This is a genomic window from Haloarcula sp. HT12 (assembly GCF_055271655.1).
Genome location: NZ_JBUXKW010000004.1, coordinates 568668 through 626338, shown reverse-complemented (window position 1 = coordinate 626338; position 57671 = coordinate 568668). Strand labels below are relative to the sequence as shown.

Here is a 57671-nt window from a genome sequence, read left to right as displayed (position 1 = left end):
ATATCCCTGATGGTGCTGGATTTTTTCCCCTTTCCATGATATGGAAACATACCGGATAATAAGCAAACCCACGGAGTAGCCGATCCTGCCAATATCTATCTGTAGGAAATCATGGGAAGATTAACCCGTATACATAGAGAGCGCTAGTCTCAATTACTGTCGACCGTCGAAGTTGACGCTATAGTGGGTCAACGGGGCTGTAATGCGTATATTTGGTCAAATCGCCGAATGGAACCGATCTTTCATGTCTGTACTATCGATTGTATTATCAGATTTAGAATATTTTCGATTGTGTAGACACTCAGACTCCGCGTTGCATCCAATTGAGTCACTCTCTATCCGATTCCAGTTTCCTCCTTCGACGGCGTCAGCGTGGTGTCAGCTGTCACAATCTGCAAATGCTCGTTCACCAGTTAGCTCGACCTGTACAAGAGGATCGACTGACAGATAAAATATATTACCAATCACAACTGACTGCACCGCTATATCCGAATAGATGTCAGAATTTCCCTTTCTATTGGTCAATCAGTTCGACGTGGTCACCACCGTGGACAGTCGTTTCCAAGAGGTTTGCGAGCTCAGCCAATTCGATCTCACCGTTTTCAGGCTCTCCATCTAGCTGAATTGGTGCGAAGCAGAGTTCGGATCCATAGAATACTCCAATGACACGGGTATGCCGCCCTAATTCACCTAGTGAGAGACCAGTAACTCTAATATCTCGTTGTGAAGCTGCGTTAAGACAGTCTAATAGTAACAGTGCATCTTCTCGTTCCTCCGCAAACACAGATACTTTAGATAGATCTCCATATTTGTCACAATCCGATATACGGTCCAGAAGCTCTGATTTTTCAGGGGTTTGTTCGAAATTGTAGTAGGCAACGATCACATCAACATCATTTTCTTGCAGTTCATCAATAATCCACTTTTCATTTCTCACCGTTTCGAGATCAACCTCCACCATTTCAACTGAATCTGAGCTGGCGGCGGCGAGAATTTCTTCTAATCGAGTGGATTCCGATGCATCACCACCCGACCACGCAGGTCGATTTGATGCTATTATAGGTAACTCTCCGTCGTAGTTAGTTAGTTGATCATTTGGGGCTGCCGCCCTGTCCATTCGGAATTCCACATAGTTTGCATCTTCTCTAGCTTGGGGCTCATAGCTCAAGTCGGGCGTGGTTCCGACGATATCATATTCTATATTGTTCATAATACAATATAACAACGGTACCTATAAAAAGTTCTATACTTATTTTACCTCGGTTTACGAGTTGATTATTCAAATAACTCAAATGTAACTTGTCCGGCATACCCGCTTGCAGGCCATTCCTATACAGCAGTGGCTTGGTCCGCCCAGTAACGATAAGTGATGTATTTATCAACCACCTCCCGATGATGTACGGCAAAATTTGTTATAGGAATGATTGCTATATCACTAATATGAACCTCAGAGACGCTTGCAATATCTGGGAGAATTCTGAATGTGTGGGAACGAAGGATTGTCCACCCAGATGCCCTAGGTTTTTTGATAAAAACGATGAGCCGATGCTCGTTCGTGAGTTTACGGACGATGACTACGAATCGCTTATAAAGATGTACACTAGTCTTGAGGATGAGGACCAAACCATGGGGGTCCCGCCACAAAAACAGGAAGCACTCGAACAGTGGTTGGATCAGATCCTCTCAGATGGTTGGAGCCTTATCGCCACTCACGATAACGGTATTGTGGGACATGCAGTGATTACCCCGAAGTCAGAAAACGAACCAGAGTTCGTTATCTTCGTTCATCGTAAATATCGGAATAGAGGTATCGGTACGGAATTAGTCAAACAAGTGCTTGCACACGCTGAGACGATGGACTATTCGAACTTAGCGTTAGATGTTTCTAGAGCAAATAAACGGGCCATAAATGTCTATCGGAAGATTGGATTTCATACCGTAAGCGAGACAAAAATGTATAAACAAATGCAAGCATCCCTCGAAAAACCAGACGTTTATGCATTTCAGCAACCACCTGCAAAACGTGAAAGTTACTGATATACATCAAACCATAATAGCAAATTGACTTGTTTTGAATCACTTTATTCAATGGACCTGGCGAAGTCCCATAGTTAATATACATACAGAACTGGCAATGTTCGAATTGGACTCTGGAAAGAAAACAGAGGAGTCACCTTCAATTATATTGAAACCGGACATCTACGTCACTGTTGCTACTATAAGAGAGATTGCCGGAAAAAATAACAGTCGTACATGCGTTATTGTAATGGTTCTAAACACTCTTTCAGCTTCAATAATATTGAAACCGTTTGCCCATGGTTCATTCTTGTTATATGATCTGCATGTCTTATTCCACCGTGCTTGGGGATTCAAGAATAAGACTATTGGGGAAGGCTTTTATAGAATGGTAAAGTAGAATCCCTCACCGATGACCAAGCAAAACGTTCTCGTTACGGGTCCGTTTGGCGAAGCAGGGGAAGCAATCTTAAACTACCTTGCTGAAAAAGAGATATATGAGTTTACGTATCTCAACCGATCCGATCATCCCGAGTACGAGACACACGTAGCGGATATAGCTGATTACGATGCAATCCGACCAGCATTTGAAGGGCAAGATGCTGTGATCCATCTAGCTGCTCAGTCTGATGCAGGTGCGGAGTTTGAAGATATAATCGAACCCAATATCATCGGCACATACAATGTTCTCAAAGCGATGGAGGACGCTGGAGTTGAAAAGCTGATATATGCGTCTTCACAGCGCGTAATGGGTCTGTATGAGGAAGATCATGCTCCCGAACTCTATGAGGAGGATTACCCAAGTGAGTTCGATCCGTTCCGTCTCACTCACGAGACACTACCGAAACCAGATGGATACTACGGTGCCTCAAAGATGTTTGGAGAGCATATGTGTCGATCACATGCTCGACGTGATGGTTTTCCAGAGCAAGTGTATTCACTCCGGATCTCCAGTGTCCGGACAGAAGAATACGATCATCCATACGGTGACGCCGAACGCGGTGTAGACCGTGGAGAAGAGCATAAAGTAGATGAGGATGAAGTATGGGATCAGTCACAAACCGGCTCTTGGGAACGTGATAGTGAAGAGTACGAAAAGATGGTAAAGCGACTGAAAGCGTCGTGGACATCACAACGGGATTTCGCTCACCTGCTTGAATGCTGCCTCGAAGATGATTCGGTCACCTATGATGCGTTCTATGCGGTCAGTGGGAACGCTGCACGGTGGTTCGATATTGAACATGCACAAGCTGTCCTGGGTTATGAGCCGAAGGATGATGCTTCGCAGTGGGATGGACCGCCGAGTAAAAAAACAGAGTGAATACAGAAATCCGATTGATGCTGCCACAGTCCGATAAACGTCAAAACCTTAGATAGTATTGATACTATCTCATCTACTCTCACAGACTCTGGAGCTCTGACCGACACAAAATGATTCACTCGTATTGATGCATTTTCAATTCTATAATATTTTTCTTGTTCATTAACTTCGGCACAAGTTCGTCTTTTATTCGTTCATTATCTAATCGACTACGTGGGCCACTTATACTGATCCCTCCAATGGTGTCATCAGGCTCAGAAACAATTACTGTGGCAATCGCACAGACACCAGGAAAGTGCTCGCCTCGATTGATCGAATATCCACGCTCCTGAATCTTATCCAGTTCATCTCGGAGAGTTTGCTTGTCAGTGATCGTATCATCAGTTTGTGGGGGTAGCCCTCGTTGCTCTATGATTTGATTTACCCGCTCCTCAGGCAGCTCTGCGAGTATAGCCTTTCCTGTGGCTGTCGAGTGAAGAAACAGGTGTTCGCCCAATGGTGCTTCATCATCTATTGATTCTGGGCTCTCCGATTTGTAGAGCTGAACCGCATATCCGTTTTGTTCAACGGTAACATTTGTGTGTTCTCCCGTCATCTCACGTAGTTCGTCCAGTTCAGGTCTAGCCGCTTGATAGAGAGCCATCTCGTCTTGCATTTCTCCTCCTACCCGGAGGAATTGAAAACTAGTATCGTATACATTCTCTTTCCTGACAACGTAGCTCGTTTCCACCAGCGTGCCAAGATGAATATGTGCAGTACTAGCAGGCAAATCAAATGCCTCAGCTACTTCAGAGAGTGTCGCTCCTCCGTTATCGTGGAGGTATTCGATGATTTGAAAAGCCTGGTTAACGCTCTTCAACTGGCGTGAACCCGAATTTTCGTTGTCTGTCATAGTAGAACTTTATTGTGGACTCTCTTAAGTACTGTGGATATTTTCAACTATGTTGAAATCCAGGCCACCACTATCATTTTAATATTCAGTATGAGAAAATAGATATAGACCTATAAAACAATAGTTCGATCTGTATCACAGTGGATCATAGAAGTCTGATCACACAGTAACAGTGTCCCCTACTGATCGGCTCTGTGTTTGCGGTTTGGAACAGCAGTAGTGAGACGCAACGGGTTTGTCACTGAACTCCCTCTGAGGGATTGATGTATCTATTGTAGGTGCAAGTAGGACTCAAGCTACTGGATGGAGTCTTCAGGACCAACTACGTTCAAGTTCTCAAATAGCTCATCATATCCATTAAGCTCGAAGAGATATTCGCCTTCTAGCACTTCCTGGCGGACTGAATCCTCTGCCGAGAGTTTCTGACGTGATCGTTCCAGTACTTCTGCTGCCCCCTCATGGGGAATAACCGCTAATCCATCGTCATCTCCGATGACGATATCACCAGGATCGACGCTAACCCCACCACATGAAACTGTGACGTTGATCGAGCCAGGGTCCTGCTTGAGGGGTCCTTGTGGGTTTGTTCCACGTCCGTATACCGGGAACTCCATTTCGGCGATTTCACTACTATCTCGATATCCTCCGTCAATAACGAGACCTGCGAGATCGTTCGCCTGACACGAGGTGCACATCAGTTCTCCGATGTGTCCTGTATCAGTATATCCATTGGCATCGATTACGAGAACATCTCCGGGTTCGGCCATGGTGATTGCCTTATGTATAATAAGATTATCACCAGGAGACGCGTTCACCGTTACTGCGGTCCCTGCCATTTGAATCCCATCGTATGCAGGTGTGATCCCTGAGTCCATTGTTAATCCGATGTTGCCCGTAACATCCGATACGATCGTACTCGGTATCTCCTCAAATTCCTCGACAACATCACGGTCCGGTCGCTCTATCTCATGCTCTATTGTATGCATATATCAGGCGATGGTGACATTATATTTTAAACTACCGATCTTCCGAGTTTGCTGAGCGGATTGATGAAGAACAATTCTGAACCCCGTACTACTCACTCGGAAAAGCAGCTATGATGCTTACCCGCAGTAGTAACGATCAGGGAATATCTTGAGATGATCGCCTGTGTAATTCCGTAACATTATAATCGTTGTATTGTGATAGCGTTCGTATGCGGGGATTAGCCAAAACCAGTCGTGAGTACGGTCAGATGGAACTGGTGGATGTTGAAGCTCCAAAACCAGCATCTGACGAGGTATTAATCGAAATCAGCTATGCTGGACTTTGTGGCAGCGATGCAGGCATCTATGCGTTCAAATCTGCATTTGAGCGGATGGAGTTACCGACAATAATCGGCCACGAGTATACTGGTACAGTAATCGAAACCGGTGACGGTGTAACAAAATTCGAGATCGGGGATCAGGTTGTTGAGCGCCCCATCCGCGGTTGTGGTGACTGTTATCAGTGTGAAATCGGTAATGAGAACATATGCCAAAATGCCGAACTCACAGGGATTGATCATCATGGTGCATACGCAGGATACATTGCAGTACCTGTGAAAGCGCTACAGAAAGTTCCGGAAGCAGTCGAGCCAAAACACGCCGCACTAGTCGAACCGACTTCAATCTGTACCCGTGCCGTAATTGAAAACTCACGTGTCAGTCCGGGCGATGACGTTCTCGTAGCTGGACCAGGACCGATGGGACTTCTCTCCGCCCAAGTCGCAGAAGCACAGGGGGGTGAAGTTGTCGTTGCCGGGGTTGAACAAGACACAGCATACCGTCTCCCTCTTGCAGAAGAACTAGGCTATCCAACGATCAATATCGAGGAAGACGATATAGAAGGGTATCGTGAAGAATTCACGAATGGGATCGGCTACGACGTTGTATTTGATACAACTGGACACCCATCAGGGCTAACGATGGCAGCCGAGCAGGCTCGAAAGGGTGGACAGATTGTCCTCGTCGGACAGACAGGTGAAGCGAAGATGGATTACACACCAATCGTCCGAGCCGAAATCGATTTGCAGACCTCTTACGGTGCGATGTACCAAGACTTCGACCGAGCGCTCAGATTGATCGGTTCAGGTGATGTTGACCATGAGACATTCTCGGACAGCCGTTTCAGTTTGCTCGATGCGGACGAAGCTTTCGAGGCATTTCTCGCGGGCGAAACGTGTAAACCGGTTTTCGACGTCTCCGTCCTCCGTGAATAACTGACTCCCGAAAGCACGATCAGCTTGGTACTAAGAACGCTAGGACCCAAAATTGCAAGTTAGCTCTGATCGTATCACTAGTCAAGTCGTGAATTAGTGCAGTTCCGGTAGATTTGTTCGTCTATTCAGCGCGCGGATCCCACTCGTTCCACTCGCGCTCGACGAGGAAATCGTCGAGTTTCCCCTTGGGATTCTCGAAAACATGCGAGCCGTGGAAAACGAGTAGGGTATCGAAGTCATATTCGAGTAGTGTATAGAGGTTGAGTTCGGCAGCCCTATGATCATCATTAAATAGTGCTGGAGGCGGGAGAAGGTATCCGGCCGGAAGCCCACCACGATCAGAGCCGTCCAACGTATCTCCAGAGATCAAAATATCGCGGTCCTCGAGTAGCAATGCAGATGTCGCTTCCGTGTGACCTGGAACCTGGATTACGCGTATATTTCCAGCGAGGAGGTCACCGTCATCGTATTTCACGTCGGGTTCGAAATCCAGACCCTCTTCTTCGAGATGCGTGTATAATTTGGTCTCATCCGCAGGCATCGCAAGCTCAGGAGAAAAGGCTTCCATGACGTGACTTAATCCACCGTGGTGTCCGTGGTCGCCGTGAGTAATGATTACACGATCTATTGTGCCGTACTCCTCTTTGAGGGTTTTTACAAGCTCTTTGCCGTTCTCGTCGAATGCAGTGTCGACGAGAGTTATCTTTCCGTCCGGGACATCTTTCAGGACTAGTACGCGCACGTGGTCGAACTGAATTTGATCGATTCCATCAACTACGTTACTTGCACTCATTTCAGCTAAGCGTTCTCAAATTATCCAATTAAAGTTGTCGGTGTAACTGCTGAGTGGAGATCATGAAAAAGGGTATGCTATGCTGAACAGTCCGCGGACGAATAGTTGCCTGTGATGAGATCTCCAGTTTAGGGGGACCGGAATTGATAACAGCTACACACAGCAAACTATCGAGTGTATGTTAGTCAAAGATAAAGTGGCAGTAATCACTGGTGGCGCATCCGGTATTGGTGAAGCAACAGCCAGACAGTACTGTGAACACGGTGCCAACGTTGTTGTCGGCGATATCGACGAGCAAAATGGGGACGCAGTCGTCACAAAACTCAATGATCAAGGTGGAGAAGCAACGTTCGTGAAGACCGATGTATCCAACGAGAGTGACGTGAAACAGCTAATCGGAACTGCAGTCAAAAAATACGGTGGGTTAGATGTACTGTTCAATAATGCGGGTATCGAGGGTGCATTAGCTGACTCTGCCGAGTACTCCGTTACTGATTTCGACCGCGTAGTCTCGGTAAATTTGTTTGGAACATTCTATGGCATAAAATACGGGATTCAAGCGATGTTGGCGGATAATGGCGGATCGATCATTAACACGTCCTCTGTAGCCAGTATGACCGGGATAATGGGAAGAATCGGATACAGTGCTACGAAAGCAGGAATCAATGGAATGACACGGGCAGCAGCGATGGAATACGCAGAAGATGGCATTCGTGTGAATTCGGTCCTACCAGGGATAGTCCAAACGTCAATGCAAAACCGGGTTGCTGTCCAACGACCTGAACAGAGTGATCAATACGAGATTTCCGAAGCCATGCCCGGAAGTGCCGAACCAAAAGAACTTGCTAATGCAGTCCTGTTTTTAGGTTCAGACCTCTCTTCACGAATAACTGGAGTAACGCTACCGGTTGAGGGAGGATTTTTGATTCAACCATAGTTCGCTTTCTGAAATCCGATTGTTTATTCCATAGAGTTCTGTTCCAGACTATCGAGTGGCGGTGATTGTGGTGTCTCTTTATCGGGCTAATCCGGTCTGTCCGGGGAGATCATCACAATCTTTATTATATATTAGGAAGTCATGCCAGGTATGGTGCGTGACAAGCGGCCAGTATCACGAAGAAACGTCTTGAAAACTAGTGGCGCCCTTCTGACCATCGGTACCGCCGGTTTGGCCGGTTGTTCCGGCAATGGTGATGGAGGCAGCGGTGGAACCAGTAGCGATGGCGGAAGCAACAACGATGGCGGAAGCGGTGGAGACGATGGATCGACAAGTGCAGACTCTGGAAACGAAGAACTGGAGATCACCTTCGCAACGACTCAGCCGCCTGAGAATATTTCGGTCCAGACTGCGCAGGAATACTTCATCGATGCCCTAGAAGAAGAATCCGATGGACGTATTTCAGTCAATCTTGAAGCCGGTACACTGGGGGGGACAGAAGACAACCTCGCTGCTCTCGAATCCGGGACTGTCGACATACTACACGAGAGTCCGACAGCCCTGGCACAGCGGTTCGCCTCAGATTACTCCTTTGCAGGTGATCCGTTTGTTATCGAAGACATGGAGCACTACCGTGCAGTCAATGAAGAGTTCCTGAAACCTGACGATGGCCTAAATGGAATTCTCAAAGAGAACGGTATCAGACTGGGTGACGCCTTTTACGTCGGGAACCGTTGCTATACCAGTAATTCGCCCGTCACTTCACCTGAGGACGTGCAGGGTATGAAACTCCGTCTCCCACAGTATGAGACGTGGACCGCCGTTTGGAACGAAATCGGTGCAGACGTCACACCTGTGGCGTATGACGAACTCTACTCTGCGCTGCAGACCGGTGTTGTCGATGCATCCGAAGGCCCGATCTCCCAGTTCTTGTCTGTCAGCCTCAACGAAGTACAATCACACTTCAGTGTCACGAACCACCTCCTTGACACGAAGCACTTCCTCTATAACGATGAGTTCATGCAGGGTCTGAGCTCCGAAGATCGTGAACTTATCACTTCGACGGCGAGTGACGCCGTCGAATCAATGACAAGTGATATCAAAGCCCAAGAAGAGGAACTATATCAGGAGGCCAGAGACAGAGGGACTACCGTCGTGCCTCCGGAAGATGTCGATCGATCTGCCTTCGTTGAGGCTGGGATGCCAGCGCTGGAAGAATTGTCGGAGAACAATTGGGCCGTCAACATTGCCGACGTACAAGACCTCGCATAGAGCGATTCCAAACCACTCGCAATAACATCATTTCGGGTTTTTGCTTTTTCAGCGTTGTCTGTCGTCGAATGCAGCGGTTAAGGGTCGTAGGCACTGTTCTAGATACGATCACTTTTATACGTTTGACCGAGCATTTTTACCGGTGATTTAGATTGTACGGTAATACCTGTCGCTACGCGGCTCTCAATTCCGATCTCAGACTGTAGTTTCTGGAAGTTGCTGTCCTCAAGACGAAATCTATCCACAATAACTCACAAGGTTTTTTAACTGACGGAGTGAGTACCAGTTATGACCGGAGAATGGTTTGACAGAATTACCGCCGCAATTGGGGTAATCATGTTAAACATCATGTTGGTTGTCGGACTGCTCCAAGTGCTCAGTCGATACTTCACGTTCCCGGTACCGCTATATTGGACGTACGAGATAGCGAGGACAGTTCTGGCGTTGATGACAATCATCGCATTACCGTATATGTTTAAGAACGAATCAGATATCTCGTTTCTGCCAGTGCTAAGACGGATTACTACAAGAACTAATGAATTGCTTCTCCTACGCAACGTGTTCATGGCGTTCTTAGCTGGTATTCTCGTTGTATCAGCATACCTTGCAACAGTACTTGAAGGAGATGTTAGCCTTCCAATGATCGGATGGTTCAAAATCGGCTGGGGATACACGCTACTCGGAGTGAGCTCCGCTCTCCTTCTTGGAGTCATTATCCTTGATACAAAGACCCGCCTTGGCGGTTTTCAAGGTGATACTGATGTCTGAACTGCTCCTCGTTATCTTCATCGGACTGCTGATGCTGCTCTATGGGATCGGTGTGCCGGCAGCGTATTCGCTTGGGTTGACTGTTCTCGGGATAATGATACTCCCGATCGGTCCGCCGCTGAACCTGATCGTAATCACCCAGCGATTCTGGGCCGGGATGAATTCGTGGGTGCTCTTAGCTGTCCCATTCTTCCTCATGGCAGGCCGTATTATGAATATCACTGGGATCACCGACGACATGTTCAATTTCGCCACCGAGCTGGTCGGTCCGATTCAGGGCGGCTTGGCGCAAGTAAACGTCGTCGTGAGTCTGATCTTCTCAGGAATGAGTGGTTCTGCGGTTGCAGATGCAGCTGGGATTGGGAGTGTGGAATACGAGGCGATGACCTCCAACGGCTACGATGGTGAATCAGCTGTTGGGATTACCGGCGCTTCGGCGATCATCGGGCCGATTATCCCGCCAAGCATCCCAATCGTCATTTACGCAGTATTGGCACAAGAATCGATAGGGACACTGTTCATCGCCGGCATCGGTCCAGGACTCCTCCTCGCAACAGCGATGGCTGGAACAGCCTTCTATCTCGGAAGAAAGAGGAACTGGCCAGACGAGGGCAGTTATAATCTCTCTCGCCTCTTTGAATCATTCATAAAAGCAGTCCCTGGGTTGATCACGCCAACGATTATTATTGGAGGTATTCTTGGCGGTATCTTCACAGCGACAGAGGCAGCGCTGGTAGCAGTTGTGTACGCGCTACTACTCGGATTCCTGTATTACAGGTCTATTAGCTTGGAGGATCTGTATGAAGTCAGCAAGGAAACGTTCGAAGACACTGTAAGCATCGTGGTTATATTTGGTTTCGCAAATCTCTACGCGTACTGGCTGACGCTCTCAGGCATTCCAGATCTAATCGGTGAGATTGTGGTTGGACTTTCCCTAACTCCCGTGATGACGATGCTACTCTTGGCTGTGGTACTGCTAATCCTGGGAACCTTCATGGAGGGGATCGCAGTTCTCCTAATCATGGTCCCCATGCTTGTCCCCCTCTACCCAGAACTTGGTATCGATCCGGTTCATTTCGGAATCGTGATGGTGGTAACCCTGATGTACGGACTGATCACGCCACCGTTCGGATTGATACTCTTTGTACTTGAGCGAGTGACTGAAGAATCGCTTGATAAGGTAATGAAATCGATGGTGCCGTATTACTTACCACTGGCAGTGGCTCTCCTGCTGATCATCCTCTTGCCCGAATTATCCCTGGCGATCCCGAGAGCATTCGGGCTCCTCTAACCAAGCCGGGTTCTGCCATCTTCTCGCAAGTAGTGCTTTTCACTGATTCACTGAGCCTTCTGGTTAACAATATATTCCGCTGCGTGCATCTCTGATGCAGAAGATATGAACTGTAGAGACATTGCGCAATCCAAGTACTGTTTCTTTGCTTCGTGGTCACAATCACCCATGAGATGGCGACTATCCGAAACGGAATTATAGCGGTATGAACGCATCTCTACAGTACCCTTTAAAATCAGCAATGAGTAAACTAGAGTGGCGAAATCCGATACAATCTATGTCTTCTGCTAAACTTAGATTATCGTACCCGATTTCAACAGCGTAACAAAAATTGTCAGGACTGGCATCGAAACGAGCGTTGATACGAACACAGTAGCAGAGACGAACTCTGGGATAGTCACACCACCGACCCTCGTATCGCTTGCAAACTCTACGGAAAAGATAACGGGTGCTACTGCGACTGGCATAGCCGTCAGGAGAACAAACACCTGTGCTACGGTTGAATTCCCGAATCCCAATCCTATCGCTATGATGAGGCCGATACATGGTGAGAGCAAAAACCGAAAGAGAGTCGGTGTGATCGTCATTGACAGTGCACTCCGATACTGAGTCTCTGAAAGCTGAATCCCAAGAATGACTAGCATGACTGGAATAGCCGAATCGCCGACAAGCCCAAGAGTCTCCATCGCCGCTGAATCTGCAGGTGGAACTATATCCATCGCTCGGGCGACTATTCCAAGAAGAACCGCGTAAACGAGCGGATATCGGAAGACTCGCTTGAGACTCCCGATACGTGATTGCTCTCCTGAATTCGATGCAATTGCCAGACCAATCGTAAATACCAGTACACCGTGGACGGCCGCGAATAGCACGGCAGTCTGTCGTCCGAGATCCCCAAACGCGAAATCAGCCAGCGGAATTCCAAGAGCACCGGTATTTCCGAACGTAGCAATCAGGAGGAATGAATACAGTAACGAATCACCCTTTCCGAGGGCTTTACCCAAAATCCAGCTAGCTGTGAGAACACCCGTCACAAAGATACAGACTCCCAAAGAGACTTTGAAAAGAGCGTCTGTCCCTAACTCCGTGAGCGTTATACTATGGACAATGAGTGCTGGATTCAAAATAAAAAGAGATAACGTATTCAACGGACTTGAATCAATTTCTTTCGAGCGGCTAAGTAAGAAACCTGAACTTATAATCAGGAAAATTGGCAGGATGGAGGTGGCGATGACTCTTGTAATAGACTCCATTTGGGGGATACACGAGCAGGGTAAGTAAAAGGTCTTCTACTCCTGAAATTCATACTGGTGGTGTCGATCATAACGTGGGCAGTAAAATTGGGTATCATAGATATTGACAAAGTATAATACGGAAGCGGTTGATATCCGTCGTATGGTAATCGTGGCAGCCGTTGATGAATCAGATAGAGCAGCAAGCATCCTCGAAGAGGCCGACACTCTGGCCGAGAAATTCGGTGATACGATCCATGTGCTTCACGTCATGAAACGTTCAGAGGCAATTCAACTTGAAGAAGAGGGTGCCAATCCAGATGAAGTCGTGTCGATTGATGAATTACGGGAACGGGCATCAAGAACGGCTGCAAAAGCAATAGAATCGCATCCTACGAAGGCTTCATCCGAAAGTATCGGACGGATCGGGGATCCAGCATCAGAAGTTGTTGATTATGCCGATGATCGTGATGCACGGTATATCGTTGTTAGTCCACAGAAACAATCTGCCACGGGCAAAATGTTGTTCGGGAGTGTTGCACAGTCAATCCTGTTGAACGCGAGCTGTCCGGTGGTCTCGCTAGTGGCACAAAACTCAGAAGCATAACACGCCGATTGGTGTAACCTCCAACAACTCTACGATACCCCAGTCAAAGGAGTCCGGTACCCGAAGTTAGCTTGTGTGTAGGTTAGCGAATCATCCGGTATCAACAAAGATGCCATCAGTAGCGGCGCGTAAAGCCAGCCGTTTCCAATTTCGGGACTCTCTTCGTTCTATTGAATTATAGCTATGGCTGAGAAATTTCCCTCCAATGTTTCAAAACTATTGAAACACTTGATGGGGCTCATATCCGTTGTCTTGCGATAAAATAACTGGTGTACACTTGTTAGATTGGTTCTACTAGTCGGATCAAGCCATTTCAATATTTTTGAAACTAGGAGCCACGGAACTGCCGTCCGCTTCCAAGCGTGCCTATCGAACGCTTTTTCCAATTTAAATACCTATTTTACGGCTCCCAAAGGAGGAACAAAAGATCCTTTGACTGATTCATTGTCCTCGATACGCCGTCACTCTCGTCCCAGCCACTCCTTACTGTTGCCGTGAGGAGTTTGGAATGGGATACCATCTTCAGACTAACCCGCACGACCATGGCAACGTAGTGCCTATGATTGGGGGCCTCTATTTCATCCGGCAATATTCACTGACTACATCCTATCTCGCTAATAGGCTTCCCCAGATCTTCGAAGTCACCAACCGTATAATTCTCTGAAGGATACGAGCTTTTGATACAATCTGCTCGATTCGCTACAGTAATCAGTAAGCCGCGTTGATAATGTCGTCGTCGAGGTCGGCGAATTGTTCGAGATAGGTCAATCGCTCCTCACGGAGTTCCGCTCGTGCAGCCTGAAAGTCTTCAACCCGGTCAGGGATTCGGAACTGTTCGAAGTCAATACCAGGAACGTTACTCGGAACGACTAGACCAAGCGTGTCGTCGTGGGTCCACTGGATACTATTGCGGGCGACACCTTCGAGGATGGCGACGGTTTCTGCAACGCCGACATCAGCGGGGGTATCAGTACCGACGGTACCGGTGTTGATAACGTAACACTGGACATCAAGGTCCGCGATGAGATCGCGGAAGCGATTCCCCTCTTTTCCCTTGGAGCCGACAATAAAGGGGTTAGTGCCGACGACGCGGATGGATTCGCCGACCCGAGATGGGTCACCAGCGCTGGTTTCGATGGACTCGCCAAGCATGAATGCGACGGCTGCCTGCTCGTCACTAAGTTTCGCTACCGGCGGCATCAGTGGATTCCGTGTGATGAAAAACACCTGGTCGACGCTGTCAAGGCCGATGTCGTCCGCGGAGCTTTCGAGGTGGTCACGTCTGACTACGGCACGAGCGTTGCGGCCGTAGCGGGGTTCCTCGAAGTGAACGGTGCCATCGTCATCAACAGCGACATTTTCTAAGACAGCACTCTCGTCAGTCGCTGCATCGTAGAGCTCGGGCTGCTCATTGGGGTCCAGGCCAATAGTCTTGATGTAGAGGCCGCCGCCCTCGCTGCCAGCGACAGTGCCGGAGGGCAGTAATGCGCAGACATCGTCCTGTATCATTTCGACGCCCTCTGGATCGTCGAGCCACAACCCGTGGCTGGTCAACGTCGACTTCCCAGTGCCTGACAGACCGAGGAACAGTTGTCCGATCTCACGGTGACCGTCTTCGTCATGAAGCGTGACGCGCTTGCTGCCGGCGTGGAGGCCAAGACCACCCTGTTCCTTCGCACGCAACATGAACAATCGGAGGAACGACTTCTTCGCCTCACCGGTGTAGTCGCTACCGAGGACCGTTGTGACGCCGGAGTTAGGGTGGACACGAATCTTTGGATCGTCGGCTGCATCGGGGAGTTGGACGGTGACGAAGTCCGGCTCCGTACCGTCAGATGGTTCCAAGAGTTTCGCCCACGACAACGCGATTCGACCGTAGGCTTTGGGGAGGTACAGCCGACAGACGAACGACGAATCGGGTTGGTTACCGACGACGCGGTCGACACAGATGACATCGTTGTCCGTATTTCGAACCCAATCGAGGCCTTCCTCGAAGACCGCGAAGTCAGCGTCATCGAAGTCGGCATCAATGGCATTCTTAGTTCGGTCAGCGCTACGGGAGCGGTATTCGCTAACGTACGATGGTGAATCGTACTCGGTTGTTGTCTCAACATCCGTAGAGAACTCACGGAGATCCTTAAGCGACGGATTGTACGTGATGTGGTCGGCCCTTACAGGGTTCGGATACTTTGCTCTCTTCGGCACGCTATCAAGGCTAACCATCGTATTTCAGGGTTTGTAATATGGACGCATAAGCTTATTGAATACCCCTCTGAGTCTGCTTTGACCGTAATCGTACTACGTTTTCGTTGATGTCCTGTTGCGGTAACCGGGCGGATCCGTCTCGCTGACATTCTGTCACATATCGAATCAAGACGAGAAAGCCTCAGAGAATCATTAAAGAACTTTCGGACTCGGATTTGATATGCAAGCTTTCCCAGTCCGACTGGTTCTTCAGATGCGGTTTCAACGTTACGTCGCCCGGGATTCCTTTCGGTTTCGTACCGTTTTTCATCGATTATCTCTGGGGATTTCGGGGGCGACTCCTACCAGATCGAGGGTGTCGCAGTCCTGCTGCTGATTCCGGATCGAACGATAGTCATGATAGCTAAAATGCAGTGTATCCAAATGGTATTTCGTTCTAAGATTCTGAGAATCAGTGCAGGCAACTAAGTACTCTCTCACCCCCTTTCAGAATGCGATGTCAATTACAGAAGTAGCAAGCGATGTGTATACCATCCAGTTGGAGCACGTCCGAGTGTTCGTACTCCGGAACCGGCCTGAAGGCAAGACCACGCTCGTGGATGCAGGTTTCCCTGGTGATGGCCCTGAACTGGTCGAAACGTTACAAGCGGAATTCGACGGAATTGATCGGCTGATACTCACCCACGGTGATGAGGGTCACTTCGGTGGTACTCCCGCACTCGTGGATGCGTTCGATCCCGAACTCATTGTCCCTGGTGGAGCCAGAGGATTCCACGACGCATTCGACATCTCCGTAGACAACCACGTTAGTGATGGGGACCAACTTGAAGGGGGGTTAGAGGTTGTTCAAGTACCCGGACATACCGTTTCCAACAGCGGTCTTTACATTAGCGATGACAATGTCTTCATCGCTGGTGATATCCTCGAAGGCTCCGATAGGAGAGGTCTTCCAGCAGGCTATTTGGTCCCCCCAGCAGAGCAGTTCAACGATCTCTCGCATGCGCAAGCTGAACGAAATTTAGTGAAGCTCTTTGATTATGATATCGAGACAATATTGGTCAGCCATGGATCTCACGTCGATGAACAACCACTTGGCAAGCTAAATGACTGGCTCCTAGATCGTGAATGGGAACTCGAATACTGACCAGCCCACCAGATCATTATGACAGAGGGGTTTTGGTTCAGTAATAATTGAGAAGTGCATCTGAGCGGTCGTATACCCACTTTTCGTGAATCGGTTATTCATCCATGTTTTGTTTTCTCGTAGACTCTCACCTGGGTTTACTTTTCCTCGTGTGAAGATGGGGTTGATTCGCGTTGCGGGTTATTGGATCAGACTCCACAGGTGTGGGTTGCGTAGATATGAAACCAGACGTACTTACTGTGAGGCACTGTTGAAAGACCTATCTGGGCAATTAAAGTCCGGTAGTACCAGTGTCAGCATGGATCGAGATGGTACAGATTCAGCTATGATAACTGATCGGCCACATTTATATACTATGTTAGAAAACATCATGCTACCGAAGCATCAAACATATGAGAGCTGACAAACTCTTGCCCGAAGTTGTCCGCCAGAGCTATCTCCGCAAGTTCGCCCTCGCGGTTGTTGCTATCACATTCGTCATCGTGGTTGCGGGCCTGGCTGCACAGGGAGCGATTACTGCTGAATTAACCGACCAACGCGAAAGCGAACTGATAACAACAACGGTTCAGGAATCCCAGTCATTGAACGGGTGGCTTGAACAACAGACCCGGACGACGCGTCTCCTCTCGAATCACTACTTCGTGGCCGCAGCGTCAGGGCAACGAGCGGAGATGACGTTCATTAACGAGCAGGATCGCCTCAATCGGAGCGTGCACGCGATCAACTACGTCAACACGACCACAAGAACGATAGAACGCAGCACAGTCAACGAATACCGCGGCCGTACACTGGATGATTTCGCCCTATCTTGGCGGCGCGGAGATCTCGTTTTTGGGGACAATGATGACGTTGTCCAGTCACATGTCTTTGAAGAGGATGGACAGTACTATATGGCCTTTGCCAGTTCAGTTCCAGAGCGGGAGTACATGACTGTCGTGTTCTACAATGTGAGTAGCCGGTCCGCACAGTTTCGTAACTCCGTTCCGGGTGAAGAGACGTTCGTCGTCGAGACACGGGGCAACCGGAATGAAATCTTATTCGCCGACAATCGGACACGTGTCTTCGATCGGTTTGATGCTCCCGTGTCGTCGTCGATTCTCACGTCGGCAGTAAATGGCTCGACAGGGGTTGTCCAGACCGAGGACTACGTGTACAGCTACGCCCCCATTGCATCGACCGATTGGATCGTTATCAAGCAAGTCCCGGTCAACAATGCGTATGCCCTGAGAGACCAGATCCAGCAGTATTTATCCGTACTTATCGGCTTGGCGCTCGTCGGACTCGTTACGTTCGGTGCGTTCGTGGGCAGAGATATTCGGAACTCATTGACCGAGGTTACAGAACGTGCCGAGGCTATCGCTTCAGGGCAGATAGGTGAGGATATTGATGAGACCAACAGAGTTGACGAAATTGGACAGGTCAAGGCTGCCTTCGCCGATATACAGTCGTACCTGCGGACCGTCAGTGAACAGGCCGATGCGCTGTCGAACCGGCGGTTCGATGATCCAGCGCTTGACACCCAGGTGCCGGGCCGGCTTGGGGACTCACTGAATACGATGGGAGAGGATCTGGAAGGGTTCGTCGACGAAATAGAGCAGGCCAAGGCTGATGCCGAACAAGCCCAGCATGAGGCTGAAAACCTCGCTGAATCTCTGGAACAACAGGCTGAAGAATTTTCGAGTGTGATGCGAATCGCCGCCGAGGGGGATCTCACACAACGACTGGAGACCGATACCGATAACGCAGCGATGGCGGAAATAGCAGCGGCATTCAACGATATGCTCTCACAACTGGGGCAGGCGGTCGATCATATCCAGACGTTCGCTGTTAATGTAGACAAATCAGCTGAACAGATAACCGCCAGAGCTGACGAAGTTCGGACAACAAGCGAAGAAGTCAGCACCTCCGTCCAGGCAATCGCCGATGGGGCCGAACGCCAGAATGAGAATATCCAACAGGCCGCCGATCAAATGTCGGACCTCTCGGCGACCATTGAGGAGGTGGCTGCACAGGCGGATGAGGTCGCCGAGACCGCGAGCGAGGCTACTGAGATCGGGGAGGTGGGTAGCGAACGTGCAACCGAGGCGATAAGCGTGATGAACAACATCGAGTCACGAGCCGATGAGGCCATCGAGCGCGTCGAGGCGTTAAATGAGGAGATGGATCGTATCGGTGAGATTGTGGATCTGATTGACGATATCGCCGAGCAGACAAACATGCTTGCGCTGAACGCTTCTATCGAGGCCGCACAGGCCGGTGAAACAGGAGACGGATTCGGGGTCGTAGCTGACGAGATCAAGGCGCTGGCAGCGGAGACCAGCAAGGGGACTGAAGAAATCGCGACTGTCATTTCGGAAGTTCAAACCGCAACCGAGGATACAGTGACTGAAATCCGAGAGATGGGTAACAGCGTCTCTGATGGTATTGACACTGTTGAGGAGGCCGTTGATTCCTTAGAGCGTATCGTCGACCACGTTGGGACTGTCGATAACGGGATGCAGTCAATCAGCAAGATTACCGATGAACAGGCCAGTACAACTGAAGACACCGTCACAATGGTCGATCAAGTCGGGTCTATCAGTCAGCAAAACGCTACTCAAGCTGAGAGTGTCTCCGCGACTGCCCAGCAACAGACCACGACTACCATCGAGGTTACCGAGAGCATCGAATCCCTCTCCTCGAAGGCCGCGGATCTCTTGGAGCTGCTCGACCAGTTCGACGCTACAACCCGCGAGGAACATCCCGAAACCGAGGGCTCCAGTTCTAAGGGAACCACCGAGGGCGGCATGCATCGAATGAATAAGTAGGCGACAATTGGATCGGTATTTCTTCCATATCTGTGTCACACCCCACATATCGGCCTGATATACTTGAGAAATGGGCTTTCTGTATCCGCATTATACAATTTAGACCAATATATTCGCGTTATGTACCTAAACAACTCCAAAATTCGCATTCCCGGACTGTATTTCAGATTGATGATTTTAAAACACCGAATGTGTATGAACATTCGTGTGCTTTCGATGACCAAATTTATATAGCTTGGAATGATAAGGAATACCATGAAAATAGACGATTTCGCTCTTGCGGCTACAACAAACGACCTGACACGGGAGCCTGACGCCCGAGGAGTGGCAGACCTCATCGAATTTCGGATGGATAAAGCCGAGAACCCTGTCGAGCAACTTTCCGCGTACGACGGTGAACTCCCGATCATCGCAACGAACCGGACCCGATGGTTCGGTGGGAAAGCAAACGATTCCGGTCGTTTGGACGATTTGTTTGCTGCCTCACGGTTTGATTCTGTGAAATTTGTAGATATAGAGCTCGAAACGGCACGTGCAAAAGAGTGGATACTGACTGAGTTTCGGGAAAACGATGTTCAGTTAATCATTTCACACCATGATTTCGAAGCTACTCCGGAAAAAGAGATTCTGGATGCAATAATCAAGCAGTGCGCAGAATATGGAGATATCGCTAAAGTAGCGACATTCCCACAAAATAACACAGATGCGCTAACATTACTGGAGGCAATTTCCACAGCGAACAAGCAAGGTCTCGATGTGGCCGGTATCTCAATGGGTGAAATCGGCAGCCACACCCGAGCCGTTGCGCACCTGTACGGGTCAAAACTTGGCTACGCTCCGCAGGCAGCCGATAATAATGACTACGCACCGGGACAGATTCCACTAGAAAAACTTCGGTCACTCATTGAGACCACAAAAGAAGCCAGTGGTGAAGAACATGTTATTAATACGCTTGAGGAAGAGGAAGTCCGAGTTCCGAAGGAGCTCACACTCTCCGACTAGATTCGGCCTCTGCAGACGCACGAGCTGGTTCACTCGAAATTTGAAAGAGCTATTCTGAGAGGCGTTCAATATCTGAGAGGACGGCACTCGCTGTCTCAAACCCTCCTGCTCCTCGACCTGAAAGATTGAGCTGCCCGGCGGAGTTGGTTTCAATTCCGACCGCGTTACGTGTCCCAACAGGAGCGAGGTCAGCGTTGTCGGGTAGTAGACGGGAACCAACTCGAACTGTTCCGTTAGTAACTTCGACGATAAGCCGGATGGTGCGACCATCTTCTTGAGCCAAATCCAGCATGGTCCCGGGGAGGTTTTCTATTCCTTCAATTTCTGCATCCTCCAGGGAGAAGCTCTGTTCTTGCTCAAGGACATTTGCAATGATTACTCCTTTGAGTGCGGCGTCGATCCCATTCACATCGAAACTAGGATCCGCCTCTGCGACACCGAGATCTTGTGTTTCCGCAAGAACGTGTTCGTAATCAAGTCCTTCGGTAGCCATCCGGGATAAAATGAAGTTTGCAGTTCCGTTCAACACGCCACGTAACGAGGAGATCCGATCTGGCCCGAAATCCTCTATTGTGGCGATGACCGGTATTGCGCCGCCAACAGTTGCTCCAAACCGAACAGTACCCTCACTGTCTGCTTCAAGATCCCTGAGATCTTGATAGCGTTCTGCCACTGGGCCTTTGTTCGCAAGCACAACGTGGCGATCCCGTTGGAGAGCAATACTGGCGTGAGAAAACCCGGGCTCAGCGTCGCCGAGAGTCGTCGGCGTTGATTCGACAAGAACATCATAAGGCCCTTCCAATGCCGCTTCAGGGTTCTCACTCCCAACTACACCGTCCGTACGCTTCGAAGACAATACTTCTGAAACATTGACCCCATCTGGCTCAACGACTGCACTTGTTGAGTCAGCGACGGCTGTAACTGTATGTCCATATTCACTGGAGAGTTCGAGGACAGCAGAGCCAACATCACCAACACCGATAAGGCCAACTCTCATACGTCGCCTCCAGTAGTCAGTGGTTCAACTAAACGCAGTTCCTTCTCATCCGCAATATGGCGAATTGATTCCAAGACGTCCGATGTTGAGCCCGATTCGGTCGCCAATTTCAATCGGGCACTGGAGATATCTGTTGCTCCTTGTGGCGCTGTTAACGAGATATCAGTCACTGTTGCATACTTGGTCTCTTGAATCTGTGAAAGCGTATCTGAAAGATCAGTATCGATGAGATGGCCAGATAGTATTATAGTCAAACCCTCGCTATATCGTTCAGTGCCCGCCTGAATGACGTTTATTCCTGCGTCACGGAGTCCGTCAACAATTGTCTCAAAACGGTCTGGTGTTGCCTCAACATCGACTTCGACAGGGATGTGTCCCCTGGGAGTGACGTTTCCACGTTCATGGAAAATAGAAAGGAGGTTCCCCCCATTTTCGGCGATTGGCTTGAGGGAGCGAAGCAGCTCTCCTGGTTCGTCCACTAACTCCAACCGAAGGGTGTAAGCACGAATATCTGTTTGTGAATCATTCATCGGATTTCCACCAGCGAGTATCGCTAATCATTGTCGGAAATCACAGTTGAGACGTATTATGGCCTTTCATTTGTGTCCTGGTTCGCTAGTACCGTTTTCCGAAGGGTCAACGCAAATACAGTGGTATGGACCAACTTGTTATATTTGAGGACTTACTTGGGTTTCCCATGAATCGCCCCGGGGTCACGAAACCCTCGCGTCGCGTATCTTTCGAAATCAGACAACCTTCTGGGTCTAGGAATGTGGTGTACCACTCAGTTGTTCAATAAATGTATTGATCGTCCGGATCTCGTCGTCGTTAATCTCGTGTCCTAGCCCATCGTAGAAATTGCTTGTCACATCGCCCCCAAGGTGTTCGAATACCCGTGCCGAGTCCTGGACGCGCTCAGCAGAAACGTAGGGATCGTCGGCACTGCAGCCGAAAAATACTGGGGTTCCATCGATGGAGCCTTCGTACTCTTTGTTAGTTTTTTCTCCGAGTAGGCTTCCAGATAATACAATAAGTCCGCCATAGCGTCGGGGATTACGGGCAACGAATTCACCCGCGAGACATCCGCCTTGCGAAAACCCGAACAGAAGCGTTCGTTCGGGTGCGATTCCAGCAGCAGCAGCCATTTCGATTGTACCCGCTACGTGATCGAGTGCCGAGGAGAACCACGGTTCATTGTCATCGATCGGGGTGTACCCTGAGCGAGGATACCAAGACCGTTCTGCCGCTTGCGGGGCAAGATACATAGCCCCATGATGCAGGAATTCATCGATGAGCGTGAGAATACGCTTTGCCGTTGATCCCCGACCGTGGAGCATCACGACAGCGGTCTCAGCTACTGGTGGTGGTGCGCCCGCCGTCTCAATGGGCTGCCCATGATGCGGATTCTCGGGTGACCGGGTTGGACCAGCGTCTTGTCCCATTAGTTAGTCTCCATAACAGGAGAGAGATCGAGTGGCTGTAGTTGTCCCTCAATCATCTCGCGGTCCTCTTCGAGCCATGGCGGGAGAAACAGTGATTGCCCGAGCGTGTCGAGTTCGTCCCCATCTGTGAGTCCCGGCTCTTCCGTGGCGAGTTCGAACAGAATTCCACCGGGTTCGCGGACGTACAGCGAGTGGAAGAAATGACGGTCCTTCACTCGTGACACGTCATATCCACGCTCTCGAAAGAGATCGTGCCATTCGTAGAGCTCATTTTCCGTAGGGACACGCATAGCGACGTGATGGATGGATCCAGCACCCTCACGGCCAAACTCAGCGTCCTGGTCTATGAGATCGACGACAGTCGCACGATTCCCTTGTGCCTGATATCGGACCCTACTGCCCGTTTGATCAAGGAGTTCGAATCCCAATGTATCTAGTACGCTGGCAGTGACGTAGACGTGTGTCGAAAGCAAGGTTACGCCGTGGATTCCACGAATTGCGTTCTGGGCCGGTATCGGACCGCCCGTCCATGGTGTCACGTCTGACTCGCCTGTGACGAGTTCAAGTTGCGTGCCGTCCGGGTCGGAAAATTGGATGACAGTTTCGTCGAATCGGTCCAATGGTCCCTCAAACGAGACACCGTGTGACGTGAGTCGCTCTCGCCAGTATGACACTGAATTCGGCGGGATAGTCAGCGAGGCGGTGCTGATCTGTGGCTTCCCGGGGCGACCATCGTCTTCGGCGGGATACGGAAAGTACGTCAAGACGGTGCCGGGCGAGCCGGTTTTGTCCCCATAGAAGAGGTGCCGGGTGAACTTCTCGTTGAAGTTTACCGTTTGCTTGACGAGACGTAAACCGAGGACATCTCTATAGAAGCCGAGGTTTTTTTGAGCATTGCGAACGATCCCCGTGATATGATGAATGCCGTCTGTATCTGTAACCATAGGTGAGTGGATGTTAGATAGTCCTGTGAGATACGAGAGACTTTCGTCGCAACCTACATTAGATATCAGGTTTGGTCAGGCTGTACTGTTGGATAGATTCTTAGGCATTAGAGGCGGCACAGACCGGTTCCCAGGCGACTCAGAACGAGATTGAACTGACTTGCCTCGTGCCGGTCGTGATTATCGTGCCAATCGGTCTCATGGATTATTGTTACCCTTGCCAGGTAACCCCGGGTCCCACACCACGGGCCACGGCCCATTACAGTCTCTGTGACCAGCAACCGAATCTCTACAGAAGCCATCTGTTGGTCTGTACAGGACAAGGAGTTACCATCTTCGCCCGATTAGACAACTATTGATGGACTGGGAAGGGGTGAAGAAGGAACTACGGGACGCGGGCTATACTGGGTTCGAGTTCGATAGCGGAACGACCGCTGTACCGGGACTCTCCGGAGAATGGGTGACCGGTGAGATTGCACGGAAGGGGGAACTGAAACGTGAGCACCAGTCGCTCTTAATACGGATTTGTGATCTCATACCGGGCAGTGTTACCGTGAATGCGAACCCCGAAAACGCTCCGGAACGCATACGGAATATTGCCGAGAGACACGGGTTAACCGTCGTGATAGTCAGCGTCTCTAACGATAAAGTGCGTATCGCACTTTGTAACCCCTCAAAACATGATTTGTAACGGTGTGTTCGCACACCTACTGAGCGGCTGTTTCCTGTTATATTCACCGAAAACAATACCTTGTGAAGCGTTGCATGACATCTCCATCGTTACACCCGAGAGTATGTGTTTACCCGTCGTCCGGCGCGGCCCCAAGCCCGTCGTCGACCAGCCGGGTGAACCGTTCGATGAGGCGGTCTGTGAGCGACGGACGGACCGCCGCAAGCAGCCGCCGTGTCTCGTCAGGGTCGGTCAGGGACACGACGACACGCCCCCGCTCGCCGTACGATTTCTCGAGTATCCCGGCCTCAGCCAGCGCCGAAACGTGCCAGGAGACGGTACTGCGGGCGACTCCCAATCGGTCGGACAGCTCGTCTGCCGACAGGGTCCCCGATTCCAGCAGGTGAAGGATGATCGTCCGCGCAGTCTCACGCCGAGCGAACGCGAGTACACGCCGCTCCCAAGGGTCGTACTCCCGGCTGTAATAGTGGGTTTTGCCCTGGATCTCCTCGACGACGATGTCGCCAGCACGGCGGAGCTTCCGCAGGTGATACTGTGCCTGGCCCGTCGCGATATCGAGGTCTGCCGCAAGCGCGTTGAAGTGGACTCCCGGCTTCGTCTCGACGTGGGAACGCACCTGCTCGGTAACCGTGGACATGGTCTTCAGTACAGCTTCATATCCACCGAGACAACAGGGTATCGGACGTTCTCACCGCGCGGGAACGCGTCTACATTCCCCCGACCAGTTCCCGCGTGATATCCTCCGCGGGGAGGGTCTGGCCCCCGTACTCCTCGGCAAACGACTCGGCGTCCGCGCTGTCGCTGAACGGGACGATAGCGGTCCCCATCGCCCCCTCGACCTCCGAGTTCGCGACGACGGTGAGTTGCCCCGATGGGGCGAAGGCGCCAGCCTCCAGATGTCGAGAGATGATCGTCTTGCCCCCGTCGGTCCGGATCTCGTAGTCGGGTACGCTGTAGTCGGTCAGGAACGTCTCCGCAGGGGTCCACCCCGATTGTTCCTTGGCGAACCGGTGCCGGTACGTACAGACCGTGCTGCAGAACCGTGCCGGCGGGTCATGCCCCTCCGGCGTGTTGTCCTGGTAGTACGTTTGCCCGACCGGACCCGGGTGCTGGTCGATGACCATCCCACACTGGTCACAGTTCTGTCCGCTCTCGATACTGACTGGCTCCACCTCTTCGCTGGTCCCCAGACACCCCGAGAGCGACACGACCGTCGCGGTCCCGACCAGAAAGCACCGCCGTGTCAGACCTATTGCATGTTCAGACATACTAGGCAGTACACTGAACGACACCAAATGGTTCATGGTGCGACCGTCGAAACGCCGGTCAGTCGGGGACACTCGGCGGCGCGACTGCATAGATCGCACTCAACACCAGCAGCGCGATGAGGAAGTCGAACCCGTGTTCGGTGAGGTGGTGTACCACCATCGGGACAGCACCGAGTACGGTCCCGATGCCGACCACGGATCGAAGGACCAGCAGCCCGATAGCGACGGTCAACAGAACGTACGGCCGAGACCGGCGTCGGGACGTACTGGCCGCTGCGACGAGAAACAACGCCAGCGTTCCGAGCGTGGAGAGGACTAGGATGGCGAGTAAGATTGCCGACTGGCCGGGACCAATCCAGTCGGCCGTGGGTTGGAACATCTCTCTGGTCACAGTTCGGTCGGGTCCACTGGAATCGGTTTCGGTAGAAGCCGCTGTCGCGCCTGAACCCAAACCTACGCCGGACACCCGGGTACAGTACAGTTCTACCGGGGGCTGGTCGCACGGACGGAGCTGTCGCTTAGGTAGCCACCAGAACCGGCCGTCCCGCGTTCTGGACGACCCGGTCGGTCACGCTTCCGATCTGGTCGGTCTCCGTGTGAGAGTGGCCGTGGTATCCGAGCACGATCAGATCGGCGTCGACTTCGTCGGCATAGCTGATAATCTCGACATACGGTTTCCCGTGACAGCATCGAGTGGTGACCTCAACGCCGAGCCCGTCCCCTCTCTCAGCGATCTCCGCGAGCTCATCGTTCCCCCATTCTTCGACTTCGATGGTTTCCAGTTCCATACTGCTCAGGGCTGGCTCGGCGTGTCGGTCTGTATCGACAACGAAGACGGCGTGTAGCTCCGCACCGTGTTGCTCGGCCTGTTCAAGCGCGTGCGTCGCTGCGCGGTTCGCATCAGCACTGCCGTCCGTTGCGACCACAATCGTGTCGTACATACTAGAGGAGAGCATCGGCACCTATTTCAATCCACTGACCATTCTCAAACAGTAATAATCTATTGTCACAATCTGGCGGCAGTCACGGCTCGATGTTCTCTCTGAATCCGGGTGCCAGTCCAGTCTGTCGAATCCCCGCCAGTTCGGTTATCTCGAATTCATAGAGTGCGACCCCACCGGAGGTGGTAGCCGTCTGGAGCGTGTTTGGTCGCCAGGCGTTCTGGGTCATCGCCGTGATATCCGACCACTCGTCCTCCGGAACCCTACTGATATCGCCGGCGAGCATCACGCTCTGCCACTCAAACGCGGTGTCGATGTCGTAGACGAGAAAGCGGCCCCGGCCGGCCTGCTCAGTCAGCTCCGCCTTCTGACTCGATTCGCCCAGGAGATAGGTGAAATAGAGACAGGCCCCGTCGTCAAAGCCGTACGAGAGGGGCAGCAGATACGGGACATCCGTCGTCGGAAGCCCTAAAACTCCGGTCGAGTGATTGGAGAGGAATTCCCGAATCTCTTCGTCGTCCATCTGTTCGAGTCCGTACTCCTCTAATTGGTCGATTGTCATAGGTCGCGTCTGATCATCCAGTTACGTATCACGAATGCAACCCCAAGCTAAAAAAAGTAGAGCGGGGGGTTTCAGGGAGTACAAAACAGATGCGCTCTCACTGACGAAGTCGCCCATTACTCTTGGGCCGGTAGTACGTGTACCGGCTCGTTTTCAGCCAGTAAGAAGTCCCATGGGGCTCTTTATTGTTGCGCTGCCAACACGAACACATGGACTTTGATGAGTTCACCGGCGAGATACAGCACAGGCTTGAACTACCCGGCACCGGTGAGGCCGTTCGCGCGATCCGCGCGACACTGCTACCCCTGGGGCAGCGCATCCCCGAAGAGAACGCCGAGGACTTCGCTGCCTCCCTCCCGATGGAAATCAAGTGGTACATGACCGGTGCGGTCCACGACCACGGCCAGCGGTTTGACTGGACGAAGTTCGTCGACCGCGTCGCCGACATATCGGGAGCCGACCCGTCGGACGCGGCGTATCACGCACGCGTCGTTGTTGACCTGATACATACGGTTGTCCCACCCGCCGATTTCGAAGACCTCCGCGGCCAACTCCCCGAAGGCGAGGACGAGGAGAACTGGGGCGAACTCTTCGGAATAGTTGATGCGGGCGGCTGGGGCGAGGCGGAGGAGGCGCAAACAGGCGGTGGCCCGCAGTAGTCCGCTGTGGGCGCGCAGACGGATTATTGTCGATAATTTCCAACCCCGGGGTCGGCGGACACCGGTACAATGCGATACCAGTCTATATCAGGGGATCTACACCCATAGCGGTTCACACGGCGTGTTTCAACTGAATTCCGACTGGTTCTGGTAATAGCCGTACAGTTGTTACGGCTCCCCTTATACTGGGGGTGGCGACTCGTGCGAACCGTTGGCAACGCTGTCAGATATCCGGGCCCGGCCTCAGCCCCCGGAGTTCCAGTATCGCGAGAATCGCGACTGGCATTTATTTACTGACACCAACGATCTGTAAACACAGCAATGCTCGATTCAATCCTGGTCCCGACCGACGGCAGCGAACACGCGGCCCGGGCCGCTGAACACGGGGCGGCCCTGGCCAGTGCATTCAGCGCGACTCTGCACGTCTTGGCCGTTATAGATACGCGAACAGCGGGCGGGCCATTCAGCGACGGCGATCTCGAAGACGAGATACTCGACCGCATGACGGCTGATGCCGAAGACACCATTGCGGCCATCACGGACGCCGTGGACGTCCCTGGGGACATACAGACGACTATCCGCAAGGGTGACCCAGTCGACGAGATATGCACGTACCGCGACGACAACGATGTGGACCTGATCGCAATGGGAACACACGGCCGTACGGGTATCGGACGGTACGTCGCCGGGAGCGTGACAGAGAGCGTCGTTCGGCAGGCCGATGTCCCCGTTTTCACCGTCCGTGCGACCGAGCTGAGTCGCGACACCGCTCCCTACGATGATATCCTCGTCCCGACGGACGGAAGCGAGCCCGCAACGGCCGCAGTTGAGCCCGCATGCGAGATTGCGGCGCAGTTTGACTCCTGTATTCACGCTCTGAACGTCGTCAATCTCAACAATATCGCGACTGGGTCCGAATACACGCTGCCGAAAGACCTGATCGACACCCTGGAATCACAAGGTGAGAAAACGACCGAGCGGGTCGCAACGAGGGCACGCGAGTTCGGAGTAGAAGCCGTCACAGAGGTCGTCAGTGGGTTCCCGGCGTCAGACATTCTCGATTACGCTGCGGAGAACGATATCGATCTGATCGCGATGGGGACGACCGGTCGAACCGGGCTCAATCGGTTCCTCATGGGAAGCACGACAGAACGGATCATCAGACACGCCGACATGCCTGTCCTGGCAATCAACGCCCGAGACCGGGGAGTAGATGAGTCCTGACAGGACGCAGCCCCTTTCCCACCTGTGAGTACGGCGTCTGTCATGCCCTCAGCCAGGCACCACTCAGACGCGACACGACCATGCACTTATTGCTGCTCCTGTCGTGTCAATAACTATGTCCGCGGACAACCCTGTCACGATGACGGACGAGGAACGAGACGCGTTTCTGGACAACGGGGGCACGGGCGTCCTCTCGCTCGCCGCCGGCGACGCGCCGCCCCACTCAGTGCCGGTTTCATACGGGTACGACGCGCCGACTACCACCTTCTACTTCCGGTTGGCTGTCGGTGCGGAGCGGTCGAAAGGTGAGCTCGCAGACCGCCCAGCGACGTTCGTGACGTATCGCGAGACAGATACGGGTTGGCAAAGTGTGGTCGCGAACGGGCGGCTCGAAGACGTCGAACAGGAGGGAATCGAGACGGAAACGCTGGAAGGACTCGAACACGTCGACATGCCCATGATTGACATCTTCGAACGCCCGCTCCGCGAAGTGGACTTCGAATTCTACCGCCTCGTACCGGATGAGCTAACGGGGCGGACCGAAACCTAACGCGAGACGCGTCCTCACGGCACCTGCTCATCATTGGGGAGCGCAATAGATTAGCTGTTGTTTTCGAGAACGTGACAACTAGTGCCGTGAACAGGCAATCCTCGCGGATATAGTGCCCAAATACCGGATCAAAGCCTGTCGTTACCTGCTCACCGCGGGCGCGTTTGGCCTGAGTTCCACACCTCACTCTCCCGGCGCAAATAGCGTCACAAAGAAGACCCACCTTGACGACGAGGCCAACTCATATCAACATAGCGGTAGATCACCACTCTATGTCCGAGGCCGCCCACACACAATCGACTGCCGACGTCCTCTCGGGGCTCAACAGCGAGTCTGGGGGGCTGTCGGCGTCGGAAGCCCGAAAGCGGCGCGACAAACACGGGAAAAACGAGATCGCGCGGGGGAGCAAACGGACCCCATTCGACATATTCGTCGCGCAGTTCGATAGCGTCCTTATCTGGGTTCTCGTTGCGGCGGCACTGCTTTCCGTGTGGGCAGGACACGCTGTCGACGCAGTACTGATAGCCGTTATCGTGGTCGGGAACGGCCTGTTCGGCTTCGTTCAGGATTACCGCGCAGAGGGAACGCTCGAATCCTTGCGGGAACTGACCGCCCCAACCGCGACTGTCCGGCGCGAGGGACAGTCCGTCGAGGTCGACGCGACCGAACTCGTCCCGGGTGACGTTATCGAACTGGAGAGCGGCGACGTCGTCCCAGCCGACGGACGATTGATTGACTGTCGGTCCCTGGAGGTCGACGAAGCAGCGCTCACCGGCGAGAGTACGCCGGTCTCGAAGGGAACCGACCCGGTCGACGCCGACGCACCGCTCGCGGAGCGAGACTCGATGGTGTACAAGGGGACGAACGTCACGCGCGGGTCGGGCGTTGCCGTCCTCACGGCGACTGGGATGGATACCGAAGTCGGGGCCATCGCGCGCCAACTCGCAGGAACGGAGGAGACTGACACACCACTGCAGACGGAACTCGACACGCTCGGCCGGACGCTCGGCGTCGGCGTGGTGGTGCTCGCTGCACTCGTGATTCCCCTCCTGGTCTTCCGGGGGACCGAACTGGTCCAGGCGGCACTCACAGCGATTTCGCTGGCTGTGGCTGCAGTTCCCGAAGGACTGCCAGCGGTTGTGACGCTAACGCTGGCCCTCGGTGTCAGGAAAATGGCCGACGAGAACGCGCTCGTGCGGCGCTTGCCCGCCGTCGAGGCGCTGGGCTCCGTCGACGTCATCTGTACCGACAAGACCGGGACGCTGACCGAGGGGCGAATGTCAGTCAGCCGGATCTGGGTCAATGACTCCGTCGTCGACCGTGACGGGATGGACGGCCAACCGTTGTCGGACCGCGTTACAACGGTCCTCCGCGCAGGAACCCTGTGTAGCGATGCGACCCTCGACGAGGGCGACCCGACGGAGCAGGCCATCGTCGCGGCGGCCGATGCGTCCGGAATCGACGTGGAACGCCTCCGGAAAGAGAACCCGAGAACGGGCGAAATCCCGTTCTCGTCGGAGCGCAAGTGGATGGGAACCGCCCACGATGACGCGGTCTACGTAAAAGGCGCGCCTGAAGTAGTCCTCTCGAAGTGCTCCCGCGTGCTAACCGAGACTGGTCCGACGGACCTGACGCCCGACAGCGCCGAGCAGATCAGAGCGCAGGTCGACGCGTTCGCTGACGACGCCCTCAGGGTACTTGCCGTGGCGTACACGGAGGATACTACCGTAGTCGAACGTGACGACGCGACTGGCGATGCTGACGACGTCAGTGACGACCTGCTCTTTGCCGGGCTGGTCGGCATGATCGACCCGGCCCGCGAGGAGGTCGCCGACGCGATTGCGGCGACCGAGCGTGCAGGCGTTGCCGTGAAGATGGTGACCGGCGACAACGTCCGGACCGCCGCAGCCATCGGCGGCGAACTCGGTCTGGGCCAACGCGTGATGGAAGGCCACGACGTCGAACAGTGTTCCGAGGAAGCGCTCCGCGACCGCGTCGAGTCGGTCGACGTGTTCGCACGTACGTCTCCGGAGCACAAGGTCCGGATCCTGCAGGCGCTGCAGGCGAACGGCCACACCGTCGCGATGACGGGCGACGGGGTCAACGACGCACCGGCGCTGAAAAACGCCGACATCGGCGTCGCGATGGGCGTGCGCGGGACTGACGTAGCCAAACAGGCCAGCGATGTCATCTTACTGGACGATAACTACGCGACGATAGAGCGGGCAATCGAGCGCGGGCGAGCGATCTTCGACAACGTCTGGAAGTTCGTCGGCTACCTGCTGAGTGCTAACGTTGCCGAAGTCGCCATCGTGTTTATCGCCTCGCTCTTTGGCTATCTCGTCCTGCCGGCAGTCCAGTTGCTTTGGATCAACCTACTGACTGACGGGCTGCCGGCACTTGCGCTCGGGGCCGACCCCAAGAGTAGTGACGTGATGCAGCGACCGCCCAGGGACCCGGACCGTGGTATCGTCGACCACGATATGCTCGCGCTCATCGGGGGTACGGGCATCATTTCGACGGTCGTGATGCTCGGACTGCTCTTGTTCTCGCTTGCCGGCGCACCCGCAGTCACTCCGTACGCGATGACGATGGTATTCACCGGGTTCGTGTTCCTGGAATTCGAGAAGCTGTACGTGATCCGCTGGCTCCGGGAGACACCGACGCTGTCCAATCGGTGGCTGGCGTTTGCAGTGGGCGGGTCGATACTCCTCCAACTCGCCGTCCTGTACACCCCCCTCAACGCCTACTTCGGGACGGTTCCGCTCGGACTCACCGATTGGGGGTTGATCGGTGGCGTCCTCGTACTCGCCTTGCCGCTGTATCTCGCTGTTGCCAGTGGTGTGAAGCGACTGTGACGCTCCGAGCCGAGTAATCCCGGCCGTTCAGTCTGCACTCCTCGCTTCCTCGCTCCCGATTACGTCACCATGTGGCTCTGAAAAACCGGAATCGGGTGAGTGGAGGGTTACTAGCAATTTATTACACGTGTAATGCTACCAATGGGCATGCCACGTTGTGAGAACTGTGACAGGCTTTTCGAAACCGCAGACGAGGTTGAGCACGAGGAAGTCCCCGAGATGGGGGTCGAAGAGACTGACGAGGGTCCGCCGCAGATTCGGATCGGAACGGGGCTCCGCGACATCTGGCGGTGCAAGGGCTGCGGGGCGGTCTTCGGCGTTCGCTGAGGCCCCTCGCGAACAGAGCGGCCGAAGCCGATGTAGACCGCACGGAGGAAGACAGCCACGACGGGACATCCCGGAAGGCAAAGCCGACGACCTCGTTCAGCGTCGGATGGGCGGGCATCATATCGGTACTGATGGCACTACTGCGTACGTTTGGGACACAGTCACACCAGTCCGTATCAGTCCAACTGTCCGTTGAGCACTTTCGCGGCGACCAGCACCGGATCCCAGACGGGGCTGAACGGCGGTGCATAGGCCAGGTCCAGCCGTTCGAGCTCGTCGATGGTCATGTCTGCTTCGATGGCCGTCGCGAGCGTATCGATACGTATCGCCGCCCGGTCTTCCCCGACGATCCCGCCGCCCAGCAGGCGACCGCTCCCCCGGTCGGCGACGAGTGTCACGTCGGTGTCGTCGCCGCCGGGGTAGTACCCCGACCGGGAGCCGGCTGTGACCGTCGCAGTCACCGGGTCGAAGCCGGCGGCGCTGGCCTGCTCGCGGTCGAGGAGCCCGACGCGACCGCATTCGAGGTCGAACGCCTTGACCACGGCCGTCCCGGCGATGTCGCCGATGGGCGAGGGGTCGCCCGCGACGGTCTGCCCGATGGCCCGACCGGCCCGGTTTGCGGTCAGTCCGAGCGGCACCCAGTCAGGTTTGCCGGTCACGGCGTGGCTGTCCTCGGCGCAGTCTCCGGCGGCGTAGACGCCGTCGACGTTTGTGGCCCCGTACTCGTCGACCGCTATCGCACCGGAGGGCCCGAGTTCGACTGGCGTGTCCGCCACGAGGGCTGTGTTCGGCCTGATGCCGATACCGACCAGCGCGAGGTCCACATCGGTAGTGCCGTCGCCGTGGACAACCGCCGAAACGCGCTCACGGTCGTCGCCGACGAGTTCCTCGACTGCGGTGTTCAGATGTAGCCGTACGCCATGTTCTCGGAGGTGGTCGGCAACGCGCTCACCGACCGCTTCCCCGAACGGCGGCAGGAGATGGCCCGACCGCTGGAAGAGGTGCGTTTCGACATCGTGGGCCCGGAACGCCTCGGCCATCTCAACGCCGACGTAGCCGCCGCCGACGACGGCGACTCGCTCCGGTGGCTCCCAGTCCGTGTACTTTTCGACGAGCGACGTATCGACGTACTCGATACTCGTGTCGACAGCAGAGTCGCCAGGCTTGGACAGCGCGGCGCGGACCGCGGCGGCCGAATCGAGCCCGTGCATGGTGAACGCCCCATCGAGTTCCGCTCCCGGTATCGGACCGGTCACCGCGTGTGCGCCCGTCGCGACCAGCAGGTCGCCGTAGGGCTGGCTGAACGACTCGCCGTTGTGGGCGACGGTGACCGTTTCCGCGTCGGTGTCGACGCCGACGACTTCGTGGTTCCGACGGAGGTCGATACCTCGTTCGACCGCCTTCTCGGGCGACAGCGAGAGGAGGTCCGTCAGCCGCTCGACGGTCCCTTTCACGTAGTAGGGCGTTCCGCAGTGGGCGTAGGACACCCACTCGCCTTTCTCGAAGACAATCACGTCACGGTCCGGTGCCTCGCGTTTGAACTTGCTTGCGGCGCTCAGTCCGGCCGCGTCGCCACCGATGACTACGAACGGATCCGTCATACAGGCCCTCGTGTCGCTACGGTACTAAGGATTGAGTGACCTCCGGGTAACTGCGTCACTGGCTACCGTTCCCAGTACTGCGGTCACGACTGATACGGATTAGTGTCGCAATGTACCGGTGTCTCCCGACCCCGTGGTCGGCGTGATCCGAAGATAATCAACACTAATCCGTATGAATGAGATCGAGGACACGCTCGTAGTAGTCCCCGAACGCGGCATCGGACCGGGACCGCGGCCGGTCCATGTCGATGGCGACGATCTCTCGGACGTGGCCCGGCTCCGTTCCCATAACGATGACCCGGTCCGCGAGTTTCACCGCTTCCTCCACGTCGTGGGTGACAAAGAGGATCGTCTTCTCCGTCTCCGACCAGATGTCGAGCAGTTCGTCCTGTAGCATCCGCTTGGTCTGGGCGTCGACGGCCCCGAATGGCTCGTCCATCAGCAGGAGGTCGGGATCCATAGCCAGCGCGCGAGCCAGTGCGACCCGCTGTTTCATCCCGCCGGAGAGGTCGCGGGGGTAGCTGTCCGCGAACCCGTCGAGGCCGACCAGTTCGAGCAGTTCACCGACCCGCTGCTTTCGTTGCTCGCTGTCGACGCCCTGCTTCTCCAGCCCGAACCCGACGTTGCCGGAGACAGTGCGCCACGGGAACAGGTGGTACTCCTGGAATACGAGCCCGAGTTCTGGCCCGGGTCCCTCCACCGGGTCACCGGCGAGATACACCGTCCCTGCCGTCGCGGATTCGAGCCCCGCGATGATGCGAAACAGCGTCGTCTTCCCGCTGCCCGAAGGGCCGACGATGCAGACGAACTCACCGGCGGTGACCTCGAAGTTCACGTCCTGTAGCGCCTGGACGCCGCCCTGTGGCGTGTCGTACCGCCGGCCGACGCCGTCGACGCGGACCCGCGGCTGGTCGGCTTCGTCGGTCAGCGCCACGCGAGCGCCCTCCGTTGAACTGCCCTGAAGGCGGTGTCGACCAGCAGGAACATCGCACTCAACACGAGGATGTAGGTGATGACGACGTCGACCCGGAGGTTGTTTGACGCCCGAAGGATTTCACGTCCGATACCGGCGACGCCGAAGATTTCGGAGGCGACGACGAGCATCCAGCAGCGACCGATGCCGGTCCGGATGCCGGTGGTGATCTCCGGGAGCGACGCCGGAATCACGACCGACCGAATCAGTTCGAGGTCTCCCTGGACGCCGAGGCTCCGGGCGACATCCAGCAGGTCGTCCGAGACGCCCTCGACACCGCCGTAGGCACCGTAGAAGTTGATCCAGAACGCGCCGATAGCGATGATGAACGCGGCCCCGGCGTGGTTGATCCCCAGCCAGGCAATCGCGAAGCCGATGAGCGCGAGCGGCGGCACCGGTCGGAGGAGCCGCACGACGGGGGCGGAGATATCGTCGAGATACGGACTCCAGCCGAGCGCGAGTCCCGCAGCGACGCCGAGTCCGGTCCCGATGACCGCGCCAGGAAGCCAGTGGATGATGCTGCTGAGAAGCGCAACCGCCATGTCGCCGGAGGCGGCCTCGGACACGAACGTCTCCGCGACGGCTGCCGGCGTCGGGAGGATGTAGCTCGGCTGGGTCAGGGCCACGAGCCACCAGAGCACGAGAAACCCGAGCACTCCGGCCCCACCGCGGAGCGCCCGCTGCGTGTCGATGTCGAACAGCGGCGAGTCACCCACGTCGGCGTACTCGCCGTCGTCCCCGAAGTCAACTGCCATCGTCGCGCCCTCCGTCTCGCCCGATCATAGGGTGTCGTAGACGCTGTAGTCGAATATCTGGTCGAGCGAGAGCCGTTCGTCGATCTGGCCGTTCTGGTTGGCGAACTCCGAGAAGACCTCCGTCCCGTTCTCGATTTCACGCGGATCGGTGACGAAATTCGAGAGCGGGCCTTCGAGCGCCGACTGCGCCTGGTCGGCGGCCATCCCGATGCCGGACTCGACGATGTCAGCCGTCGCTTCGGTGTTGTTCCGGATGAACTCCGTCGCTCGGACGTGCTGTTCGAGGAACTGCGTTGCAACGTCCGAATCGCGGACTTCGTCGCTCATCAGCGTCACTGCGGCCGGCTGACCCGGCATCACGTCGGCGGCAGTCCTGAACGTCCGAACGGGGACGTCTTCCTGCGCGGCACGGGTCGGGACCGGTTCCATGATCGAAGAGCCGTCAATCTCATCGTTGGCGATGGCTTGCCACACCGCGTTTGCGCCGCTGATCTCGGTAATCTCGACGGTCGACTCGTCGATGTCTTCCTGCTGGAGCCAGTAGCGCAACAGCACATCCGGAACGGATCCCTGTGGGAAGGTCCCGAAGCGGAATTTCTGGCCCCGTTCCGACTCCCAGACTTCGAACGCGTCGCTGCCGTGTTCGTCCCAGAGCGACCGGAGGTCGTCGTGGACCATGATCGCCATCGGCTCCTTGATGTTCGCAGCCGTCACCTTCGCCGGGAGCCCCCTGTCGATGACGATCATCGACGGGACGATGCCGAACATCGCCACGTCCAGTTCGCCGCTGCCGTAGGCCTGGACGATGGCCGGGCCATCGGTGAACTCCCGGCCGTCGATAGTTGCGCCGACCTCGTCGAGGTACCCCTGCTCCTCCATCACGAACCACTGGAGATCCGGGAATATCGGCATATATGCGACCGTTATTTCGTCACTGCCGCCGAGGCCAAGGCAGCCGCCCAGACCCAGTGTCGCGGCTGTACCGGCCCCCGCCAAGTACCGCCGTCGAGAAAGCGTCGAAGACCTGTTTTTCATTGCCCCGGTTACGGTCCATAGACTCATATAAGATGCAACTCTGGCAAGGCCACGGCGTTTCGATGATGCGCTCGTATCGAGAAAGAAGCGGACAGACGGCCGCTTACTGGGCCATACCGAATTTCGCGCGTTCGTTGATTGTCAGAGATAGGGACAAATGATACCGCTTCTTACGCGATTCCAAGCCCATCGGCGATCAGTTTGAAGCCGATAATCGATAGGAGAGTCAGAACGGCGGCGCGACGACCGCGTTCACTGACAGCGACCCTGAGTCGCTTCCCGACTACGACACCGGCAACGGCCGGCACGGCCGCAAGGAGGGACGCTCCAGCGATAGCCATGCTGGGATAGAGCCCGAATACGCCGGCAAAGACGACCCGAGTGGCGCTGAGCCCCAGAAACACCAGCGCGACGACGCCGACGAACAGGCTGTGGGAAAGACCGAAACTCCGGAGATACGCGACGAGCTGGACGCCGACGTTCGTTCCGCCGAACAGCGCCCCCGAAACGCCGCCGATACCGACCATCGCCAGCGGTGTCTTCCCGAGGTCACTGCCGCCGACTGTCACCCATCCGGGAAGGGGCACCCGCTGCTGTGCGGTCGCGACGAATCCCAGGGTCAGCAGGCCGAGTCCGACACGGAGCGGTGCTTCCGGGAGTCTATCGAGGACAGCCATCCCGACAACGGTCCCGATCAGCGCTGCGCCGATCAGGGGTCCGAACCGCTGGCTACAGGTCCGTAGTTCACGCCGGGAGAGGTCCCGAACCAGCGAGATGTTGACCGCGAGGATCGGGAGAATCATGAACACGACGGCGGTCGCTGGGTCAACAAGCGTCGCGAGCGCCATCGTCCCGACAACGGCGAAACCGAACCCGGCGAGCCCGTTGGTCGCCCCGGCGACGAGGACGATTCCCGTCACTATCACGACGAACGTCCATGAGGCTGGCAGAATCATATGGTGTCAAGTTTTAGATGGACTCCACAGCGCCCCGAGGTTCAAGTCGGAGCGAACCCTGGATTGTGAAGCACTTGCACGGCTTCGAATAAAGCCGCATCGTGTTTCGCCACAGCGTGATCGAACGTGACCGCCCCCCTATCGGGGGTTAGAACGTGATGACTTCGTAGTCGTCGTCGACGAGCGAGCGGATGCTGGGGTGACCGTCGTGGTCGTCCAGCGTGACAAGCCCGGAGTCGGCGACCGCGTCTTCGACGCCGAACGCACCGGAACAGTAGTCACAGACGGCGGTGTCGTCCTTGACGGTCTGGTACAGGTCGTGGTAGTCGCTGTCCTCGTCTTCGAGTTCCGGAATCCACTGCGTTCCGGCCCCGTCGAAGATAAGTTCGAGCTCGTCCTCGTCGTTCTCCGCGAACTCCTTTGCCGCTTCGAGGCCGTTTGCGAGGCGGCCGAGGTTCTCGTGTCCCTCTGTCCCTGCGAGGATGATGATGGCTGCTTTCGTCATTACGTATCGTAATACCACCCCTGGGGATATATTACAAGCGGGCCCGTGCAGCGGCGGTGGGCTCGCACCAAGTGTTTATCAGTGGTGGCTGAAGACGCCCTCTTAGACGGGGGGCCAGCGGTCCTACGTGGCGGGTGCGACGGCGCTGTTACAGGTCGACTTCGGACGCGGAGTCGACATCGAACCGGGTGACCGCCGGTTCACCGGCGAGCAGGCCCGGCAAGGCCGCCTCGAATGTCCCGAAGTGGTCGGTTTCGCCGTGGGCGCCGAACGCCGCCTCGTCCTCGTACTGTTCGGTGAACCGGAACAGGTTCGGGTCGTCGACGTCCGTCGCGACCTGATAGTCGATGACGCCGTCCTCCGCCCGCGAGTGTTCGGCTAGCTCTCGAACCAGTTCGAGTGCTTCCTCGCGCTTTGCCGGGTCGATGGGGAACTCCGCGTGAACGACGAGCATTACACCGCCTCCCACGGACGTACCGCATAAATAGGCACTGTGAACGTGTACCGAACGCGCCCAGCGGGACTCTCGTACGTACCCCGGTCAGTGCGAGTGTCCGCTGTCGCCGCGGCTGAACTGCCCGGAAAACCCACGCTGGACGACCTCCGAGAGCGCGGGGTGGATGTGGATTGACTCGCGGATATCCTGTACCGTGCCCGACCCTGCCGTCATCGCCACGACGACCTCCTGAATCAGGTCAGAGGCCTCTGGCCCCATGATGTGACAGCCGAGTATCTCGCCGTCGAGGTCGATGATGGCCTTGAGGAAGCCGTCGGCTTTCATCGCGCTGCCGCGAGCGGTCTGGTCGAACTGGTACGTTCGAGTCGCGTACTCGCGGCCGGCGTTTCTGAGTTCCTCTTCGCGCGCGCCGACGCCGGCCACTTCGGGTGAGGCGAACACGGCAAACGGCATGGCGGAGTAGTCCACCGGTTCGAGGTCGTCGCCGAAGAGGTTGCGAGCGACGGCCTGTGCCTCGTGGTTCGCGCTGTGTTTCAGCAGGTACTCCCCGACGATGTCGCCCAACGCCCAGACGCCGTCGGCGGTCGTCCGCAGGTACTCGTCAGTGTCGACGAAGCCGCGGTCGTCTGTCTCGACGCCCGCCGCGTCGAGATTCAGGAGGTCCGTGTTGGGTCTGCGCCCCGCAGCGACGAGCAGTTCGTCCCCGGTGACGGTCACGCCGCCGTCGTCCTGAACGCCGCCGTCGTCGCCGTACTCGTAGGGCTTTGCCTTGACGGTGACCGCCCCGTCATCCTCTGAGACGGCGGTGGCCGCGTGGCCGGTGTGGACGGTGAAGCGGTCGGCGTACCGCTCGGTGAACGCCTGGGCTATCTCCTCGTCGGCTTCCGGCAGAAGGTTCGGTCGCCGCCCGATGATCGTCACGTCGCTGCCGAACGTCCCGAAGAAGTGGCCGAGCTCGGCCGCGATGTACCCCCCGCCGACGACGACGAGGTGGTCCGGTGGCGTTTCCAGTTGGAGTGCCTCGGTGCTTGTCAGGTACCCCACGTCGTCGATGCCGTCGATGTTCGGAACTGACGGCCGCGTGCCGGCGGCGATGAGCACCGTCTCGGCCCGAACCTGTACGCCCTCGTCCGGCCCGCTGACGACTTCGACGGTCCGGTCGTCGACGAAACGGCCCTCGCCCTCGAACAGGTCGTGGCGCGACGACGAGCGGAGGCCCTTCCGTATCCATTCCGAGTCCGATTCGACGTCCTCGTTTACTTTCCGGACGATGTCTGCGAAGTCGACCCCGGTGACCTCGGCGTCGATGTCGAACTCGCCAGCGCGTTCGATAGTTTCCAGCACGTCGGCGTGGTACAGCAGCATCTTCGACGGGATACACCCGCGGTTCAGACACGTCCCGCCGAGCGGGCCTTTCTCAACGACTGCGACCGATTGCCCGCGGTTCGCGGCGGCGTTTGCCACGTCCAAGCCTGATCCGGAGCCGATAACCAGGAAATCAACGTCGTCCATATGGTCCCTGTCACTAGCCAGCATCAAGAAAGGCCCGCGGAAATGCACCCCCGGAGTCAATCACCGACAGTCCGAGGCGGGGAACAGTGTAGCCGACCCCCTCTCGACCGCCACATCGATTTCGAGGAACCCACCGACGACGAGCGAGGTCATCGCTGATCGGCGAAACGAGCTGTCGGGCCCATCTCACTCAATCGGGAACTCGGCTTCACTGAGCAGGTCACCGGGTGGATCGAGAGCGGAAAGCTCCCGTCCGACGAGTTCAGCAGGACCAGCCTCCCCCGGATACGGACAGGGAAGCGGTACGTGCTTGTCGATGACTGTCTCGAGCTGCTCCTCTCCATCGATACGAATGGGTTCGTTCGGCGCGGTCGTCCCGGCCTTGGATGCAATGTCAGTTGCCATCATCAGATTGTAGGCGCTAGCTTCAAACAGAAGTTGTGCCCATAAAACACAATACTATGAAACAATATCCGGATAGAGTCGGTGAGGGCAGCTATCCGTTCATACACAGCAATCCGCTTCGTGTCGGGAGCGACTGCGTCTGATACAGAGAAGACGGCCGCGTTAGCTATCGACGGGAGTGGTTGCGGACTCGGACTGTTCGTACTTGTTCTCGAACTCCTGAATCAGTTGGCCCATCTTCGCGTACCAGTCGTTGAGCATTCGCTGCATCTCGTCTGCGATCTGTGAGGGGTCCGTCGGCGAGTAGACGTGGTAGTAGCCACCCTGGTCGTAGTTGATCTGGTCCTTCTCGATAAAACCCGTCTGGAGTAGCCGCTGGACGGCGCGATACGCGGTCGAGCGTTCACGGTCGACTGCGTCGGCGAGCTCGTCGACGGTCAGCGGTTCCTCGGCTTCGACGAGCGCCCGGAAGCATTCCTTGTCGAGTTCTTTGAGGCCATGGAAACACTCCAACAGCCCTTCGCACTGCATGTCCTGCCGGAGTTGTTCAGACATCGAATCTGGCATCGTTATCACCGTTCTGTAGCCGCTACGCGGTTATAAGACTTGTGTACAGTTCGCACAAATGCACGCACGATACGGCAAAAACTGCCCTCGGATCGGCGGCCACGGCCGCTCACGCCACAGCCGATACAGATCCATCCCAGTCGTGTCGGTAGTCCGCGCCCGTCGGGGGCGTGTCCCGCTCCGGGTTCGCCAGTGGCCATGGAGATAAACTGTCGAAACGACCGTACCCGCAGGGGGATTCTGGGATGGAACTAGTCACAGGAGCCTGCGAAGGTAGGGCAGTCCAACGGTCGCTCACCGGAAGTACCCACACAACGGCGATCAGCAGGTGGTCGACGAGTGTCAGTGAGCGCTCGGTTTCAGTCTGGCCGTTGCTCGGGAACGCCGGCCTGTTCTGGTTGGAGTGGATTCGCTGTCGCAGTTGCGGTCACCAACCGCAGGAACCGGCCCGTGTTTGTGAGCAACTTATTCTCGGCCTTTCGGAGGTGTTCTTCGAACGTCGACTTCGAGACGGACGTCTGACTGGCAAGATCACGGAGTGAAGTCCCCCGTGGTTGCTCGTAATAGCCGCCCTCAAGTGCGAGTTCGAGGGCCCCTCGCTGACGGTCAGTGAGGTCGTCGAACAGTTGATCGACCGGCGTCAGCATACTGTGTGGAATCTGTTTCTCTTCGATCGCCGTCTTCGAGAGGAGTTCAATGTCGCGGTCCGCACGCAAATCCCCGAGGAGCGCCTGGATGTCGCTCTCGTCGAACGCGATAACCGTGTAATGTTCCCAACCCTGGCGGTAGATAGTCGGTGACTGGTAGAGACAGTTGTGTTCCTCGAACCGGTCGATGATCGATTCCTCCAGCGAGCAGAGACAGGACTGCGTGACGAGGTGAAACCCTGATTCGTCAACGGACTCGTGAAGGACTGTCCCCAGTTGGTCGATATCCTCCAGTAACCTGTCCGTCGGCGTTTCCTCCGACGTGATTTCCAGGACTTGGCAGTCGCTCAGCGGCCACTCCCGGATAGTGAGACCAGGGTGTCGCTCCGATATCGATCGATACGGACACTCGTGTTTTACCCGAAGTGATGCCTCGTGAAGGCTCATACTCCGATTTAGGACTCATCGAAATTAACGGTGCAGGTCATGTCCGGCAGTGCCTATAACCAAACACCCCTTTTAGGGTTATCCACTGATGTCAGAGATTGCGCCAGACGAATTGAGCAAACGGTTACAGACTGACCAATCGGATGTTCTCGTCCTCGACATCCGCCATCGCGAGGACTTCGAGGAGTGGCACATACCGGGCAGTACGAACATCGACGTTTACGACAACCTCGTCGAGGACCCAGATACTGCGACGGACTCACTGGAGGAGCTTCCCGACCACGATGAGGTTGTGACTGTATGCACCGAGGGGGTCGTCTCCCAGACCGCGACGGACGTACTGACAGAGTTGGGGTACGACGCCGTCACCCTCGAGGACGGGATGAGCGGCTGGAGCCGTGTCCATCGATGGGCTCGGATTCAGGTCGATATCGACGGCGAGCTGCTCCAGATCGCCCGGCCGGGCAAGGGGTGTCTCTCTCACGTACTCATCTCCGACGGGAAGGCCGCCGTCTTCGACGCTTCTCAGTACCTCGACGAGTACGAGGCGGTCGTCGACGACCACGATGCCGACCTCGTAGCCACGCTGGATACCCACGCGCACGCTGACCACGTCTCGGGCAGCCGAGACCTGGCAGCCCGTCACGATGTTCCGTACTATCTCCATCCGGCGGACGCGCTCGACGTTGACGCGACCCCGCTTGAGGACGAGCAGACAGTCACGGTCGGTAACGTCGATATCGAGGTCATCCACACACCGGGCCACAGTGAGGGTAGTGTCTCCTTCGACGTAGGTGGGAAGGCGCTGCTCACCGGCGATACGCTGTTCCACGACAGCGTCGGGCGTGTCGAACTCGGCGTCGAAGCCGGGCTCGAAGACTCCGACGTCGAGGACAACGCCGCCACGCTCTACGAGAGTCTCCAGCGACTACTCGACTACCCGGAGGACGTCAGCGTCCTCCCCGCACACGATCCCGGATCGCCCGACCCACCGGTGACGGCGACGTTGGGTGAGGTCAAAGTTCGATACGAGGACCTCCAGCGCGGTCGCGAGGAGTTCGTCGAGACGCTTGCCTCCGATATCCCAGACCATCCGCCGAACTTCGAGCGGGTCAAGCGGGTCAACGTCGGGCGGGAATCGGTCGCCGAGACGGAGCTGGCCGACCTGGAACTGGGGCCGAACAACTGCGCCGCCGAGTGATCCATGAGTACGGCAACTGACCTCCAGCAGGGTATCCGCAAACATCTGGGACAGTTCTCACTGCACATCCTGCTGGTCTTTGCGACCGGGCTGACGATCGGCTCCGAACGCGCTGTCGTGCCGGTGCTGGGCGAGGACGTGCTCGGCGTCGAGTCCTTCCTGGTCATCGGCTCGTTCGTCGTCTCCTTCGGGTTCGTGAAGGCGGTACTCAACCTCTACGCTGGCAAATGGGGTGAGGAGTACGGCCGCAAGCCGGTGCTCATCGCTGGGTGGGCGACGGCACTCCCGCTGCCCGTTATCCTCATTTTCGCGCCCAGCTGGGGCTGGATCACCGTCGGTAACATCCTGCTGGGCGTCAACCAGGCGCTGACCTGGAGCATGGCTATCAACGCGAAAATCGACCTCGCGGGACCCGACCAGCGAGGACTCGCCGTCGGTATTGACGAGGCGTTTGGCTACACGGGCGTCGCCGCCGGTGCGTGGATCACTGGCGTCATCGCTGCACAGACCAACCTTCGCCCCGAACCGTTCTACTTCCTCGCCGTCGTCGTCGTGTTGGCGTTTCTGATCTCGATCTTCCTGATCAAGGAAACTGTCCAGTACGCCCAGGCTGAGGGCGACGACGATCACCACGACGCGAACCTCCCGTTCAACGAGGTTCTCAAGCGGGCGACCTACGGCGACAGGACGCTGTTCGCCGCCGCGCAAGCTGGCCACATCGAGAACTTCGTGGACACGCTGTTCTGGATCGCCGTCCCGCTGTATCTGACGAGCCAGGGGTTGCCCATCGACGCTGTCGGGCTGGTCGTAGGGATCCACAGCGCGATGTATTTCTCACAGATCGGGACCGGCGGACTCGCGGACCGCATCGGCCGCCGTCCGCCGGTTATTGCGGGCATGTTCCTCGCCGGTGGCGGCGTGCTCGGGATGGTGTTCGTCGAGGGGCACCTCCCGTGGGCCGTGCTGGCCGCCGTCTCCGGGCTGGGAATGGCGCTGCTGTACCCGAACCTGATGACCGTGCCCAGTGACGCCGCCCACCCGACCTGGCGCTCGGCCGGCATGGGCGTCTACCGGATGTGGCGGGATTCGGGGTACGCCGTCGGCGCGATCCTGATCGGTCTCTCGATGGAGTTCATCAACGTCGAGGCCGCGTTCTACATGACCGCCCTCTTGATGTTCCTCTCGGGTGCTATCGTGTACATCTGGATGGAGGAGACCCATCCGGAGTTCGGCACCCACGAACCGCCGGCGCCCGCAACGGGGTCTCCGCCAGGTGTGATTCCCGACGACTGAGCAGCACTGGTCCTACGAACGTGCTCGCCAGCCTTCGAGGGCCGCGTCGACGATCGCTACCGCTGCCGTGCTTCCATTCACATCCCCTCTTTCGAACTCACTGTCACCCTGCCCCGTCTCGTTAGTCACGTAGGCGGAACAGACGACGGGAGTATAGCTGTCGACCGAGGGTACCTCTCGGAGCAGTGAGATGAATCTGACTGACGTCGTTCCAATCCTTGAGTCATCTCTTCACCCGCCCTTCCCCGCTCGATCCCAGCATTGTTCGCTGTAGCAAGATCGCTTCCCCGATGCCTGTCAACCCCCCTGTAGCGATTGCGATCTTGTCGCCGAGCATGCGAACGTATATACTATCGCCCAGAGTTGTCAAAACACAAGGAAATTGGGTATGACCGCCGCCACTGAAGAGGACACGTCATGGCACACAGAGTCCCTTGAGGCGGTATACTCTCGATTAGCAGGTGATCGTTCGGGGCTCTCTTCCGAGGAAGCCGCAACCAGGCTGGCGGAACACGGGCCGAATCGACTCCCGCAAAGGAAGCCAACCCCAGCATGGCTCATCTTCCTTCGACAGTTTCGGAGCCCACTCATCTACATCCTCGCTGTGGCGGCGGTCATCTCCATCGGTGTCGGGGAAACCACGGATGCTGGGTTTATCGCGCTCGTTCTGGTCGTTAACGCGATTGTCGGCGGCACACAGGAGTTCCAGGCTGAACGGAGTAGTCGTGCATTGCAGCAGCTGCTTCGGACCAGGGGGACTGTCTTCCGCGACAGCGAGACGGTCGATGTCGACGGCGAAGACATCGTCCCTGGCGATGTGGTTCTGCTGGAGTCGGGCGATCGAGTCCCTGCGGATATCCGATTGACGTCGGGGACGAACCTCGGAATCGACGAATCGGCGTTGACCGGCGAATCCGCTCCGGTCCTGAAAGACCCCAACTGGCGGGGTGAGGAAAACGCCCCGCTCGGGGATCGCCGTAACATGGCCTTCGCCGGTACAACCGTCACCCGAGGTCGAGGACGTGGTCTCGTCGTTGAAACCGGCTCCGAAACGGTGATCGGCCGTCTTGCTCGTGACGTGTCGGCCGTCGAGGGCGGCAATCCACCGCTGGTGGTCCGGATGGAGCGATTCACCCGGCTCGTCGCCATCGTGGTTCTTTTCGCGGCGGTCGCCGCTGCGCTGCTAGGGGTTCTCGTCCGTGGCTTCGGCACCGTCGAGATGTTCCTGTTTGCTGTGGCCCTCGCCGTGTCTGCGATCCCCGAGGGTCTCCCAGTCGCTATGACCGTCGCGCTCGGCGTCGCGGCCAACCGGATGGTGCGGGTCGGCGTTATCGTTCGGCAACTCGTCGCCGTCGAGGGCCTGGGGAGTTGTACGATGATTGCGACGGACAAGACCGGCACACTGACCGAGAACGAACTGACTGTTCGGCAACTCAAACTCCCGGACGGAACGCCGCTAGACGTAACCGGCGCTGGATACACCCCTGACGGGACGATCCTGCAGGACGGGAGCCAGCCCGACCCTGATATCGCTGACGATCTCGCTCGCCTCGCGCGGGCGGCCGCACTGTGTAACGAGGGGAGTATCCATCGACGTGATGGAGAGTGGGCGTGGAGCGGTGATCCGACCGATGTCGCGCTCTTGTCGTTCGCTCGAAAAGCTGGCCGTGACCGCGAATCCGAACTCGCTGCTCTCCCGCAATCCAATCAGATCCCCTTCGAACCGGAACGTCGATTCGCTGCGACGTTCCATACGACCGACGGCGAGTCACGTGTCTTCGCCAAGGGTGCACCCGAGCGAGTCCTAGAGATGTGTACGTGGTCCGATGATGGGACTCGCCAGGAGGTGCTTGACATGGCCACGGAGATGGCGAAAGAGGGCTATCGCGTGCTTGCGCTCGCCGAGGGCACGGTCGATGCGGATATCACCGCCGAGGAGGTGCCAGCTGATCCGACGGGGCTCACGTTTCTCGGGTTCGTCGGGATGGTTGACCCGCTCCGCCCCGGTGTACGAAACGCGATTGCGTCCGCACAGCAGGCGGGAATCTCTGTCTCGATGGTGACCGGCGATCACCCCGAGACGGCGCTTTCGATCGCCCGAGAACTCGGGTTAGCGTCCAGTCGCGAGGAAGTCCTGACGGGGGCTGACCTCGCTGACTTTACGCCTGAGGAACTCGCTGCTGCGGTCGAACGGACTCGTGTTTTCGCCCGTGTCTCTCCGGATCAGAAGCTCGATATCGTGAGCGCCGCGCAACAGGCGGGACACTTTGTCGCCGTCACGGGCGACGGGGTCAACGACGCCCCCGCACTTCGCATCGCAAACATCGGGATCGCGATGGGGCAGGAAGGAACCGATGTGGCCCGGGATGCAGCCGAACTCATCATTTCAGACGACAACTTCGCGACGATCGTCGCTGGCATCGAGCAGGGGCGGGTCGCATACGACAATATCCGAAAGGTGATCTATCTGCTCATCTCGACCGGCGGCGCAGAGGCCGTACTTGTCTTGCTCAGTCTCGCTGCGGGCTTGCCACTCCCGTTACTACCCGTCCAGCTCCTCTGGCTGAACCTCGTCACAAACGGCATTCAGGACGTCGCGCTCGCGTTCGAACCGAAGGAAGATGATGTGCTTAAGCGACCTCCGCGCTCTCCGACCGAACGCATCTTTAACCAACTCATGATCGAACGAACGGTCGTCGCTGCCGTCGTGATGGGAATTACCGGCCTCCTCACCTTTCGGTGGCTGCTTGACAGCGGGTGGGATGTACCGGCGGCGCGGAACGCACTGCTGCTCCTGATGGTGCTGTTCGAGAACGTCCACTTGGGGAACACGCGTTCAGAAACCCGGTCGGTCTTCCGAATGCCGCCGTGGAAGAGCCCGATCCTCCTTGTCGGTGCTGCGGGGGCCTTCCTGATCCACCTCGGTGCTCTCTACTTCCCCCCGGCACAACTCGTGCTCGGGACGGCCCCCGTTGATATCGGTGTTTGGGTCACCCTTGTCGGTATCGCCCTGATTCTCCTAACAGCGATGGAACTCCACAAGGTGAGCTGGCGAATGCGTCAACCAGCCCACTCTGCTGAGGAATGAAACGTGAGAGATGAGCCCCTCATAGCCTGCTTGGATCGGTTTCAACGCCAGCTGGTCCAACCCTCGTCGACGACGAGTGACTCACCAGTCGCGTAACTCGCCAACTCACTCGCGAGGAATACTGCAGCCCCGCGGATCTCCTCGGGCTGTCCGTACCGTCGGGGAGGGATCTCCTCGAGCAACGCCGCGACCTGCTCCGGACTGATCGCCTGGTCGCCGACGATTTTCGTCTCGATACTGCCCGAGTGGATGGTATTCACTCGGATTTCCTGATCTGCCAGCCCGTGTGCTAGCGAGTAGGTGAGCGTAGTCACCCTTCCCTTCGACGCAGAACAGGTCGGCCAGTTCTCAACATCTTCGATTTCTAAGAGCAGGTCTCGGAGTACGGGTCGGACGGTGGTACAAGTGTCCCGACAAGATCTATGCTGACTTCGGCGTGATGGGCAGCCTTCGGTCGATCAGTTCCCTCGATATCACTCGTGAGACGCGCACCTATCAATCAAACCGCCGGCCACGGATAGCAAAGCGTCTCTCACCGGCCTTTGGTGAGCTGACTACTCGACCGTTTTTCGGCCGATAACGGTCTCCATCCCGAGGTAATAGAGGGAGAATCCGACGCTCTCGACTGCTTCGTCGAAGAGCCGGAACGGCTGAAACCACTCGTTGAGCGTCGTCTCATCGACATCACCGTCCCATTTCTGGATCGGCCCGCGAACGTGGACACTCCACGACTCGTCCGTTGATGCCTCGTAACACACGAACGTGGCAGTCTCGGTCGCCTTGAGGAATCTGCCCTTCTCACTGTTGTCGTCGTGCTCGCTCACTCGAAGAAGGATCCGGTCGCCGTCGTAGTGATAGCTCAGTGGAATCGCGTACGCTTCGTTGTCCGCTGCCAATCCGAGAACACCGTGTTCGCCTGCTCGGAGATGATACTCGATATCGGACTCGGTCATTCCGCTGGTGTATACGTATTCGACGTGCTCCATGGGGAACTGCACGTGACGGAGAGCCAAATAGACCCCTCGGCTACACGCGTCGACGAGACGATGGATCCGTTTCAACCCCAATACAGATCCACCGCACACCGTTGGTTGGCTGCTTAGGTTGACTGCGAGCCCGTACCTGGGATACGTAGTTGCGAATACGGTTCGATACTCGACGGCATCGAATCACGAAGGCTGTGCCGGCTACCGTACTGACAACAGCAGCCAAACCGATCCATAGCCGACGAGTCCGTCAAACGTCTCTCATAGTGTGTAATTGTCGGCAACGGCCTACAGCGAATGTGCTAGCCTTCGATGATTCCTGTGGGGTAGTATCTCCCTCATATTTTATCGTGGGTGGCCATCTATCACCTACCATGCAAATACAACGAGCGGCCCGAAGCGCACTTCTCGGCGCGGTCGTCTCGATTATCTCGGGTTTTCTGCCGTTCGTGTCGTTCATCGCACCGTTGCTTGGCGGCGGCGTTGCGGGATACTTCCACCGAGCCGGTCTGGGAGAGGGTGCCCGTGCAGGCGCACTCATGGGAGTACTTCTCGCCCTTCTCGGGGTCGTGCTCCAGATATTGGGCCCCGTTCTCCCCGCATTCCCCGCAGCAGTCGTCCTCGGTCCGTGGGCACGTGGATTCGGACTCGGCATGTTGGATAGTATCGTCGCGATTATCGCCGCGAGCGCGGTTTTACTCGTGATCGTCGGGGCAGTAGGCGGTGCTATCGGGGGCGCCCTTTCCGGGCGGCGAACACAGCAGACGAACAAAACACTCGGATAGATGCCGACGCCACGAGCCAACCAAGTCGACGCGGATGAGCATTCCCGTCGTCGCTTCTTGAAAACGGTCGGAACGACACTGTCCATCGCGACCAGTACCGCGCTCGCCGGCTGCCAGGGACTGCCGTTCGGAATGGGCGCTAACTCCGCGTACTATCATGCGTACGGGCCGTCACTCGATGTCGATTATGACGCTGTCATGGACGCAGCCCGGGATGCAGGATACACCGTTGACGAGCCATACTACGTCGGAACGAAAGACCCGGAGAGCGGGTACCATCCTGCTGGTCTCCCTGACCTCGACGACCGGTTCGGTCCAGACTACCGGGTGATGGGCACGACGTTCTTCTATACACAACCGATCTTCCTCGAACTCTGGTTCGCGGCCGGAGACGAGCCAGTGACAGCATCAGTCTTCGATGACAGCTCCATGAGCGGCGATTTCGATATCACGAGTTTGCCACCCGAAGACTGGTTAGTGCCGCGATTGACCCTCACCTTCGAGATGGGGGATGCTCGGGCACGCGAGTACGTCGAGCTGCTCAAGGACGCAATCAACGACAGCACGGACATTCCATCGGTCGAGATCACGGAAGAGCCGGCGTTTTCCCGGACATATGAATCGCTGACCGACGAGGCGACTGAGCGTCGTGGATCAGAAACCCACGGGGATGGCTGGTACGAAGTGACCTTCGCCCGCGATGGAACCCGATTCGCGACCATCGATTTCGTCGTCCAGAGCATGAAGGTCATCCACAGCCGTGGGGAACACACCTATACAACCAAGCTCGACCGACTCGGTGGGTTCAACCTCAGGATCGAACTTCCGCCTCAGGAGGAAATCCCCGAAGACGAGTATCGGGAGGTGTTCCGACAGATGTTCTCCGATATCGGCCTTCCGCCTGCGGTCGTTGATGATCTCACGTTCGAGTACACGCCCACCGTCTGGTGACCGAATCGTGTCTCTCGACTTTCGAGAAGAGATTCGAATCTACAGAACAGCCCCAGTCTCCATCGGTCCTATTAGTGAAGGCGGTGAGACATCAAGGCTCAGTCCGAAGCTGGTCATGATCGGGATAAAAACGGCGTAAACGAACCCGGGTCGGGTGACCCGTGGCTTTACATACACTCTCAGCTGCGGTGTTCCCGGCAGTACATTCTTCTCGGACCGCATTGAATTCTAGTTGTATGCCTGATAACGTTCTCGTCGCCTTCGATGGGTCGCCGCTTTCTGAGCGCGCGCTTTCGTATGCTATCGAGAACTTTTCCGACGCATCCCTCACTGCCATCTACGTCATCGATCCGGTCGACTCGGTTATCGACGTGGAGGCTGGCGGCTTACCAGTCGCTGAGGACTGGTACAACAACGCCCAAGAACTCGCAGCGAACATCCACACGACGGCAGAGGATCTCGCGGTAGAGAACGGCATCGACCTCAAAACTGTCACAGAAACCGGGAAACCCGCACGAGCGATTCTCGAATACGCTGACGACCACGGTATCGACCAGATCGTTATGGGCAGTCACGGCCGCGCAGGGATCGACCGTGCACTTCTCGGGAGCGTTGCCGAGACAGTGACCCGTCGAGCACGGATTCCAGTGACGATCATCGGATGACCCGACCGTATCACTGCAAGCAGACGCCCGGGATCTCTGAGGACTCAAGAAGTCGGCCTCGTGTGCAACCGGACGGAGACGGACAGGTGTTCCTAAAACGTAAACCCTCATCAGAGTATAGGTACCGAGAACGTGGCCGTTACTGAATCCTCCCCACCATCGACGTGTACGGTCCCCATCGAACGACGAGGTGGTCGTGGCGAAGCGGGTGCGCGGGCGCTCGAACGACACCTCCAGGATATTTCCGGTGTCCACGACGTCGATGTCTCCTTCCGGACGGGGAGCGCTCGGATCACCTACGACGAGGAAGTTACATCTGAGGAAACAATTCGAGATGCAGTCCGCGATCGAGACGTCTCGATCCAAGATGACCACGAGACGGCAACGGACGACATGAGCACCCGCTCGGAACTCCGACGGGAAGCGGTGTTCGTCGGGCTAACGCTGCTCGGGATGGTCACCGGCTTGGTGACGGGGTGGCTCAACGGCCCGTCGCTTCTCATGTGGTCTGGTTACGGTGTCGCGTACGCCTTCGGCGGCTGGTACGGCCTCAAAGGCGCGATCGAGACACTCCGCCATGGCGCAGTCGACATCGACTTGCTGATGATCGTTGCGGCGCTTGGCGCGCTCTCGATTGGCGCTCCGTTCGAGGGCGCGATGCTCCTCTTCCTGTTTTCGCTGTCGAATACGCTCCAACACTACGCGATTGGCCGCTCGCGCCGGGCGATCAAGTCCCTCGTCGAGATGCGGCCCGACGAGGCACAGGTCCTCCGTGACGGTGAGGAAGTCACTGTTCCTATCGACGACGTCGCCGTCGGTGACGTGTTCGTCGTCCGTCCCGGCGACAAAATTCCGCTCGACGGGGTCGTCACGTCCGGCGAGGGGACGGTCGATCAGGCATCGCTGACCGGCGAATCCATCCCCGTACCGAAAGAGCCGGGTGACGAAGTGTTCGGTGGGACGATCAACGAGAGCGGCAGCCTCGAAATCGAAGTCACGCGGCAGGCCCACGAGTCGGCGATCAGCCGCCTCATCCACATGGTCGAACGCGCCCAGAGCGAGAAGGCGCCGACACAACGGCTCATCGACCGCCTCGAACAACCGTACGTCCTCGGCGTGTTCGGGCTCACGATCGCAGCGATTGCGATCCCGCTCGCACTTGGCGGCGAGTTCACCAGTACGTTCTATCGAGCGATGACGCTCATGGTGGCTGCCTCGCCGTGTGCGGTCATCATCTCGACGCCCGCAGCGGTCCTGTCGGCAATCGCCTCCGGCGGCAGGCAGGGCGTCCTGTTCAAGGGCGGCGAGCACGTCGAGGCGGCAGCGAACATCGACGCCGTCGCCTTCGACAAGACGGGAACGCTTACGCAGGGTGATACGCAGTTGACGGACGTCTCCGTCCGCGAGACGGCAGACGGGGCGCTGACTGAGGACGGGCTGCTCTCGCTCGCAGCCGCAGTACAAGCCCGTTCGGAGCATCACCTCGCTCGAGCGACTGTCGTGGCGGCGGAAGAACGATCACTCGACGCTCCCGCCGCTCAGCGGTTTCAGTCAGCTGCGGGAAAAGGCGTCCGAGCTGACGTCGATGACAGTACCATCCATATCGGAAACCGGAGTTATTTCGGGACGGTCCTCGAAGACGCGGTGATCGAGGGGCTCGACCCCGGCCTCGACCGGCTCCAGTCGCTAGAGTCGGAGGGGAAAACGAGCGTCATCGTCGCCCGAGAGAATGGCGACGGGGTCACTGTTCTGGGGTGGCTCGCCTTTACCGACACTCTCCGGCCCGGCGCTGCCAAGATGATCGAGGGCCTGCGGACGCTCGGCGTAGAGCACATCGTCATGCTGACGGGCGATAACCAGCGCGTCGCCGAGCGAATCGCAGCGGAGGTCGGTATCGACGAAGTGCAGGCGGAACTGCTGCCGGAGGCGAAGGTGGCAACTATCGAGGAACTGGTCGATCGTCACGAGAACGTGGCGATGGTCGGCGACGGCGTCAACGACGCGCCGGCGCTGGCGACTGCGACACTCGGCATCGCGATGGGTGGCGCTGGAACCGACGTCGCGCTCGACACTGCCGACGTGGTATTGATGGGCGACGACCTCAGCAAGATCCCATACGTCCTCGGTCTCGGCCGCAAGACCCGCCGGACACTCACCGTTAATCTCGCCATCGCGTTCGGGGCAATCGCGCTCATGGTCGGTACCATCCTGCTCCGTGGGATTCCGTTACCTCTGGCTGTTGTCGGCCACGAAGGGTCGACGGTGCTCGTCTCGCTGAACGGGCTCCGATTACTGGGGTACCGTGGCTAGGAGACGCAAGCAGCAACTTACCCGGTGGGAATTGGAAGCCGGATTCAACGCACCCGCGTTCGAAACCCGACGAATGTACGACCGAATTCTACTGTCGATCGATGGTACAGTCGCGCCTGGAGAGGCTGAAACTCACGGACTTGAGCCTGCAAGCTCATGACGCGGTCCGTCACGTGCTCTACGTCGTCGATCTCGCCGCTGATGTACCGGTCTTGGCGGGCAGCGAGTGCGCTATCCTCGGTGCTTCCGTTCGATTGTGACTCTGTGGCCAACCAGTAGATGAGATAGATGGGGTTGGCAACGAAGAGTGCCAGCCACAGCGGGCCGAATCGCATCCGCTCTCTGGTACATACTTATCCTTGTGGCGGGCGCTGAGGATTGCATGTACGATAGTATCCTCGTTCCGACCGATGGGAGCGACCACAGCGTCTTGGCTGCCGAACACGCGATGACTCTCGCCGAACAGTTCGGCGCAATGATCCATTCGCTGTTCGTCGTTGAAAAGGCAGGGCCGAGCGGCCACTGGGACTTTGCTGTCGAGAAACAGGAAGCAACCGGTGAGGAGGTGCTGGACGCGGTGGGTGCACTGGGCGAGGAGCGCGGCGTCCGCGTCGAACGCCACTTGCGACGAGGGACGCCCAGTGAGGAGATCGTCGACGCCGCCACCGACTACGAGGTCGATCTCATCGTCATGGGAACGCAGGGTCGTACCGGATTCTCACGCATCGCCACCGCCGGAAGCACGACAGAACGCGTGGTCAGACTGACGGATGTTCCGACACTCGTCGTGGGCGGTGCAGGTGCCGGAGACGCGTGAGACCGGCACTCGATTCCAGCGGGATCGCTGACATTCCTGTAGCAACCGATCCGTGAACGATCCGTACTGTTTGGACCGCCACCACTGTGCCCTGGGACCGACTTTGCGACGACTGTGTCGTCGTCGGCTTGCTCTGCCTGCGGCCCGTAGAGACTATCGTACGCAAGTATCGAATCCACATATCTGATGCTATCCTTTCTATTTTGAAGTAAACTCCGCATGTATAGAAGATAGATATATAGAAAAAAGGCAAATATGAGTTCAGAAAAAGCAGTAAAAATACACAATGCCAAATATAGGGATATATTGTGAAGAAAAACTGCATTTTGGTTATATTTGGAACTAAATTTGGACAAAAACGCGTTATAACTACCTCTCCGACTGTTACCTCCGCCGAACCCGAACTTTCGGAGACATCGATTCAGCACGACGAGTGTATCCGTTCTTGTGGACCAACGTACACTGGTAAACGTAGTGGTCCATATCACACTTGTACATCTGTTAGACTATCCTGATTCAGCTGGTCAGTGGAGAATATTTTCAGTGGATCGAGTCAGAGCGCAGGTGGTGGCGTTCGGAAAGTGCCTCAAAAAATAACAGACGTACGCATGTTATTAATATCCTCAAGAATATCGTCGTGACCTCGTGACTTTATTTCCCGCGTGCGTGGCTCAGGTCAACGAACCGAAAGAGAGTGTGAACTGTCCTGGAACCGCGTGAGGAAATCTTTCATTCACTCCGTTGACTACTGAGAACGGTTTGGACAAAATAGGCAGAGCTTGTACTTAATCCTGCAGAATATCAGTTAAATTAGATAACAAAAAAGCAAAAGATTTCACAGATCCAGAGAATCATTGATGCCTAATTCGGCTGAGACGGCCGTTTCAGGCATTGCTAAGCATTACCAATGCTTGATCCCCGTAGTGTATTCACCCATTTAGAATGCTAATTAATGATAATCAGCAAGAAATGATTGGAAACGAGAGTTCCGTTTCACGGAGTTGTTCGCCCACCCTGCCCCCCAAATCTTTAACATGTACCCTGACAGAGTGAGTGACGATGCCAGACTACAGCACAGATTTCGACGGGGACACCGTCGTGGTCACAGGCGCGACCTCCGGAATCGGACGGGAAATCGCCACCAGATTCGCGGACGCAGGAGCGACGGTTCTCAACGCAGACATCGAGTCTGAGCCCAAGGACGCTGACACCCCAACACACGAATACATTCGAGAGCAGGGCGGGACGGCTGAGTTCGTTCAGACAGATGTCTCGAATGCCGACGAGGTCCGTGCAGTCGTCGATCACGCCGGAGAGTACGGTGGTGTCGACGTGATGGTCAACAATGCAGGACTGTTCATCGGTGGGAGTCTCCTGGAAGTCAGCGAATCCGAGTTCGAAAAGATACACCAGGTCAACGCGAAAGGAGTGTTCTTCGGCTGTCAGGCCGCGGCGCAGGACATGATCGACCGCGGAACCGAGGGCGCAATCGTCAACACGGCTTCAATCAGTTCGTTCGTGGCCCAGCGCGATCAGATACAGTACGACTCGACGAAAGCCGCAGTGAAGATGATCACCCGCGGTGCAGCACTTGAACTCGCAGACCACGACATCCGAGTGAACGCGATCGGCCCCGGACAGATCGCAACCGAGTTCATCGACGGCTGGTCCGAGGACGCTCCCGAAGCCGCGGCGAAGGACGACCTCATCAAACCGGTTCCCGCCGGCCGTGCGGGCACGCCGGAGGACGTCGCCGGTGCCGCCCTCTATCTCGCAAGTGACGACGCTTCGTACGTGACTGGCGAGGTGCTGATGGTCGATGGCGGATGGCGGACGATATGATCGTCATCCCCGCCAGGCGAATAGTTATATAGATGGGTCCACAGGAGTCAATCGTAGCCTATGAGTACAGAGCAACTCCTCGATACTCCATCGGGGAACGCAGTCGTTGTAGCGCTAGATCACGGACTGAGCCTCGGATCGCCTGACGGATTCCACAACCCGGACGAGACACTCGACAAAGTGCTGGCCGGACAGCCGGACGCAGTGCTCGTCGGACCGCACTTCGCTCGTCACTACCAGGACCGTCTCCAGGAAGCAGGCGTTGACGTCGTTCTCACCGCAGACGTCGTGACGTGGTCGACCAGCCCGGGCCGAGACGACGGCCAAGACCTCTGGACGCCGGCCTTCGACGCGGAGTTCCTCGAGGAACTCGACCCAGTCGGAGTCAAGGTCGTCCTCGTGTTCGGCCGTGACGACAACGAGACCTTCCGGAAGAACGTCGAATACATCGGCGAACTCGCCGAGGACCTTCGCGGCACTGGTATCCCGCTGGTCGTCGAACCGGTCATGTGGGGCGAACGGATTCCGGACCAGCTGGAGACGGACGCCGAGTACGTGGCTGATGCGATGCGAATGGGCTGGGAGTTCGGTGCTGACATCCTCAAGGCGCCGTACACGGGCAGTGTCGAATCGTTCGAGCCACTCGTGGAGAACTCGCCGGTCCCCGTGATGATTCTCGGTGGAGCCGCTACCGGCACGACCCGAGCGATGCTCGAGTCCGTCGAAGGGTCGATGGAGGCGGGCGCACGCGGATTGATGATCGGCCGCACGATCTGGAAGTCCGAGGACCCGGAACGAACAGTCTCCGCGCTCGTGGACATCGTCCACGAGGGCGCGTCCGTCGAGGAGGCGTGGGACGAAGCCGAGCCAGCCGCCGTCACAAG

General features: G+C 56.4%; 55 protein-coding genes (1 of these 55 only partly in view). 27 read left to right on the top strand and 28 right to left on the bottom strand.

Annotation, left to right across the window (positions count from 1 at the left end; all coding sequences use genetic code 11):
* Window positions 1-514: 514 nt before the first annotated feature.
* Window positions 515-1210 carry a type I 3-dehydroquinate dehydratase gene (locus tag ACY9XZ_RS16040; protein ID WP_463458025.1) on the bottom strand — a complete coding sequence of 232 codons (696 nt, stop codon included), beginning with the start codon at window positions 1208-1210 and terminating at the stop codon, window positions 515-517.
* Between the two features lie 230 nt (window positions 1211-1440).
* Between ACY9XZ_RS16040 and ACY9XZ_RS16035 the strand changes: the two genes are divergently transcribed.
* Window positions 1441-2037, top strand: a complete 597-nt coding sequence (locus ACY9XZ_RS16035) for an N-acetyltransferase family protein (RefSeq protein WP_463458024.1) — start codon at window positions 1441-1443, stop codon at window positions 2035-2037.
* Window positions 2038-2428: 391 nt separating this feature from the next.
* The gene (locus ACY9XZ_RS16030) at window positions 2429-3337 is read left to right on the top strand and encodes an NAD-dependent epimerase/dehydratase family protein (RefSeq protein ID WP_463458023.1); all 909 of its coding nucleotides are present in this window, start codon (window positions 2429-2431) and stop codon (window positions 3335-3337) included.
* 115 nt (window positions 3338-3452) lie between these two features.
* Here the strand turns inward: ACY9XZ_RS16030 and ACY9XZ_RS16025 are convergent, their stop codons facing one another.
* Both ACY9XZ_RS16025 and ACY9XZ_RS16020 read right to left on the bottom strand, forming a co-directional pair.
* On the bottom strand, window positions 3453-4229 hold the full coding sequence (locus tag ACY9XZ_RS16025) for an IclR family transcriptional regulator (RefSeq protein WP_463458022.1): 777 nt from the start codon (window positions 4227-4229) through the stop codon (window positions 3453-3455).
* Between the two features lie 296 nt (window positions 4230-4525).
* Window positions 4526-5215: a 4-carboxy-4-hydroxy-2-oxoadipate aldolase/oxaloacetate decarboxylase gene (locus ACY9XZ_RS16020; protein ID WP_463458021.1), complete on the bottom strand. Its 690-nt coding sequence runs from the start codon at window positions 5213-5215 to the stop codon at window positions 4526-4528.
* Window positions 5216-5424: 209 nt separating this feature from the next.
* On the opposite strand from ACY9XZ_RS16020, the gene ACY9XZ_RS16015 reads away from it, so the two are divergent.
* Window positions 5425-6468, top strand: a complete 1044-nt coding sequence (locus tag ACY9XZ_RS16015; protein WP_463458020.1) for a zinc-dependent alcohol dehydrogenase — start codon at window positions 5425-5427, stop codon at window positions 6466-6468.
* 121 nt (window positions 6469-6589) lie between these two features.
* Here the strand turns inward: ACY9XZ_RS16015 and ACY9XZ_RS16010 are convergent, their stop codons facing one another.
* On the bottom strand, window positions 6590-7261 hold the full coding sequence (locus ACY9XZ_RS16010; RefSeq protein ID WP_463458019.1) for an MBL fold metallo-hydrolase: 672 nt from the start codon (window positions 7259-7261) through the stop codon (window positions 6590-6592).
* A gap of 178 nt (window positions 7262-7439) precedes the next feature.
* On the opposite strand from ACY9XZ_RS16010, the gene ACY9XZ_RS16005 reads away from it, so the two are divergent.
* From ACY9XZ_RS16005 to ACY9XZ_RS15990, 4 genes are all read left to right on the top strand, one after another.
* Window positions 7440-8198 (top strand): SDR family NAD(P)-dependent oxidoreductase, encoded by a 759-nt coding sequence (locus tag ACY9XZ_RS16005; RefSeq protein ID WP_463458018.1) that lies wholly within the window; start codon window positions 7440-7442, stop codon window positions 8196-8198.
* A 150-nt stretch (window positions 8199-8348) separates the two neighbouring features.
* Window positions 8349-9470: a TRAP transporter substrate-binding protein gene (locus ACY9XZ_RS16000; RefSeq protein ID WP_463458017.1), complete on the top strand. Its 1122-nt coding sequence runs from the start codon at window positions 8349-8351 to the stop codon at window positions 9468-9470.
* Window positions 9471-9758: 288 nt separating this feature from the next.
* Window positions 9759-10238: a TRAP transporter small permease gene (locus ACY9XZ_RS15995; protein ID WP_463458016.1), complete on the top strand. Its 480-nt coding sequence runs from the start codon at window positions 9759-9761 to the stop codon at window positions 10236-10238.
* Complete coding sequence (locus tag ACY9XZ_RS15990; protein WP_463458015.1) at window positions 10231-11529, top strand: TRAP transporter large permease; 1299 nt, start codon at window positions 10231-10233, stop codon at window positions 11527-11529. The genes ACY9XZ_RS15995 and ACY9XZ_RS15990 overlap by 8 nt, the downstream gene beginning before the upstream one ends.
* A gap of 293 nt (window positions 11530-11822) precedes the next feature.
* Here the strand turns inward: ACY9XZ_RS15990 and ACY9XZ_RS15985 are convergent, their stop codons facing one another.
* The gene (locus ACY9XZ_RS15985; protein WP_463458014.1) at window positions 11823-12782 is read right to left on the bottom strand and encodes an AEC family transporter; all 960 of its coding nucleotides are present in this window, start codon (window positions 12780-12782) and stop codon (window positions 11823-11825) included.
* Window positions 12783-12924: 142 nt separating this feature from the next.
* On the opposite strand from ACY9XZ_RS15985, the gene ACY9XZ_RS15980 reads away from it, so the two are divergent.
* Window positions 12925-13368 carry a universal stress protein gene (locus ACY9XZ_RS15980; RefSeq protein ID WP_463458013.1) on the top strand — a complete coding sequence of 148 codons (444 nt, stop codon included), beginning with the start codon at window positions 12925-12927 and terminating at the stop codon, window positions 13366-13368.
* Window positions 13369-14076: 708 nt separating this feature from the next.
* Here ACY9XZ_RS15980 and ACY9XZ_RS15975 read toward each other — a convergent pair.
* Window positions 14077-15591: a phosphoenolpyruvate carboxykinase (ATP) gene (locus ACY9XZ_RS15975; RefSeq protein ID WP_463458012.1), complete on the bottom strand. Its 1515-nt coding sequence runs from the start codon at window positions 15589-15591 to the stop codon at window positions 14077-14079.
* Between the two features lie 478 nt (window positions 15592-16069).
* Here ACY9XZ_RS15975 and ACY9XZ_RS15970 point away from each other — a divergent pair, with 478 nt between their 5' ends.
* From ACY9XZ_RS15970 to ACY9XZ_RS15960, 3 genes are all read left to right on the top strand, one after another.
* Window positions 16070-16717 (top strand): MBL fold metallo-hydrolase, encoded by a 648-nt coding sequence (locus tag ACY9XZ_RS15970; RefSeq protein WP_463458011.1) that lies wholly within the window; start codon window positions 16070-16072, stop codon window positions 16715-16717.
* Between the two features lie 392 nt (window positions 16718-17109).
* The gene (locus tag ACY9XZ_RS15965) at window positions 17110-19524 is read left to right on the top strand and encodes a methyl-accepting chemotaxis protein (protein ID WP_463458010.1); all 2415 of its coding nucleotides are present in this window, start codon (window positions 17110-17112) and stop codon (window positions 19522-19524) included.
* 324 nt (window positions 19525-19848) lie between these two features.
* Complete coding sequence (locus tag ACY9XZ_RS15960; protein ID WP_463458101.1) at window positions 19849-20526, top strand: type I 3-dehydroquinate dehydratase; 678 nt, start codon at window positions 19849-19851, stop codon at window positions 20524-20526.
* A gap of 49 nt (window positions 20527-20575) precedes the next feature.
* On the opposite strand, the gene ACY9XZ_RS15955 is transcribed toward ACY9XZ_RS15960, so the two are convergent.
* The 4 genes from ACY9XZ_RS15955 to ACY9XZ_RS15940 form a co-directional block, all read right to left on the bottom strand.
* Complete coding sequence (locus tag ACY9XZ_RS15955) at window positions 20576-21523, bottom strand: homoserine dehydrogenase (RefSeq protein WP_463458009.1); 948 nt, start codon at window positions 21521-21523, stop codon at window positions 20576-20578.
* On the bottom strand, window positions 21520-22053 hold the full coding sequence (locus ACY9XZ_RS15950; RefSeq protein WP_463458008.1) for an amino acid-binding protein: 534 nt from the start codon (window positions 22051-22053) through the stop codon (window positions 21520-21522). Before ACY9XZ_RS15950 ends, ACY9XZ_RS15955 begins: the two co-directional genes overlap by 4 nt.
* Before the next feature lie 234 nt (window positions 22054-22287).
* A complete protein-coding gene (locus ACY9XZ_RS15945; RefSeq protein ID WP_463458007.1) occupies window positions 22288-22965 on the bottom strand; it encodes an alpha/beta hydrolase in 678 nt (225 codons plus the stop codon).
* Complete coding sequence (locus ACY9XZ_RS15940; protein WP_463458006.1) at window positions 22965-23909, bottom strand: VOC family protein; 945 nt, start codon at window positions 23907-23909, stop codon at window positions 22965-22967. Before ACY9XZ_RS15940 ends, ACY9XZ_RS15945 begins: the two co-directional genes overlap by 1 nt.
* A 358-nt stretch (window positions 23910-24267) precedes the next feature.
* Here ACY9XZ_RS15940 and ACY9XZ_RS15935 point away from each other — a divergent pair, with 358 nt between their 5' ends.
* Entirely contained in the window at window positions 24268-24600 is a 333-nt protein-coding gene (locus tag ACY9XZ_RS15935) for a hypothetical protein (protein WP_463458005.1), read from the top strand.
* 109 nt (window positions 24601-24709) lie between these two features.
* Here the strand turns inward: ACY9XZ_RS15935 and ACY9XZ_RS15930 are convergent, their stop codons facing one another.
* The 5 genes from ACY9XZ_RS15930 to ACY9XZ_RS15910 form a co-directional block, all read right to left on the bottom strand.
* Entirely contained in the window at window positions 24710-25237 is a 528-nt protein-coding gene (locus tag ACY9XZ_RS15930; protein WP_463458004.1) for a winged helix-turn-helix transcriptional regulator, read from the bottom strand.
* 70 nt (window positions 25238-25307) lie between these two features.
* Window positions 25308-25868: a nitrous oxide reductase accessory protein NosL gene (locus tag ACY9XZ_RS15925; RefSeq protein ID WP_463458003.1), complete on the bottom strand. Its 561-nt coding sequence runs from the start codon at window positions 25866-25868 to the stop codon at window positions 25308-25310.
* Window positions 25869-25926: 58 nt separating this feature from the next.
* The gene (locus ACY9XZ_RS15920) at window positions 25927-26247 is read right to left on the bottom strand and encodes a DUF7471 family protein (protein ID WP_463458002.1); all 321 of its coding nucleotides are present in this window, start codon (window positions 26245-26247) and stop codon (window positions 25927-25929) included.
* Window positions 26248-26386: 139 nt separating this feature from the next.
* Complete coding sequence (locus tag ACY9XZ_RS15915; RefSeq protein ID WP_463458001.1) at window positions 26387-26809, bottom strand: universal stress protein; 423 nt, start codon at window positions 26807-26809, stop codon at window positions 26387-26389.
* 82 nt (window positions 26810-26891) lie between these two features.
* Window positions 26892-27371, bottom strand: coding sequence for a pyridoxamine 5'-phosphate oxidase family protein (locus tag ACY9XZ_RS15910; RefSeq protein ID WP_463458000.1), 480 nt, complete (start codon window positions 27369-27371; stop codon window positions 26892-26894).
* Window positions 27372-27580: 209 nt separating this feature from the next.
* Here ACY9XZ_RS15910 and ACY9XZ_RS15905 point away from each other — a divergent pair, with 209 nt between their 5' ends.
* The 5 genes from ACY9XZ_RS15905 to ACY9XZ_RS15885 all read left to right on the top strand — a co-directional run bounded on the left by ACY9XZ_RS15905 (window position 27581) and on the right by ACY9XZ_RS15885 (window position 32989).
* Entirely contained in the window at window positions 27581-28030 is a 450-nt protein-coding gene (locus tag ACY9XZ_RS15905) for a DUF2267 domain-containing protein (RefSeq protein ID WP_463457999.1), read from the top strand.
* Window positions 28031-28351: 321 nt separating this feature from the next.
* Window positions 28352-29254, top strand: coding sequence for a universal stress protein (locus tag ACY9XZ_RS15900; protein WP_463457998.1), 903 nt, complete (start codon window positions 28352-28354; stop codon window positions 29252-29254).
* A gap of 115 nt (window positions 29255-29369) precedes the next feature.
* Complete coding sequence (locus ACY9XZ_RS15895) at window positions 29370-29804, top strand: pyridoxamine 5'-phosphate oxidase family protein (protein ID WP_463457997.1); 435 nt, start codon at window positions 29370-29372, stop codon at window positions 29802-29804.
* A gap of 272 nt (window positions 29805-30076) precedes the next feature.
* Window positions 30077-32662 carry a calcium-translocating P-type ATPase, PMCA-type gene (locus ACY9XZ_RS15890; RefSeq protein WP_463457996.1) on the top strand — a complete coding sequence of 862 codons (2586 nt, stop codon included), beginning with the start codon at window positions 30077-30079 and terminating at the stop codon, window positions 32660-32662.
* Window positions 32663-32809: 147 nt separating this feature from the next.
* Window positions 32810-32989 carry a hypothetical protein gene (locus tag ACY9XZ_RS15885; protein ID WP_463457995.1) on the top strand — a complete coding sequence of 60 codons (180 nt, stop codon included), beginning with the start codon at window positions 32810-32812 and terminating at the stop codon, window positions 32987-32989.
* 176 nt (window positions 32990-33165) lie between these two features.
* On the opposite strand, the gene ACY9XZ_RS15880 is transcribed toward ACY9XZ_RS15885, so the two are convergent.
* From ACY9XZ_RS15880 to ACY9XZ_RS15830, 11 genes are all read right to left on the bottom strand, one after another.
* Window positions 33166-34590, bottom strand: a complete 1425-nt coding sequence (locus ACY9XZ_RS15880) for an FAD-dependent oxidoreductase (protein WP_463457994.1) — start codon at window positions 34588-34590, stop codon at window positions 33166-33168.
* 163 nt (window positions 34591-34753) lie between these two features.
* Window positions 34754-35518, bottom strand: coding sequence for an ABC transporter ATP-binding protein (locus tag ACY9XZ_RS15875; protein WP_463458100.1), 765 nt, complete (start codon window positions 35516-35518; stop codon window positions 34754-34756).
* On the bottom strand, window positions 35515-36318 hold the full coding sequence (locus ACY9XZ_RS15870) for an ABC transporter permease (protein ID WP_463457993.1): 804 nt from the start codon (window positions 36316-36318) through the stop codon (window positions 35515-35517). Before ACY9XZ_RS15870 ends, ACY9XZ_RS15875 begins: the two co-directional genes overlap by 4 nt.
* A gap of 24 nt (window positions 36319-36342) precedes the next feature.
* Entirely contained in the window at window positions 36343-37353 is a 1011-nt protein-coding gene (locus tag ACY9XZ_RS15865) for an ABC transporter substrate-binding protein (RefSeq protein WP_463457992.1), read from the bottom strand.
* Window positions 37354-37523: 170 nt separating this feature from the next.
* Window positions 37524-38309: a TSUP family transporter gene (locus ACY9XZ_RS15860; RefSeq protein WP_463457991.1), complete on the bottom strand. Its 786-nt coding sequence runs from the start codon at window positions 38307-38309 to the stop codon at window positions 37524-37526.
* Window positions 38310-38457: 148 nt separating this feature from the next.
* Complete coding sequence (locus ACY9XZ_RS15855; RefSeq protein WP_463457990.1) at window positions 38458-38814, bottom strand: DsrE family protein; 357 nt, start codon at window positions 38812-38814, stop codon at window positions 38458-38460.
* Window positions 38815-38962: 148 nt separating this feature from the next.
* Window positions 38963-39268 (bottom strand): putative quinol monooxygenase, encoded by a 306-nt coding sequence (locus tag ACY9XZ_RS15850; protein ID WP_463457989.1) that lies wholly within the window; start codon window positions 39266-39268, stop codon window positions 38963-38965.
* Between the two features lie 87 nt (window positions 39269-39355).
* Window positions 39356-40783, bottom strand: coding sequence for a dihydrolipoyl dehydrogenase (locus ACY9XZ_RS15845; RefSeq protein ID WP_463457988.1), 1428 nt, complete (start codon window positions 40781-40783; stop codon window positions 39356-39358).
* Window positions 40784-40969: 186 nt separating this feature from the next.
* Window positions 40970-41188, bottom strand: coding sequence for a hypothetical protein (locus ACY9XZ_RS15840; RefSeq protein WP_463457987.1), 219 nt, complete (start codon window positions 41186-41188; stop codon window positions 40970-40972).
* Between the two features lie 162 nt (window positions 41189-41350).
* On the bottom strand, window positions 41351-41755 hold the full coding sequence (locus tag ACY9XZ_RS15835; protein WP_463457986.1) for a helix-turn-helix domain-containing protein: 405 nt from the start codon (window positions 41753-41755) through the stop codon (window positions 41351-41353).
* A gap of 359 nt (window positions 41756-42114) precedes the next feature.
* Window positions 42115-42849, bottom strand: coding sequence for a helix-turn-helix domain-containing protein (locus ACY9XZ_RS15830; RefSeq protein WP_463457985.1), 735 nt, complete (start codon window positions 42847-42849; stop codon window positions 42115-42117).
* An 88-nt stretch (window positions 42850-42937) separates the two neighbouring features.
* Between ACY9XZ_RS15830 and ACY9XZ_RS15825 the strand changes: the two genes are divergently transcribed.
* The 3 genes from ACY9XZ_RS15825 (at window position 42938) to ACY9XZ_RS15815 (ending at window position 48431) form a co-directional block, all read left to right on the top strand.
* Window positions 42938-44050, top strand: a complete 1113-nt coding sequence (locus ACY9XZ_RS15825; protein WP_463457984.1) for an MBL fold metallo-hydrolase — start codon at window positions 42938-42940, stop codon at window positions 44048-44050.
* 3 nt (window positions 44051-44053) lie between these two features.
* Window positions 44054-45343, top strand: coding sequence for an MFS transporter (locus tag ACY9XZ_RS15820; RefSeq protein WP_463457983.1), 1290 nt, complete (start codon window positions 44054-44056; stop codon window positions 45341-45343).
* 388 nt (window positions 45344-45731) lie between these two features.
* Entirely contained in the window at window positions 45732-48431 is a 2700-nt protein-coding gene (locus ACY9XZ_RS15815; protein WP_463457982.1) for a cation-translocating P-type ATPase, read from the top strand.
* Window positions 48432-48472: 41 nt separating this feature from the next.
* Here ACY9XZ_RS15815 and ACY9XZ_RS15810 read toward each other — a convergent pair whose 3' ends face one another.
* Window positions 48473-48745 carry an SDR family NAD(P)-dependent oxidoreductase gene (locus tag ACY9XZ_RS15810; protein WP_463457981.1) on the bottom strand — a complete coding sequence of 91 codons (273 nt, stop codon included), beginning with the start codon at window positions 48743-48745 and terminating at the stop codon, window positions 48473-48475.
* Window positions 48746-48985: 240 nt separating this feature from the next.
* On the bottom strand, window positions 48986-49417 hold the full coding sequence (locus ACY9XZ_RS15805) for a pyridoxamine 5'-phosphate oxidase family protein (protein ID WP_463457980.1): 432 nt from the start codon (window positions 49415-49417) through the stop codon (window positions 48986-48988).
* A 374-nt stretch (window positions 49418-49791) separates the two neighbouring features.
* On the opposite strand from ACY9XZ_RS15805, the gene ACY9XZ_RS15800 reads away from it, so the two are divergent.
* The 7 genes from ACY9XZ_RS15800 to ACY9XZ_RS15770 all read left to right on the top strand — a co-directional run.
* Window positions 49792-50202: a DUF5518 domain-containing protein gene (locus ACY9XZ_RS15800; protein WP_463457979.1), complete on the top strand. Its 411-nt coding sequence runs from the start codon at window positions 49792-49794 to the stop codon at window positions 50200-50202.
* Window positions 50203-51153: a hypothetical protein gene (locus ACY9XZ_RS15795; RefSeq protein ID WP_463457978.1), complete on the top strand. Its 951-nt coding sequence runs from the start codon at window positions 50203-50205 to the stop codon at window positions 51151-51153.
* Between the two features lie 236 nt (window positions 51154-51389).
* Window positions 51390-51818 carry a universal stress protein gene (locus tag ACY9XZ_RS15790; protein WP_463457977.1) on the top strand — a complete coding sequence of 143 codons (429 nt, stop codon included), beginning with the start codon at window positions 51390-51392 and terminating at the stop codon, window positions 51816-51818.
* Window positions 51819-51950: 132 nt separating this feature from the next.
* Complete coding sequence (locus ACY9XZ_RS15785; RefSeq protein WP_463457976.1) at window positions 51951-54128, top strand: heavy metal translocating P-type ATPase; 2178 nt, start codon at window positions 51951-51953, stop codon at window positions 54126-54128.
* A gap of 382 nt (window positions 54129-54510) precedes the next feature.
* Window positions 54511-54945, top strand: a complete 435-nt coding sequence (locus ACY9XZ_RS15780; RefSeq protein WP_463457975.1) for a universal stress protein — start codon at window positions 54511-54513, stop codon at window positions 54943-54945.
* A 1059-nt stretch (window positions 54946-56004) separates the two neighbouring features.
* Window positions 56005-56787 carry an SDR family NAD(P)-dependent oxidoreductase gene (locus ACY9XZ_RS15775; RefSeq protein WP_463457974.1) on the top strand — a complete coding sequence of 261 codons (783 nt, stop codon included), beginning with the start codon at window positions 56005-56007 and terminating at the stop codon, window positions 56785-56787.
* Window positions 56788-56847: 60 nt separating this feature from the next.
* On the top strand, window positions 56848-57671 hold the 5' portion of the coding sequence (locus ACY9XZ_RS15770; RefSeq protein ID WP_463457973.1) for a class I fructose-bisphosphate aldolase. The gene runs 16 nt beyond the window's last position; only the first 824 of its 840 coding nucleotides appear in the window; its start codon is at window positions 56848-56850; its stop codon lies beyond the right edge, outside the window.

Coding starts and splice junctions, on each gene's coding strand:
- ACY9XZ_RS16040 (WP_463458025.1), bottom strand. CDS start 1,210: ATGAACAATATAGAATATGATATCGTCGGAACCACGCCCGACTTGAGC.
- ACY9XZ_RS16035 (WP_463458024.1), top strand. CDS start 1,441: ATGAACCTCAGAGACGCTTGCAATATCTGGGAGAATTCTGAATGTGTG.
- ACY9XZ_RS16030 (WP_463458023.1), top strand. CDS start 2,429: ATGACCAAGCAAAACGTTCTCGTTACGGGTCCGTTTGGCGAAGCAGGG.
- ACY9XZ_RS16025 (WP_463458022.1), bottom strand. CDS start 4,229: ATGACAGACAACGAAAATTCGGGTTCACGCCAGTTGAAGAGCGTTAAC.
- ACY9XZ_RS16020 (WP_463458021.1), bottom strand. CDS start 5,215: ATGCATACAATAGAGCATGAGATAGAGCGACCGGACCGTGATGTTGTC.
- ACY9XZ_RS16015 (WP_463458020.1), top strand. CDS start 5,425: ATGCGGGGATTAGCCAAAACCAGTCGTGAGTACGGTCAGATGGAACTG.
- ACY9XZ_RS16010 (WP_463458019.1), bottom strand. CDS start 7,261: ATGAGTGCAAGTAACGTAGTTGATGGAATCGATCAAATTCAGTTCGAC.
- ACY9XZ_RS16005 (WP_463458018.1), top strand. CDS start 7,440: ATGTTAGTCAAAGATAAAGTGGCAGTAATCACTGGTGGCGCATCCGGT.
- ACY9XZ_RS16000 (WP_463458017.1), top strand. CDS start 8,349: ATGGTGCGTGACAAGCGGCCAGTATCACGAAGAAACGTCTTGAAAACT.
- ACY9XZ_RS15995 (WP_463458016.1), top strand. CDS start 9,759: ATGACCGGAGAATGGTTTGACAGAATTACCGCCGCAATTGGGGTAATC.
- ACY9XZ_RS15990 (WP_463458015.1), top strand. CDS start 10,231: ATGTCTGAACTGCTCCTCGTTATCTTCATCGGACTGCTGATGCTGCTC.
- ACY9XZ_RS15985 (WP_463458014.1), bottom strand. CDS start 12,782: ATGGAGTCTATTACAAGAGTCATCGCCACCTCCATCCTGCCAATTTTC.
- ACY9XZ_RS15980 (WP_463458013.1), top strand. CDS start 12,925: ATGGTAATCGTGGCAGCCGTTGATGAATCAGATAGAGCAGCAAGCATC.
- ACY9XZ_RS15975 (WP_463458012.1), bottom strand. CDS start 15,591: ATGGTTAGCCTTGATAGCGTGCCGAAGAGAGCAAAGTATCCGAACCCT.
- ACY9XZ_RS15970 (WP_463458011.1), top strand. CDS start 16,070: ATGTCAATTACAGAAGTAGCAAGCGATGTGTATACCATCCAGTTGGAG.
- ACY9XZ_RS15965 (WP_463458010.1), top strand. CDS start 17,110: ATGAGAGCTGACAAACTCTTGCCCGAAGTTGTCCGCCAGAGCTATCTC.
- ACY9XZ_RS15955 (WP_463458009.1), bottom strand. CDS start 21,523: ATGAGAGTTGGCCTTATCGGTGTTGGTGATGTTGGCTCTGCTGTCCTC.
- ACY9XZ_RS15950 (WP_463458008.1), bottom strand. CDS start 22,053: ATGAATGATTCACAAACAGATATTCGTGCTTACACCCTTCGGTTGGAG.
- ACY9XZ_RS15945 (WP_463458007.1), bottom strand. CDS start 22,965: ATGGGACAAGACGCTGGTCCAACCCGGTCACCCGAGAATCCGCATCAT.
- ACY9XZ_RS15940 (WP_463458006.1), bottom strand. CDS start 23,909: ATGGTTACAGATACAGACGGCATTCATCATATCACGGGGATCGTTCGC.
- ACY9XZ_RS15935 (WP_463458005.1), top strand. CDS start 24,268: ATGGACTGGGAAGGGGTGAAGAAGGAACTACGGGACGCGGGCTATACT.
- ACY9XZ_RS15930 (WP_463458004.1), bottom strand. CDS start 25,237: ATGTCCACGGTTACCGAGCAGGTGCGTTCCCACGTCGAGACGAAGCCG.
- ACY9XZ_RS15925 (WP_463458003.1), bottom strand. CDS start 25,868: ATGTCTGAACATGCAATAGGTCTGACACGGCGGTGCTTTCTGGTCGGG.
- ACY9XZ_RS15920 (WP_463458002.1), bottom strand. CDS start 26,247: ATGTTCCAACCCACGGCCGACTGGATTGGTCCCGGCCAGTCGGCAATC.
- ACY9XZ_RS15915 (WP_463458001.1), bottom strand. CDS start 26,809: ATGTACGACACGATTGTGGTCGCAACGGACGGCAGTGCTGATGCGAAC.
- ACY9XZ_RS15910 (WP_463458000.1), bottom strand. CDS start 27,371: ATGACAATCGACCAATTAGAGGAGTACGGACTCGAACAGATGGACGAC.
- ACY9XZ_RS15905 (WP_463457999.1), top strand. CDS start 27,581: ATGGACTTTGATGAGTTCACCGGCGAGATACAGCACAGGCTTGAACTA.
- ACY9XZ_RS15900 (WP_463457998.1), top strand. CDS start 28,352: ATGCTCGATTCAATCCTGGTCCCGACCGACGGCAGCGAACACGCGGCC.
- ACY9XZ_RS15895 (WP_463457997.1), top strand. CDS start 29,370: ATGTCCGCGGACAACCCTGTCACGATGACGGACGAGGAACGAGACGCG.
- ACY9XZ_RS15890 (WP_463457996.1), top strand. CDS start 30,077: ATGTCCGAGGCCGCCCACACACAATCGACTGCCGACGTCCTCTCGGGG.
- ACY9XZ_RS15885 (WP_463457995.1), top strand. CDS start 32,810: ATGCCACGTTGTGAGAACTGTGACAGGCTTTTCGAAACCGCAGACGAG.
- ACY9XZ_RS15880 (WP_463457994.1), bottom strand. CDS start 34,590: ATGACGGATCCGTTCGTAGTCATCGGTGGCGACGCGGCCGGACTGAGC.
- ACY9XZ_RS15870 (WP_463457993.1), bottom strand. CDS start 36,318: ATGGCAGTTGACTTCGGGGACGACGGCGAGTACGCCGACGTGGGTGAC.
- ACY9XZ_RS15865 (WP_463457992.1), bottom strand. CDS start 37,353: ATGAAAAACAGGTCTTCGACGCTTTCTCGACGGCGGTACTTGGCGGGG.
- ACY9XZ_RS15860 (WP_463457991.1), bottom strand. CDS start 38,309: ATGATTCTGCCAGCCTCATGGACGTTCGTCGTGATAGTGACGGGAATC.
- ACY9XZ_RS15855 (WP_463457990.1), bottom strand. CDS start 38,814: ATGACGAAAGCAGCCATCATCATCCTCGCAGGGACAGAGGGACACGAG.
- ACY9XZ_RS15850 (WP_463457989.1), bottom strand. CDS start 39,268: ATGCTCGTCGTTCACGCGGAGTTCCCCATCGACCCGGCAAAGCGCGAG.
- ACY9XZ_RS15845 (WP_463457988.1), bottom strand. CDS start 40,783: ATGGACGACGTTGATTTCCTGGTTATCGGCTCCGGATCAGGCTTGGAC.
- ACY9XZ_RS15840 (WP_463457987.1), bottom strand. CDS start 41,188: ATGGCAACTGACATTGCATCCAAGGCCGGGACGACCGCGCCGAACGAA.
- ACY9XZ_RS15835 (WP_463457986.1), bottom strand. CDS start 41,755: ATGCCAGATTCGATGTCTGAACAACTCCGGCAGGACATGCAGTGCGAA.
- ACY9XZ_RS15830 (WP_463457985.1), bottom strand. CDS start 42,849: ATGAGCCTTCACGAGGCATCACTTCGGGTAAAACACGAGTGTCCGTAT.
- ACY9XZ_RS15825 (WP_463457984.1), top strand. CDS start 42,938: ATGTCAGAGATTGCGCCAGACGAATTGAGCAAACGGTTACAGACTGAC.
- ACY9XZ_RS15820 (WP_463457983.1), top strand. CDS start 44,054: ATGAGTACGGCAACTGACCTCCAGCAGGGTATCCGCAAACATCTGGGA.
- ACY9XZ_RS15815 (WP_463457982.1), top strand. CDS start 45,732: ATGACCGCCGCCACTGAAGAGGACACGTCATGGCACACAGAGTCCCTT.
- ACY9XZ_RS15805 (WP_463457980.1), bottom strand. CDS start 49,417: ATGGAGCACGTCGAATACGTATACACCAGCGGAATGACCGAGTCCGAT.
- ACY9XZ_RS15800 (WP_463457979.1), top strand. CDS start 49,792: ATGCAAATACAACGAGCGGCCCGAAGCGCACTTCTCGGCGCGGTCGTC.
- ACY9XZ_RS15795 (WP_463457978.1), top strand. CDS start 50,203: ATGCCGACGCCACGAGCCAACCAAGTCGACGCGGATGAGCATTCCCGT.
- ACY9XZ_RS15790 (WP_463457977.1), top strand. CDS start 51,390: ATGCCTGATAACGTTCTCGTCGCCTTCGATGGGTCGCCGCTTTCTGAG.
- ACY9XZ_RS15780 (WP_463457975.1), top strand. CDS start 54,511: ATGTACGATAGTATCCTCGTTCCGACCGATGGGAGCGACCACAGCGTC.
- ACY9XZ_RS15775 (WP_463457974.1), top strand. CDS start 56,005: ATGCCAGACTACAGCACAGATTTCGACGGGGACACCGTCGTGGTCACA.